Source organism: Streptomyces sp. NPDC032161 (genome assembly GCF_040636995.1).
In the GTDB taxonomy this organism is placed as follows: domain Bacteria; phylum Actinomycetota; class Actinomycetes; order Streptomycetales; family Streptomycetaceae; genus Streptomyces.
In genome coordinates this window covers 1-57,671 of record NZ_JBEZVN010000031.1, presented here as the reverse complement: position 1 = coordinate 57,671, position 57,671 = coordinate 1, and the positions used below count along the sequence as shown (strand labels likewise).

Below are 57,671 nucleotides of genomic sequence, written 5' to 3'. Positions count from 1 at the left end.
CCGCCTCCTGGAGCGCGGCGGCGACGTGCCAGGCGATCGACTCCTGGTTCATCACCCCCGTGACGAGGTAGCGGCGGCCCTGGAAGTCGAATCCGGTCATGGTGCCCCCAGCACGAGAACGGCGTTGTGCCCGCCGAAGCCGAGCGAGTCCGACAGCCCGAGCGCCCCGCCGGGGTTCCGGGCGAGCCGACGGGCGGTGCGCACGTGGTCGAGCGCGCCGAGACGTTCGTCCGGGCGGACCAGTCCGTGCGTCGGCGGGGCGAGGCCGTCGCGCAGCGCGGCGAGGGTGACGATGGCCTCCACCGCGCCGCCCGCGCCGAAGAGATGCCCGGTCGCCGCCTTGGTGGACGACAGCGGCACCGACTCCAGGGCGTCGCCCAGAGCGAGCCGCAGCGCACGGATCTCCGCCTCGTCGTTCAGCGGCGTCCCGGTCCCGTGCGCGTTGATGTAGCCCAGGTCCTCCGCCGCGACCCCCGCGTCGGCCAGCGCGCGCCGGACGGCCCGTGCCGCCGGGATCCCGTCCGGGGACGGCGCGGTGAGGTGATGGGCGTCGGAGCTCGCGCCGTAGCCCCGTACCAGCCCGAGGATCCCGGCGCCCCGCGCGCGGGCACCGTCCAGGCTCTCCAGGACGAGGATGCCCGCGCCCTCGCCCATCACGAAGCCGTCGCGGTCCGCGTCGAACGGCGCGCACCGGCCCGTGGGGGAGAGGGCACCGGCCTGCGCGAAGGACTCGCGGACGAGCGGCACCGACGCGGCCTCGGCCCCGCCCACGACCGCGGCCGCCGCCTCGCCGCGCCGGATGGCCCCAAGGGCCGCGCCGATGGCCTGCGCCCCGGCGGCGCAGGCGCCCGCCGTCGCGTACGACTCCCCGCGCAGCCCGTAACGCCTGCTCAGGCTCGCCGCGGCGGCGTTGGCCATCATCAGCGGCACCGTCAGCGGTGTCGCGTCCGCCGCCCGCGGGCTCTCCGGGACGCCGCCCAGGCCGGTGCCCACGACGCACATGATCTCGTCGGCCGGGTAGGGCAGCCCCTCGGACCACCCCGCCCGACCGAGTGCCTCCGCGGCCGCGACGAGAGCCAGCCGGGCGAACCGGGCGTTGCGCCTGCTCTCCCGGCGGGTGAGGAAGTCCCCCGAGTCGAAGTCCGCGCAGCGCCCGTCCCCGTCCACCAGCCCCGACCCGCCCGCGACGAGGCGGGAGACCAGGACGTCCGCGCCGACACCGAGCGGGGTGACCGCGCCGACGCCGGTGACCGCGACCGGATCCGTCAAAGGCCGGCCTTCTCCGCGACGTCGGAGGCGAGCTGACCGACCGTGATGTCGGCGAGCTCGGCGCGCGGGATGGTGACCCCGTAGGTGCGCTTGATGGTGGCCATCAGCTCGGCCGCGTCGAGCGAGTCGATGTCCAGGTCGTCGAACTTGGCGTCGGGCTCGATGGTGTCCTCCTCGACACCGGAGTCGACGAGTTCGGCGCGGATGAGGTCCAGGACGGCCTCGGCGGTGACGGTCGCGGGCATGATCGCTCCTTGTGTGTTCAAAGGGCTCGGGTTCGGCTGAAGTTCGGGGACTGGTGCTGTGCCCAGTACCACTGGCGCCAGTAGCTCTCGGCCAGGTCCATCCAGGTCTCCAGGCGCCGCTCGCTGTCGAGGAACCAGTTCAGACCGACCATCAGCCAGCTGTAGACGGCCTGGCTGTCGCGGCAGCCGCCGCAGTCGCCGGAGGTGCAGCAGAACTGCAGCGTCTCGTAGTCGGCGCCGTAGACGGCGAAACCGTCCAGCACCGGGTTGCCGTTGTTCACCCGCTGCTCGTGCTCGGGCATCTCGACGCTGATGCTGGGGCAGACGTCGTAGCCGAACCGTCCGCCCCAGTGTCCGCGCCCGGTGATCAGGGCCTCGATGAAGTACGGGTGGCTGACCACGGTGTCCGGGAACAGCTCCTTGACCCGTAGTGCCTCGGCGAGGGTGCGCTTCTCGTTCTCGATCCGCAGCGGATGGTCGGAGCCGTGCTCGCTGTAGAAGTTGAACGTCACCTGGTTGCCGTTGTCGCGGATCGCCCGCACCGTCGGCTCGACGTACGGGAGCCCCTCCTCCGACAGGGCGAAGACGAAGGTGACACGCGGGTCCTCGCGGTAGTGCCCGAGCGCCTTCTCGAACAGTCCCGTGAACGAGGAGCCGTTCGGGCGGTGCGCGCGCAGCGCGTCGTCGAGCGGCCCGCCGCCGAACAGGCTGATGCCGACGGCGACGTTCTCGAACCCGTCGCGCGGCAGTGGGCGCAGGCCGTTGGTGGAGAGGGTGATGTAGGGCAGCGTCTCGACGAACGGGCGGACCCGGTCGAGGACGATGGTCGGCTCGCCGCCGATGAGGGTGGCCTGGGTGACGCCGTCCGCCGCCAGCTTCTCGGCGAACGCCCGGATCCGGCCGGGATCCGAGACCTCCTTCACCGCGGTGTCGAAACCGCCCTCGAAGTACCAGCAGCCCTTGCAGCGGATGTTGCAGGCCGTGGTGAGGTGGACCTCGCAGCCGCGCACCCGGACGCCCATGCCGCGCAGGGTCTTCAGCCGGGCGGCCAGGTCGGGACGGTCGGCCAGCAGTCCGCGCAGCCGGGCCTTGGCCTCGGCCCGGGAGGGCGGACGCGGGGTGATGAGCACGGGTATGGCCATGACTGCCTCCGCGGCTTATTCGGGGACGCGCAGGCCCAGGTTGGTGACGCGCGGAGCGACTTTCTCGCGCCACAGTGCGACGGCCTCGCCGTTGGTGGTCCTGCGCAGGCCGTAACGTACGGCCTGCCGGGAGCGCTTGGTGTTGGCGCTGCCGAAGATCCCGACGAACATCGGCCACAGCCGGTCGAGCGCCGCCTGGAGCTGTTCGCGGCCCTCGTCCGTGGCCGCGAGGTTGCGGCAGACCCGGGCGCCGTGGGCGATGTGGATCTTCTCGTCGAGGACGATCGTGCGCACCGCCTCGGCCCACGGCCGGTAGCTGCTCTCGGCGAACTCGCGGAGCATCACCATCGCGGTCTCCTCGCCGATGTACGAGTAGATCCCGCGCTCGGCCCAGGTGGTGCAGGTGTGCATGCGCTCGTCCGCGAACAGCATGCGCTCGGACAGCGGCTGCGTCTCCATGTACGTGGTGTCGACGCCGATGTCCGCGAGAACGCGTTTGCCGATCTTGTAGTGGTCGTACTCCTCGGCGGCCCGTTCCGCGCACACCTGGCGCTCCTCCGAGGACGGTGCGAGCGGCAGGAACATCAGCGCGTAGTCGTCGCCGCCGGACAGTTCGCCCTCGGTGTTGATGGTGATCTGGCTGATCAGCATCTTCTGGTAGTCGCGGGGCATCCGGTGGAACTCCTCCGGCGTGCGCACCACGACTTCTTCGTCGTCCAGTACCGCGAACGTCATCGGCGACCTCACCTTCTCACGGACGAACAGAGCAGGACGAGAAGCGGAGGGAGCGCGGCGCACGCGCCGGGGACCGGTCCCGCCCCCGACGTGCGGCACGGACCCCCGTACCCGCGGAGCGACACATTGTCACACCGAGGACGGGCAGCACCAGGCTTCGCCGCCCACCCATTGTTTTTCGCCAACAGATGTCCATCTCAAGGGAGTTGAATGATCCATCCGCATGCGCGGGAAGTCGGCCGGATGGGATTTGTATCGGCAATGCCCTTTGCAGTTCAGGTAGTTGATGACCCAGGAATCTCAAATTCCTTTTCGGCAAGGGGTGATCATGCGATCGAACTGTTAACCTCACCGGCGATGTCATCGACTTCGGACACCACCACCGCCGCCGGTCCGCTGCGCCGGGCCATGGAGACGATCAGGTCGCTGCGCGCGGAGCTGGACGCCGCCCGCGGCACGCGGCGCATCGCCGTCGTGGGCACCGGACTGCGCGCGCCCGGCGGCATCGGCGACCGTGAGACGTACTGGCGGGCCCTGGCCGAGGGCCGCGACCTCACCGGCGAACTCCCCGGGCAGCGACGCGGCGTGTTCGCCGCCGCCTGGGACGGGCTGCTGTCCCGCGGCGGATACCTGGAGGACGTGTTCGGTTTCGACGCGAAGTTCTTCGGCATCTCACCCCGCGAGGCGAGGAACCTCGACCCGCAGCACCGCCTGCTGCTCCAGGTGGTCTGGGAGGCGTTCGAGGACGCGGCGATCCCGCCCGCGACCGTCGCGGAGTCCACCGGGGTCTTCGTCGGCATCACCGGACAGGACCACCGGCACTGGGCCGAACCCGAACCGAACGCCTCATGGCTGATCGGCAACGGGCACTGCTTCGCCGCGGGCCGGATCGCCTACACCCTCGGCCTGCGGGGACCGGCGATGGCCATCGACACCGCCTGCTCGTCCTCCCTGGTCGCGGTGCACACGGCGTGCCGCGCCCTGACGGCGGGGGACTGCGACGTGGCCGTGGCCGCCGGCGTGAGCCTCGTCCTCGCGCCGCGCTCCACGGCGGAGATCCAGCGCACCGAGGCCCTGTCGCCGGACGGCCGCTGCCGCCCCTTCGACGCACGGGCCAACGGCTTCGTCCGGGGCGAGGGCTGCGGCGCCGTGGTGCTCAAACGGCTCACCGACGCCGAACGCGACGGGGACCGCGTCCTCGCCGTGATCGAGGGCACCGGCGTCAACCAGGACGGCCGTTCCGCGGGCTTCACCGCCCCGGACGTCACGGCCCAGACCCTGCTCATCACGTCCGTGCTCGGCGCCACCGGACTCACCGCCGACGACATCGGCTACCTGGAGGCGCACGGCACCGGAACCCCGCTGGGTGATCCCATCGAACTGGAGGCCGCCCGCACCGCGCTGGGCGGCACCGGCCGCACCTGGTACGTCGGATCGGTGAAGGCGAACATCGGGCACACCGAGGCCGCCGCCGGCGTACTCGGACTCATCAAGACCCTGCTCTGCCTGGAGAGACGGCACATCCCCCGGCAGGCACGCTTCGAGCGGCTCAACCCGCGGATCGTGCTCGAAGGCAGCGGCATGACGGTACCGACGGAGACGGTCCCCTGGGACCCGACGGCCTCGGGCCGGTGCGCCGCGGTCAGTTCCTTCGGCATGAGCGGCACCAACGCCCACGCCGTGCTCTCCCCGGCGCCCGCCCCGACCCAGGAGCACCCGTCGGGCCTGGCCCAGGAGCACCCGTCGGGTCCGGGGACACGGCCCGTCACGCCCGCCTCCGCCCCCGGCGGACTCCTCGTCTCCGCGCACACCGCGACGGCACTGCGCACCCTCGCCCTGCGCTACGCCACGGCACTGGCCGGGCCCACCGCCGAGGCCGACTACGCCGCCTTCGCGTACACCGCGACCCACGGCCGCACCCGGCTGCGGTGCGCCGCCTGGATCACGGCGGACAGCGCCGCCGAAGCCCGCGAGGCGCTGACCGCGCTGGGCCGCGGCGCCGACGACCCGCGGCTGCGGACGCTGCACGGGACGGAGACCGTCCCGTTCGGTCCGGCGCCGCGCACCGTGCGCTCGCTGCCGCTCTACCCGTGGGAGGAGACCACCCACTCCATCCGCCCGCTCGGCGGAGCCTGAGAGTCTGTCGGGTGACCTCCGACCGGGCGGCCACGCCCTGGCACGCACGCTTCCGGCGTTGCCGGAATGCCCTCGTAGCTCCTTCCCCAAGCTCTCAAGGAGCAGGGGAGACCCCATCCGAAGACCTCCCGGCGCCTTGGAATCGCACGCACCATACCGCGTCCGCTTTCCGGCCGAAGGTCACCCGACAGGCTCCGAGTCTCACAGCGCGCGCCTCCTGCTGCCAGGGAAGGCGAAGTGCAGTGTGGCCAGGGCGACCAGGCGGCCCGGACCGTCCTCCACCCGTGCCGTGAACACGCCCGTCCGGCGCCCGATGCGCTCGGCCCGGACCCGGGCCCGCAGCTCACCCGGCTCCACCGCCTCCAGAAAGCTGATACTGCTCGACGTCAGCGTCGCCGACGGGGTCGCGCCCAGATAGGCGCTGACGGCGACGTACCCGGCCACGTCGGCGAACGCGAAGAGGGCCGGCCCGGACACCGTGCCGCCCGGCCGCACCGGCAGCCGCGACGGACACACGGTGAGGACCAGACCGTCGGCCGACACCTCGACCACGTCCAGTCCCTTCTCGTCCGGCAGATACTCCGCCAGCAGCAGACGCGTCTCCTCGACGCCGAGGACCGGGCGATCACCCATGCGCGGCGGACTCCTCCGTGTCGGACGTGCCGGACGTGCCGTACGTATCGGACGTGTCGGATGTGTCGAACAGCTCGGACAACGCGGCACCCAGGCGCGCCAGACTGCCGTACTTCCACAACAGCGTCGGACTCAGCCGCAGCCCCAGCGACGCCTCCAGCCGGTTGCGCAACTCCACCGACATCAGCGAGTCCAGCCCCAGCGACCTCAGCGGCACGTCCCGGGCCAGCTTGTCCCCGTCCACGCGCAGCACGAACGCGGCGTCGCGGCGCACCACCTCCTCCACCAGCTCCCTGCGCCGCCGCGCGGGCACGTTCCGCAGCCCCGTGTCGACCACCGCCCGGTCCGCGGCCGCGAGCGACTGCCAGCTGGACTGCGAGGCCGTGGCCGGATACGTCTCCCGCCACCGTTCGGGATCGAGCGCGGCATACGCGACGACCGCCTCGTCCGTCTCGATGAACCGGCGCAGCGCCCGCCAGCACGCGTCGACGTCGACTCCGCCCAGCCCCCGGTCCGCCAGCCGGTCGCCGCGATCGGCCGACCGCGCCGCGAGCCCGACGCCGGACACCGGACCCCACTGCACGCTCAGCCCGGGCAGCCCGGCCCGGCGCCGCTCCAGCGCCAGGGCGTCCAGTGCGCTGTTGGCCGCCGCGTAGGCCGCCTGACCGGCCGTGCCGACGTACGCCGCCGCCGACGAGAACAGCACGAACAGGTCGAGGCCGTCGTCGGCGGTGAGTTCGTGCAGCACCCGGGCACCGCGCGCCTTCGGGCGCAGCACCCGCTCGATCCGGCCGGCGTCGAGACCGAGCAGGGTCGCGTCGTCCAGGACGCCCGCCGCGTGGAACACCCCGCGCAGCGGAGGGAACCGCGTACGGATCTCGTCCAGCACCTCCCGCATGCGCCGCTCGTCGGCCACGTCGGCCGACCACACGCCCACCCGGGCCCCGGTGGCCCGCAGTGCCTCGATCCGGCCCGGATCGTCCGGCGCGGACCGTCCGAGGAGCGCGATCGCCCCGGCCCCCGAGTCCGCGAGGAACTCCGCCAGCGACAGGCCCAGCGCGCCGAGACCACCGGTGATCAGATAGGTGCCCCCGGCGCGCAGCCGCCCGTCCGACAGGGGCTGCGGCCGGACCGGTCCCGACCGGGCCGGAGCGGTGAGCACGACCTTGCCGATGTGTTCGCCGCGCGCCATGGTGCGCACCGCGTCCTCGGCGTCGGCGAAGTCCCGGGCGCGCACCGGCAGGGGACCGAGCTCGCCCGCCTCCACCAGATCCCACACGGTCCTGAGCAGCGACGCGAAACGCTCCGGGCGGCGGCGCAGCAGACCGGCGATGTCGACGGCCGCCACGGAGATCGACTTCTTGAACACCCCGAGGTCGACGGAGGTCCCGGCGTGGATGTCCCGCTTGCCGACCTCCACGAAGCGGCCGTCCTCGGCCAGCACCTCCATGCCGAGGGGCAGGGCGGCGCCGGACAGGGAGTTGAGCACCACGTCCACCCCCCGCCCGCCCGTGACCTCCCGCACCCGCGCCGCCCAGTCGAGACCGCGCGAGTCGAAGACGTGCGCCACACCCATGTCCCGCAGACGGCGGCGCTTGTCCTCGGTACCGGCCGTGGCGATCACCGTCGCGCCCGCCCGCCGAGCGACCTGCAGCGCGGCCAGGCCGAGACCCCCGGTGGCGGAATGCACGAGCACCGTCTCCCCGGGCCCGGTCCTCGCCACCTCGACGAGCGCGCAGTAGGCGGTGATGAGCACCATGGGCAGGGCCGCCGCCTCGACGGCGCTCAGCGCGGCGGGCACCGGCACGACATGCCGGGCGTCGACGGTGACATGGCTGGCGAGCGCCCCGAAACCACAGGCGACCACCCGGTCCCCGACGGCGGTCCCCGTCACCCCGGGTCCGACGGCGGTCACCTCGCCCGCGCAGTCCAGCCCCAGGAGTTCGCGGTCCGCCGAATCGTCCGGGTAGACGCCCATGGCCTTCATCACGTCGATGAAGTTCAGCGACGCCGCGTCGACGGCGACCTCCACCCGCCCCTCGCCGGGTGCCGACCGGTCCAGCGGCCAGCGGCACAGCGAGTCGAGAGCGCCCGGTCGTGCGATCCCCTGCCGGAACGGCTGCCCGGCCCCACCGGTGCGCCACGGCGCGGGCGTACGGGGGGAGCCGCCCCGCACCCGCTGTCCGACCAGGCGCTCACCACCGCGCAGGACCACGCGGTCCTCGGCGGCCGACAGCTCGTCCACCAGCTCGGCCGAGAACGTGTCCGTCTCGATGAGCCGCGCGCCGAACTGCGGGTACTCCGCCTGCACCACGGCCACGAAGCCCGCGTACAACCCGGCGGACTCCGTGTCCTCCCGGACCACCACCGCCAGTCCCGCCGAGGGGTTCTCGTCCAGGCAGCGGCGGATCAGTTCCGTCAGCTCCACCAGACCCGCCCATCCCCGCTCGGGCGCGACGAAGACCACGGTGTCCGCCTCGCCGAGGTCCTCCGGACCGAGCGCGTCCGGCAGCGCCTCCGCCGTCGCGCCCGCCCGCCCCCGGACGACGACACGACCGGCCGGACCCGCACGATCCGCCGCACCGGCCGGACCCGCGGAACCCGCCGAGTTCCCCGCACCGGCCGGATCGTTCCCCTCATGACGCGGGGCCCGACGCGCACGGGGCTCGAAGACCATCCGGTACACGTGGCGGCCGATGTCGTCCTGCTCCCCGCCGCCGCCCGGTACCTCGGCCAGCACCACTCCCGTCAGCCGGCCCACCGGCTCACGGTCGTCGTCGAACACCGCGAGGTCGAAACCGTCCCGGTCCGCCGCGCGCGCCGCGTGCACCCACAACCGCCGCGCACCGGTCACGGTCATCGCCGCACAGTCCACGGCGACCGGCACCGACGGCCCCTCGCCCAGGGCGAGAGCGGCCTGCAGAACGCCGTCCCACAGCACCGGATGGAGCGCCCCCGCCATGTCCCCGGACCGGCTCCCGGGCGGCAGCTCCAACCGGACCAGGGCCTCGTCCCCGGCGAGGTGCCCGCCGGTCACCGACCGGAACGCCGCACCGTACGGAAGGTTCCGCCGCGCACAGTCCCGGTAGAAGCCGTCCGCGTCCAGGTCCTTCCCGTCGAGCAGGTGGTCCGGGAACGTGTCGAAGGGCACCGGGGCACCCCAGGACGCCACCGCGCGGAAATGCCGCGACCATCCGCCCCCGCCGTCCTCCTCGCCCCCGGTGCGCGAGGCGACGGACACCACACCGGCCGGGCCCGCACCCGGACGCCAGGTCACCGCGAGCCTCGACGGTTCCTCACCGACCGCCAGCGCCGTCGGCAGAGCGATGTCGCGCAGCACGAGCGGGCCGTCGCCACGCCCGCGCAACGAGTGCTGCGCCAGGGCGAGATGGCCGCCCGCCGGGAAGACGGCCGTGTCGTGCACCCGGTGATCGGCCAGCCACGGATGCGCCCCGACGGACACCTCGACGGCGTCCTCCCACACCCCCGCCGCCGTCGAAGGCGCCGGCGACACCGCCAGTCGGCCGCCCGTACCCGTCGCCGCTCCGCCGCGCCGGGGCGCGACCCAGTGGCGCTCGCGCCGGAACGGGTACGGCGGCACGGCCACCGGGGGACGCCGCGCCGGACGCGGACCCCAGGCGTCCAGCCCGGAGACGTACGCCTCGCCGAAGGCCCGGAACAGGTCCCGGTGCGTCCCCTCGCCCCGGCGCAACGTGCCCAGCACGACCGGCGGTTCGCCGCGTTCCTCACCGATCTGGCGGAGCGCGGTGCCCAGCCCCGGATGCGGGCTGACCTCGACCAGATGCGTCACCCCGTCGTCCAGCAGCAGGCCCACCGCCTCGGCGAAACGCACCCGGCCGCGCAGGTTGGCCGCCCAGTACCCGGCGTCCAGCTCCGTGCCGTCGAGCCGCCGCAGGTCCACCGTGGACAGCAGGGGAGTGTGCCCCCGGCGCGGGGTCACCGGCGCCAGCGCCTCCCGGATCGCCGGCACGATGGCGTCGATCTGCGGACTGTGCGACCCGTAGTCGACGTCCACCAGACGGCAGAACACGTCGTCGGCCCCGAGGATCTCCTGGAGCAGCAGCACCGAGTCCTCGTCACCGGACAGCACGCAGGACCGCGGCCCGTTGTGCACGGCCAGCTCGACCAGCCCCTCGAAGCCCTCCAGCGCCTTCGCCGCGCGCTCCGGACCGAGGTCGACGGCCAGCATCCGGCCGCGCCCGGCGACCCCGCGGAGGATCGCACTGCGCCTGCTCACCACCAGGGCGGCGTCCTCCAGCGACAGCGCTCCCGCCACCGCCGCGGCCGCGATCTCGCCCTGGCTGTGGCCCACCACCACGTCCGGTGTCACACCCGCGTCCGCCCACGCCGCCGCGAGCGACACCGACATGGCCCACGACGCGGGCTGCACCTGCTCCACCCCGGACGGCACCACCCGGCCCGTGACGAGGTCGCGCACGTCCCACGGGACGTGCCGCGACAGGGCCCGGGCACACCGGTCCATGGCGTCGGTGAAGGCCGCGTCGTGCCCGTACAGGCCCGCGCCCATGCCCGTCCACTGCGCGCCCTGTCCGGGAAAGAGCAGGGCGACCCCGCCGACCTCCCGGGCCCGTCCGGACACCGTCCCGGCCGGCTCGGGGCCGATCAGCGCCCGCCGCTCCGGGAAGTGGTCCCGGTGCCAGGCCAGGGTCCGTGCCACCTCCCGGGCGCAGGCCCCCTTGTCGACCAACTCACGTATGTCCGCGGTGCGTTGTTCCAGGGCCTCGGCGGAGTGCGCGCTCAGCGGCAGCAGGAAGGGTGCGCCGGAGCCGGACTCGGAGGAGTCGGGAGCGGGGTCGGACTCGGACTTCAAGGAGTCGGGGGCTCCGGGCGGCCCGGTCAGGACGACGTGCGCGTTCGTCCCGCCCCAGCCGAACGAGTTGACACCGATGTGGCTGCCCGGCACCAGAGCGAGGGGTTCCCGGGCGACGGCCAGGTTCAGCCCGTCGAAGTCGATGTCCGGACTGAGCTCCTCGGCGTGCAGACTCGGTGGCACGACACCGTGCTCCAGCGCCAGCACCGACTTGACGACCCCGGCCAGCCCCGCCGCCGGTTCGAGGTGGCCGATGTTGGTCTTGACCGAGCCGATGTACAGCCGACGCCCCTCCATGGCCCGGCCCAGCACCTCGCCGAGCGCCCCGGCCTCGGCGGTGTCGCCGCGCACGGTCCCGGTGCCGTGCGCCTCGACGTACGCGAGCCTCTCCACCGGCACGGTGCCCGCCCCGTACACCCGCCGCAGCAGATCCCGCTGGGCGGCCGGGTTCGGGGTGACGAGGCTGTCCCCGCCGCCGTCGTTGTTCACGGCACTGGCCACCACCACCGCGCGCACCCGGTCGCCGTCGCGCAACGCGTTGCGCAGGGGCTTGAGATACACGACGACGACGCCCTCGCCGCGCACGAACCCGTCCGCCCCGGCGCCGAAGGCATGGCAGCGCCCGGTGGGCGAGAGTCCGCCGAAGTGGGTGAGCCCCACCGTCACCTCGGGTGTCAGCATCAGGTTCGCCCCGCCCACCAGCGCCGCGTCGACCTCGCCGTGACGCAGCGCCTGACATGCCTGGTGCAGGGCGACCAGGGACGACGAACAACTGCTCTCGATGGTCAGGCTGGGCCCGGTCAGGCCGAGCACGTAGGAGATCCGGGACGAGACGATGTCGAGCGAGTTGCCGACGATGCTGTGCTGCGTGGCCCCCGCGCCCGCGTCCTTGCGCAGCAGTTCGTAGTCGTGCCACAGCCCGCCGACGTACACCCCGGTGCGCGATCCGCGCAGCGAGCCGGCCGCCTCACCGGCGTCCTCCAGGGCCCGCCAGACGGTCTCCAGCATCAACCGCTGCTGCGGGTCGAGGACTTCCGCCTCACGGGGCGAGATGCCGAAGAACTCCGCGTCGAACAGGTCGACGCCGTCGATGAACCCCCCGACCGACTGGATCTCGCGCGTCGGGTCGAGCACCTCCCCGGCGTCCCACCGCTCCGGCGGCACCGGTCCGATGGCGTCACCGCCGTCGATCAGCAGCTCCCACAGAGCGTCCGTGTCCGGCGCCTGCGGGAACCGTCCCGCCATGCCGACGATCGCGACCAGGTCAGACCCCACGCCGTGCAACAGCCCTCCCCAAGTGGCCCTGCCGCCCCAACGGCCCCCCATACTGATCCGCCCCACCGCTCTTGTCGACCCCCGCGCCCGGGCGCACCGACGAGCGCGGTCGGACCGGCCCCGCCCCGCCCGGGCCCCACGGCGTGCTCATCCCCGTCGTGGCCACCGCCGCCACGGCCGGTCCGGGGCGGCCCCGAGGCCGCCGTGCTCGTCGACTGCGCACCCTTGGCGGGCCAGGGCCTGCTCGTGCTCACGAGGGCGCCGGGGTTCGGCCGCGACCTCTCCGCGGCTCAGGTGACCCAGGTGGCCCGCCTCGCCACCGAGACCGCCCGGCGGGCCGCCGAACGCTTCGGCTGCGAAGGGAAATTGGGCGAACGCCCCACGACCGTGGACCGCCCAGCCGGCACCACGCGTCCGGTCGCCGACGCGACCGGCACCTGCCGGGGCGCGGTGTCCCGGGACGTCGCCGGGGCCCTGCGGGCCACGGCCGTCCGGGAAGGCGCGGCGGGCCGCACGCTGACCGAGGAGTGCGACGTCGAACGCGGCGAGCACGGCGACCTGGTCCTGACCGCGTACTACGGCCCCTCCTCCGAGCGGGAGAGGTACCTCGACCGTCGCCACCCCGGCAGCGTCACGGGCTCACGGACCCGGTCCCACCCGTGCCCGGCGCGCTCGCCACCGGGTACTTCACACTCACTCCGCCCAAGGGGGAGGACGGCGAGCCGGCCCCGGTGGACAAAGCGACCTCCGAGGCCATGACGGATCTCCTGGCGGCGTTCGCGAGCGCCTCCGGGGCGCGGCACGGGTGCCGGGTCTCCTGACAGGCACCGGTGAGTGACGATGCGTCAGCGTATTGTCGGCCGCGCCGTACGTGCGCGGCGGGCGGCCCGGTACGCCTCGACCGGATCGGCGGAGCATCCGGCGGCCGGCCGCCATTCCTCGCCGAACGAGGTGAACGGGAACCAACGGCCGTCCGGTCCCGGGCGGAGCTGGACACCGGCGGTGGTGTCGGTGAGGGCGCCGTCGACGACGTCGATGCCGCCGAGGGACAGCGCCCCGGACGCGCGGACGGCGTCCCTGGCCCGTTCCAGGACGGCGTCCGGGACCGGGGCCGGGGCCAGGGCGGCATGGGCCCCGGCCGGGCCGCCGTGCCGGTATCCGATCACCGACGTGCGCAGCGCGGCCTCGTCGTGGCCGGTGGCGCGGACGGCGTCCGGGATCCGGTGCACACCGTCGGGCGTGGCCAGGACCCGCACCACGTCGGCGAGTTCGTCGTGCGGCCGACCCGCCGCCCCGGTCCCGGCCAGCAGGGCGCGGGCGCGGTCGGCGGCGTCCTCGGTCATCCACGCCAGTTCCCGCGCCGGGGGACAAGGGGCGGGCGGGTCGTCGAGGGCGTCGGTGAGCGGGTCGACGGAGTCCGGGCCGCCCCCGGCCCCCCACCCGGCCCCGGTCTCCGCCCCGGCCCCGTTCCTGTCCTCCGCCCCGGGCCTCCGCGGCGGGCGGTGCGTCCAGAGCGAGTAGGCCTGGTCGGCGCGGACGGTGCCGTTCGCGTCGGCGGGCAGGGCGCCGGGAACGGTGTCGGTCACGCGAGCGCGGAGGAGCGCGGCGAGGTCCCGGGTACGCATGCCCCGGGCGGTGAGCAGCAGGGAGGCGCCACCGGCCAGGCGTTCGGCCACGGCGTGGCCGACGGCCGCACTGTGGTCGCACACGCGGCCGGCCCGCCCGGGCGGGCAGGTGCACGAGAAGCGGATCTCGTCGGCTCCCGGGACGACGGAGACCCCGCCGACGCGGGAGCCCGCGGCCCCGTCCCCGCCCTCGGCGGGATCGTCGGCCACCGGTACGCGCTCGGCTAACAGGTCCGCGATCGAGGCGGGCAGGCGTCCGGCCAGGAGGTCGGCGACCGCGGCGGGGACGTCCACGAGCCGGGCGGTCAGTGCGTGCCCCTGCTCCTGGGTGAGTTCGGGGAAGGAAAGGGCGGCCTTGAGAGCGGCCCTCTTCACGGTGACGGCCGCCGAGAACCGTCCGGGGGCGGCGTGGATCTGGCCGACGGCGCCGTTGCGGTGCAGGGCGAGGCCCTTGGCGTGGGAGGCGGAGCCGTCGGTGGCCAGATGGAAGTGCCGCTTCCAGACCGTGACGAGGGGCTCCGTGCTGCGGGGGCCGGCGGAGGTGGTCATCGGGTTCCCTGGAGGGTGACGAGGGCGGCCAGTTCGGTGTCGTCGAGATCGGCGAGGGCGCTCTCGCCGGAGGTGAGGACCGCCTCGGTCAGGGCGCGTTTACGGGCGAGGAGCTCGGCGATGTGGTCCTCGACCGTGCCCTCGGTGATCAGGTGGTGGACCTGGACGGTACGGCGCTGGCCGATGCGGTACGCGCGGTCGGTGGCCTGGTCCTCGACGGCGGGGTTCCAGGGCCGGTCGTAGTGGACGACGTGCTCGGCGCGGGTGAGGTTGAGCCCGGTGCCCGCGGCCTTCACCGACAGGACGAACAGCGGGGCCGGGTCGGGGTCGTGCTGGAAGCGGTCGACCAGGTCCTGGCGGCGGGCGGGCGGCGTCTGCCCGTGGAGGAAGTACACGGAGCGGTGGCCGCGGGCGCGCAGATGGCGTTCGAGGATGCGGCCCATCCCCACGTAGCCGGTGAAGATCAGAGCGGCCTCGCCGCGGCCGGCGAGCGTGGACAGCAGCTCGTCCAGCGCCGCCAGTTTGCCCGACCGCCGTACGGAGCCGGCCGGGCCGTCGGCGCCGTCGTCGAGAGGTTCCTTGAGGTAGAGGGCGGGGGCGTCGCAGATCTGCCGCAGAGCCTGGAGGAGCCCCAGGACCAGGCCGCGGCGGGCGATGCCCGTGCTGCGGGCGATCGCGTCCATGGTGTCGCGGACGGTCGCCTCGTACAGGCCGATCTGTTCGTCCGTCAGGGACACGACCCGGGTGTGGTGGACCTTGCCGGGCAGTTCGGGGGCGATGCCGGGGTCCGACTTGTGCCGACGCATCATGAACGGGCCGATCAGGCGGGCGAGTTGTGCGGCCGCCGGTGACCCGACGTCCTTCTCCACGGTGCCGTAGCGGGCGCGGAAGGCGGTCCGGGAGCCGAAGAGGCCGGGGTTGGTCCAGTCGAGGACGGCCCACAGCTCCGTGAGGTTGTTCTCGACCGGAGTGCCGGTGACGGCGAGCCGGGCCCGGGCGGGCAGTTCGCGCAGCGCGACGGCGGTCGCCGAGGCGGGGCTCTTGGCGTGCTGGGCCTCGTCGGCGACGACGAGCCCCCAGCGGAGGGCGGCGAGCGCGCGGGTGTCGCGGCGCAGCGTGCCGTAGGTGGTGACGACGACGCAACGGTGGTCGAGGGCCTCGGCGTCGAGGGCGCGGCCGGAGCCGTGGTAGCGCACGACGGTCGTGCCCGGGGCGAAGCGGTCGATCTCCCGCTGCCAGTTGGTCATGAGGGAGGCCGGACACACCACCAGGGTCGGCCCGGCGTCCGGGACGGTCTCGGCGCGGTGGAGGTACAGGGCGATGGCGGTCAGTGTCTTGCCCAGGCCCATGTCGTCGGCCAGCAGCGCGCCGAAGCCCATGCCCGTGGTGTGGGCCAGCCAGGTCAGGGCCCGTTGCTGGTAATGGCGCAGCGTGGCCTTCAGCCCGGACGGCGGCGGGACGGGCCGCGGGTCCGAGGGGGCCCGGCGCAGCTTCTCGACCAGGGCGGCGAGGGTTCCGGCGGGCCGGACCCGGAGCATCTCGCCGTCGACGGCGAGCGCACCGGACAGGGCGGCGGCGAGGGCGTCCAGCGACGGCAACGGCGCCAGAGCGCGCTCGCGGGCGCGGCGGGCGGTGTCGGGGTCGACGAGCAGCCAGCGGCCGCGCAGCCGGATCAGCGGCCGTACGGCCTCGGCCAGGGCGGTCATCTCCTCGTCGGTCAGCGGCTCGCCGTCGAGGTCGATGTGCCAGCGGCAGTCCACCAGCCTCTCCAGGGCCAGACAGCCGCCCCTGCCCGCGCTCGGCGCGCTCTCGTCGTGGCCGCCGACGACGGCGGTGGAGGTGAGGGTTCCGACGAGGAAGGCGGGCCACTGGACGGTGACGCCGAGGCCGGAGAGCGGGCCGGCCGCGTGGAGATGGAGCCGGACCAGGTCGTGCGCGGACAGGGTGGTCCCGTTGGGCCGCTCCTGGACGGCCAGGCCGGCGAGGGGCGGGAAGACCCGGGCGGCGCGGCGCAGGACCCGGCGCACGCCGGGCAGGAGCGCGGGCGTGAGGTCCGGATGCGGCGTGCGCCCGTCCCAGACGCCGATCGCCGACACGGTCTCCCGCCCGTCCGGGGCGCCGAGGTGCAGGGTGACGGGCACCGCGGGTGCCTCCCCGGTCGCGTCGGGCTGCTTGACGCGCAGCACCAGACCGGGGACGGGGCGGGGGTCGACGGTGTCCTCGATCGCGTCGGCCCACTTCCACAACTCCGGCAACGGCCCGGCCTGCTGCTCGGGGGGCCCGCAATAGGGGCCGGCCCCGAGGAGCACGGAGGCGCCCGGGGTACGGAGCATGCTGTCGGCGACGGCGTCCAGGAGGGCCCACACCGCCGCTTCGGGCGCGGGCACACGGGCGGGTGTCGTACCGGCGAGGAGACAGTGGCCCTCGGGGGCCAGCCGCACGGCGGCGTCGGCCGCGGCCCGGCGCAGCACGTCGGTGACCGGCCCGACGCGCCAGCAGTCCTGGCCGTCGGCGGTCAGGGCGGGGTGGACGCGTCGCCGCGCCACGCAGTCCAGGCCCAGCCGGACGGCGTGCCGCCACCCGGTCACCGACGGATGCTCCCCGTCCCGGGACGCCAGCAGGGCCGGCAGGGCGAGGCCGAGCGGGACGGCGATCCCGGTCACGGTGGCGCGGCGCGGCATGATGCCGCCCGGGCCGGCCAGGACGAGCTCACGGGTGACCGCCGGCAACGGCGCCGCGGGGGCCTCGGCCTCGGCGAGCGGTGAGCCGTCGGGCCGGAAGGCCATCCACGCGGTGCGCGCCGGATGCGTGGAGGACAGCAGGGTGAAGGCCGCGCCCCCGGCGAGGAGCCGGTCGACGACGGTGCGTGCGTCGAACAGTTCGGGCGCGCTCGCCGCGAGGGCCCGCGGGGGTTCCTGGGCGGACGCGGGCGGGACGGGCGGCCCGGCCGGGACCGGCGGTGCGGGAGGGACCGGTGGCGCGGGTGAAACCGACGGCTTGGCCGGAACCCGTGGTGCGGGGGCACGCCGCGGCGCCCGCGCCGGGGGCGGCACCGCGCCGATCGGTCCGGGCCGCGCCCCGACGTGCCCGGCGAAGGGGTCCTCCAGCCCGGCGAGCGCGGCGACGAGGCCCGCCATGGCCCGCTGACGGGCGGCCTTGCGCGTGTGGGCCCGCTGGACGCTTCCGGTGACCTCGTGCCCGTCGGACGCGAATGCCGCCCGCGCCACGAAGGCCTGCTCGCTCCCGGGTTCGTGCCCTTCCCGGACCGTCGCCGAGGGCAGACGCAGCAGTTGGGCGTGCAGGGAGACGACGCGGGGCGCGAGAGCGGGGTCGGAGGCGATCGCGCCGAGCGCCGCCCGACGGGCCCGCGCCCACAGCTCCGTGACCGGGGCCTCGAGCAACAGCAGCCGCAGATCGGGAACATGGGGAGGCGCTTCCCCGAGCCGCCGTACGGCCTCCGCCGCGATCCGGGCGGCCGTGCCACGAGGCGCGTCGGCGGCGATGGCCCCGCGAAGGGCATGATGGAAGGCATCCGCGTCCAACGTCTCCGGCCCCGGCACGCCCGGGGACCCGCTCGATGTCTCCGGTCCGGGTACCACGACGGATCCGCTCGGCGTCTCCTGCTCCGATGCCTTCACGGACCCGCTCGACGTTTTCGGCCCCGACGCCTCCGCGGATCCGCTCGGCGTCTCCGGCCCCGGCGCCTCCGCGGACCCGTGAGAGCCGTCGTCGGCGCGGGCCGACGGGATGCCGGGTGCGGCAGGGCGGTCGCTGAGGGCGGCAGGCGTGCCGACGCGCCGCGGACGCTCGATGGACAAGAAGCACTCCCCGGAGACCTGGATGCCGTCGGAACCGCCCGCCATTGTGGCCCGCGCCCTCGTCGGGCCGCACAACCGTATAGAACGGCCCATTCAATGGCGACCAACCTCAAAACGGGCATGGGTCGGCGGATGTCAGGGGCGGTTGTCGACCGCGCACCCGCAGAACTCACCTTTCCGGGCTGCTGCTCGAACGGCAGTGCCCCCGCCCTCACCCCGTCCGGCCGTTGCGTCGGCGGCCGAGGGGCAGCCAGAGCAGGTACCCGCCTCCGGCGCTCACGGTGACGGCACCGGTGGGGAGTTGGGCCGGGGCGAAGGCATGAGCGGCGACCCAGTCGGCCCCGGCGAGCAGGACGGCACCGACCAGGGCGGCGCCGGGAAGGCTGATCCCGGGCGTGCGGCGGTAGAGGAGCCGGGCGATCTGCGGGGCGGCGAGGGCCACGAACGCGAGGGGGCCCGCGACCGAGGTGGCCACGGCCGTGAGCGCGACGCCCACCGTGGCGAGGAGCAGCCGCCCGCGGACGACCCGTACGCCGGGGGAGGTGGCCACGTCGTCGCCGAGTTCGAGGGCGCGCAGGGTGCGTGCGAACAGCGCGGTGGCGAGGGCGAGCGGGGCGATGGCCACCGGGGCCGGAACGGCCTGTTCCCAGCCGAGCGCGTCGAGGCTGCCCGCGGTCCACTGGGCCGCGCGGGCGGCGACGGACGTGTCGGCGCCGTACATCAGCCAGGTGTTGACCGAGGTGAGGACCGCGCTCACGGCGATGCCGGTGACGACGAACCGGGCGGTGGCCGTGGAGCGTCGGCCGCCGAGCGCGTACACGACAGCGGCCGTGGCGAGGTCGCCGACGAGGGCGCCGAGCGCGGTCCGGCCGGTGGCCCGGGTCAGGCCCACCACCGCGTGCTTCGCCGCGACGTACGGCGCGATGCCGGGCAGGGTGGTGGATCCCGGGCCGACCGGACCGTCTTCTGCCCGACCTCGACGTCGAGGGGGACGAGCTCACACGGAGGATCCCGCTCGACCACCCCGCCGAACCGCAGCCGCGGACGGCGATGCAGACGGCCTGACAGGCCGTCGGCCCGTCCCGTTCCCGCCCGTGCCCCGTCGAGACCTCGAACGGGAACGGACCGCGGCGGGCCGCTCGTACGCCGGCCGGTTCCGACCGACGCCCCGCATGCGCTACAGTTGATCTTGTCAGTCCGCAGCAACTCACAGCGGTCGGCAATGCGTTGGTGGTCCAAGGAAAGGCGCCCCGCTTCCTGCGGGGAGATGCAGGTGCAAGGCCTGCCCAGCGCTCGCTCACGGAGCCCTTCCCCTATAGGGGAAGGGCTCCGTCGCATTCTCCGTGCGTCCCGAATTCGCGCGTCCGAACGGTCGCGCCCGCGAGCGGCGGGTCTACCGCGTCACCACCTGTCGACGCCCATCGCCTTCGCCGCGCTGTGAATCGCGTTGTAGTGCGGAGTAGACATGTCCGACTTCTTCTGGTTCGCCGGGAGGTTCCGGTCGGCCTGCCGGAACTCGTCGCGCGCCGCGGCCAGCAGGCTGGTTCCGTGACCGACCGGCACATCGTCCTTCCCGTGCACGGGATGCGACTTGGCCGCCGTCTGGCTCCCGGCGTTGGCCAGGATGCTCCGCGCCTGGTTGTACGCGGCCGGCTTGATCGCCTTCGGATTGGCCGCGACGGCGTGCGTATCGGCCACCGCGCGGGCCCTCCCGGGGCCGAAGGCGGCGGAGGCGGGGGCGACGGCCGCCGCGACGACTCCGACCGCCAGCACCGCGGCGAGCCCGGTCCGGACGATGAGTTTCATACGATGCCTCTCTTGCGCGACGGCAGGACTCCAGGTTGTTGCAGGAGGAATCCTGCCCACACGGGCGAAGGACTTCTGGTGTCGCCGACCCGGCGATGACTTCGGACCACCCGACCGGACGCCACATCACCCGGCGTCCGGGGCGCCGGACCACCCGACCGGAGGTCAACGCCGGATCCGTGCATGGGCGGTTCGAAGCGCCCCTCTGCTTCCCGCCACCACTGCGCCGACCCCGTGCGGGCGGGGGCCCGCACATGGCCTGTCCATTCCGCGCGGAGCGGACCGGCGCGAGCGGCGGTTCGGCCAGGAGAACCGGAGGCGATGCAGTCGGCGTATCAGGGCTCGTCGCTGTCCGCCCCGGCGGCGTGCCTCTTGTCACCGGTGTTCGTCGCGCGGTGCTTCTCGAATCGGGTGCTGCCGTCGGCCGCGTACTGATGACACACCAGGTCGACCGCGCGTGTCGCCGGCCCCCGTCCGCGCCGGGCCGGGTGGAGCCCGTGGGCGACGTCGCCCTGACCGGCTCCCAGTCCTCGCCTTCCGCGGCCGGCTCTCCACCCGGACCGGCGCCGACCGTCGTACTCCCATCAGGAGTTCGTACGGGGCCCGATCCCGGTCAGGGCGAGGTCGACCGCGCGTACCACGGTCTCGGCCGGCAGCACGGTTCCGATGTGGGTGACATGGATGTGCAGCAGCCCCCCGAGTGTGAACAGGACCAGTTCGGGGTCGACGTCGTCGGCGATCTCCCCCCGGGCCTTGCCGCGGTCCAGGATGACGGCCGCCTTGCCGATCCGTTCGACCCAGAACTCCTTCCGTGCCGCCTCGACCTCGGGATCCCGGTCCGAGACGACCGTGCCCCGGACGAAGGCGATGCCCGTCGGCGTCGACACGAAGGCGGCGAGGTCGGTGAAGAAGTCGATCAGGTCCTGCCGGACCGACCCGGTGTCGGGGATCGGCACCGACTTCTCGGTGTGCGTCAGCAGCGCGTCGATGAGGAGGCGGGGGCGGGTCTTCCATCGCCGGTAGATCGACGTCTCGTGCACGCCCGCCGTCCGGGCGATGTCGGCGATCCGGGTGTCGTCGATCCCGACGGTCCCGATGCGGGCGATGGTCGCGTCGAGCACGGCGCTCCGCAGCCGGGCCCCCCGCATTCCCCGGACCCGGTCGTCGGCAGAGGAAGTCATGAGAAGAAGTATCGCAGGTGCACTTGCGATACGTCTCGCAGAGGTTTTTACTTCACCTCAACGCAAGTCGACTTGCGTAAGGAGGCTGATCCGATGACGGTGGTGTCCACCGAGGCCGGAACATGGCGGGGAACCCAGGGCGACAAGGGCCGGGTCACGGTCTTCCGAGGGATCCGGTACGCGCAGGCCGAGCGGTTCGGGGTCCCGCGACGGCCCACGCCGCACACCGACGAGCCCGTCGACGCCACCGAGCCCGGCCGCATCGCACCGCAGACACCGTCCCGCCTGGAAGGGGTGATGGGCGCGGCCGGCACGCTGCCGCAGTCCGAGGACTGCCTGCGCCTCACCGTCACCACACCCGGCATCACGTCGGACACCGGGCCGGAACCTTCCGGACCGCGGCCCGTCATGGTGTGGCTGCACGGCGGCGCCTATCTGTCGGGCAGCGGCGAGTGGGACGTCTACGACGCGCGACGGCTGAGCGCGGAGGGCGGCATCATCGTGGTGTCGGTCGGCTACCGGCTCGGAGCGCTCGGCTACCTGCGCGCACCCGGCGTGTCCGGGGGCAACCTCGGACTGCTGGACCAGATCTCGGCCCTGGAATGGGTCCAGGACAACATCCACGCGTTCGGCGGCGACCCCCGCCGGGTGACGGTGGTCGGTCAGTCGGCGGGCGCGCATTCGATCGCCGCGATCCTCGGGGCGGCCGGCTCGGCGCGCCTCTTCCACCGTGCCGTGCTCCAGAGCGCGCCGCTCGGGCTCGGCTTCGCCACGCAGCGGGAGGCCGAGCGGGTCGGCGAGTTGTTCCTCCAGCAACTGGGGACCGACCCGTTCCGGGCGACGGTCGCCGAGATCCTCGCCGCGCAGGGTCGTGCCGCCCGGTTGTCCGCCGGACGGCTGGGGCTCAACTCCGCCCCGCCGTTCCTCCCCGTGGCCGACGCCGGTCCGCTGCCGGACCCGGAGACCTGGCGCACGTCCGTGCTGGACCGGGCCCGCGGGGGACTGGACATCGTGCTCGGCACCACCCGCGACGAGATGAAGGCGTTCTTCGGTCACCACCCCGTCTTCCACAAGGTGAGAAGTGTTCCCCTGGCCGGGGGCCCGGTCGCCGACGGCGCGGAACGACTGATCCGGCGGAAGGTCTTCGACGCCCCGACCCGGAGCCTCGCCGATCTGCTTGCCGGGGCCGGTGCGCGCGTCTACCGCTACCAGGTCCACCGCTTCCCCGTCGGCGGACCGTTCGGCGCCTGCCACTGCATCGAACTCCCGCTGCTGTTCGGACAGGCCGAGGACGGGGACGACGGTGTCGGCGCCGCCTGGCGCGGTGCGCCGATGCTGTCCGGGGTCCCCCCTCGGACACTCGCGTCGGCCGGGACCCGGATGCGCGCGCTGTGGAGCGAGTTCGTCCGTTCCGGCATGCCCGACGGCTCCCGCTGGAGGCGGCACACCCCGGGCTCCCGATACGCGGCGGAGCTCCCCTAGACGCACGGACGGCAACCACGGAGAGGATCTGACATGGGCAAACAACGGCACGCGGAGGTCATCGGCGCCGGCCTCGGCGGCCTCACCGCCGCCGCCGCACTCGCCCGGAACGGCTGGAGCGTTCGCCTCCACGAACGGCAGTCCGAGATCCGCGCGGCCGGAGCCGGCATCTACGTCTGGGACAACGGCCTCTCCGCGCTCGAAGCCGTCGGAGCGTTCACCGGGGCCACCCGGGGCGCGCACATCGGACCCGCCGTGGAGGGGCGGTCCCACCTCGGGAACACGCTCTACCGGATCGGCATCAACGCGGAAGGCGGACCGCGCTGCTTCACCCTGCTGCGCGACCGACTGATCCGTTCCCTCGTGGCCGCCGCCGAGGATGCGGGGGTGGAGGTGGTGACGGGGTCCACGGCGACCCGGGCCCATCCCGACGGCCGGGTCGAGTTCAGGGGTTCGCCCGATGTCACCGCGGACCTCGTGGTCGCGGCCGACGGCGTCCATTCCCGGTTGCGCGACCAACTCCGGCTCGTGGAACGGCGCATCCGGATGAAGCAGGGCGCGGCCCGGATGATGATCCCGGCGTCGCCCGAGCACGTCCCGGCCGGGGACGCCCCCCTCCACCTGGAGTACTTCCGTGGCCGTCGCCGTCTCCTGTACACCCCGTGCACCCCGGACTCGACCTATGTCGCGCTGGTCTCGGACACCACCGACGAAGCGACCCGCGAATCCCCGGTCAACGCCCTTTCCTGGCACCGCAGTTTTCCCACCCTCGGCCCGCTGATCGAGGAACTCGGCAGGGCGACGGCCCGGTGGGACACCTTCGAACTGATCAGACTCCGTTCCTGGTCGTGCGGCAGAGTCGCCCTTCTCGGCGACAGTGCGCACGCCCAGCCGCCCTACCTGGGTCAGGGCGGCGGCACGGCGATGACCAACGCCGTCGCCCTGGCGGCCGAGGTGTCACGCCGTGACATCCCGCTCGGCAGCGCGCTCGTCGCGTGGGAGAACAAGCGACGCCCCGGCGTCGAACAGACCCAGCGCACGTCGTACCGCATGCGGCTGCTCAACGCGGTGCCCGACGTGGTGCGCAACCCCCTGCTGTCCGCGGCGGGCCGGTCCCCGTTGTACGCCCGGCCACAGCTCGCGGCGACCCGCATACGTACGTCCCTCTCCTCATCCGCCATCCATGAACCGGAGCGCTCACGATGATGAACACGATGACCGTCAACGGCGTACAGATCGCCTTCGACGACCAGGGGCTCGCCCAGGGCCCGGCCCTCGTCCTGCTGACCGGGTGGGGCCACGACCTGCGTACCTGGGACCGGCTCCTGCCCCACCTGCGCGAGGACCACCGGGTGGTGCGCGTGTGCTGGCGCGAGCACGGCCCGGACCGGACGCCCGTGGGGGACTTCGGCGTCGCCGAGCAGGTCGACGACACCATCGCCCTGCTCGACGCCCTGGAGATCGAGTCCTTCGTGCCGATCTCGCACTCGCACGGCGGCTGGGCGGCGATGGGCATCGCCGAGAAGGCCGGCCGGGCCCGGGTCCCCCGGCTGATGCTGCTCGACCTGATCATGACGACGGCGCCGCCGGAGTTCGTCGCCGGGCTCCACGCGATCCAGAACAAGGAGACCTGGGTCGCCGGACGGCAGGCGCTGGTGGACGCCTGGCTCGCGGGCAGTGACAACGAGCCGGTCCGCCACCACATGATGTACGAGGCCGGCGGCCACGGGTTCGCGATGTGGGCGCGCGCGTGCCGGGAGATCGAGAACGCCTACAACACCTGGGGATCGCCCATGGGCCGCCTCGAGAAGCTGACCGAGCCCCGCCCGGTCCGGCACGTGTTCTCGCACCCGAAGGACGAGAGCTACGACGTTCTGCACGACGAGTTCCGCGCGAAGAACCCGTGGTTCAGCTACACGCGGCTCAACGGTGAGACACACTTCCCGGGCGTCGAGCTGCCGCGCGAAGTGGCCGCGGAGATCGAGGACTTCCTCGAAACGGAGTGATCTCGACTCCCAGGGCCGTTCGTTACCCGACCCCGGATGCCCGGCCGGCCACTGGGCCGGCCGGGCACCCGGGGCTGCGGCGGAGGTGGTCAGACGATGGCCAGGCGAACCTCGGCCTGCTTCCCCGGGAAGGTGAAGGCGAACTGTTCCCGGACACCCGAGCTGCACGCCTTCTTCGTCTTCTGCGTGCCACCGCCGACGACGCGAACGACGGCGCACTTGCCGTCCATACGGGTGTCCTCCACCCAACCGGACACCCGTACGCCCTTGTTGGTGCAGGTCAGGCTCCACGAGGCCTGCGCCCCGTCGATCTTGGCCTCCTTGGACGTGTTGCATGTGGCGGCATTCGCCTGGCCGACGGCACCGACGGCCAGACCGCCGGCGAGCACGATCGCCGACAGGAGGGAGGTGAGGGCCTTGCGGGCAGTGGGCATGGTGCACTCCTTGAGGAAGAAACGAAGGGCGGACCGCGCGCGACCAGGCCCGGACGCGTACCTTCGATGCCCTCCGACGAGGGAGGTCTGTCCGGGGCCGTTCGGCGCAGCATCAGACTGCCCCACACGAACGGCCGGGAAGGCCGGTCACCGTCTGCCCTTGCAGGCACGTGTATGCAGGGCGTTGAACTGCGGTTATGCAGCAAGGCAGCGGAGACGGGGGCCGTCCCGGGCCGTCGGCCCCCGTCCTGCTGGGGCACCAAGGCCACCGCCGCTCGTCACTGGCGGACGCTGCGCGATTCCGGCATCACGGTTCCTCCCTCTCTGTGGCGTCGGTGGAATGGACACGACCGTCCGAGAGCGGAAATGATGCATTCAGCGAATTGTCATAGAGGTTGAGGCCCATGCGGATCGAACGCTCCAAGGCCGTGGCGGACCGGATCGCGGCCTCGATCCGCTCCGGCGAGCTGCCCGCGGGCACCCGCCTTCCCACCCACCGTGAGCTGGCCCGGAAGCACGGCATCGCCCTGGCGACGGCAACCAAGGCGTACCGGGAACTCGCTGATGCCGGGCTCACCGTCGGGGAGCGGGGGCGCGGGACGTTCGTACGCGACCTCAGCGGATTCGCGGGCACGGACGCCCGTCGCATCCCCGTCACCGACCGGGTCGCGGACCTTTCGTTCAACCAGCCTCTCGCGGAGGAGCAACCGCTCGCCCTGCGCCGGGCACTCCGTGAGCTCGCCTCCGAAGGAGACCTCGCTTCGCTTCTCCGGCAATCGCCGCCCGGCGGGCACATGCGGGAGCGGGCTGCGGTGGCGACGTACCTTCTCGGGAGGGGGATCGACGTACCGCCCGCGAACGTCGTCCTGACCAACGGGGCACAGCACGGTCTCGACACCGCCCTCGCGACCGTCGCCCGGCCCGGCGCACCCGTCGCCCTGGACTCCTTGACGTATCCCGGCATCAAGCTCGTGGCGCAGCTGCGCCACCTCGACCTCGTGCCCGTTCGATGCGGCACGGACGGTACCGATCTGGACGCCCTGGAAGCGCTGTGCCGGTCCCGCCACGTCTCGGCCGCCTATCTCATGCCGACCCTGCACAACCCGCTCGGCTTCGTACTGGACACGTCCGCGCGCGAACGTGTCACCGAGCTTGCCCGTACCTACGACTTCCACCTCGTCGAGGACGCGACCTACGCGTTCCTCGACACCGCAGCGGCTCCGGCGCTCCAGGCGTTCGCCCCCGAGCGCACCTTCTACGTGGGCAGCTTCTCGAAGAACCTGGCCCCGGGACTGCGCATCGGCTACCTCGTCGTCCCCACCTCCCACCTCGACGCCGTCTCACGTGTGCTGCGCGCGACGAGCTGGGGAGTCGACACCGTCGCCAGCGCGCTCGTGACGCGGTGGCTGACCGACGGGACCGTTCACGCGATGGAGTCGGCCAGGCGCGCGGACGCGCGAGTACGTCAGAAGGCCGCCACGCACGAACTCGCCGACCTGGGATACCGGGCGCACCCCCGCGCCTACCACGGTTGGCTCCCCCTCCCCGACGAGGCACGCGGTGACCTGGTCGCCCGCGCACTCGCCGAGCGAGGCGTCCTCGTCTCCACGGGTGACGCGTTCGCCACGTCGCCCGAGCGGGCCAACGCTCTGCGCCTCGCGCTCGCCACGCCGAGTATGGAGCAGCTCACCCGAGGGCTCTCCGTCGTGCGTGAGGTGGTGGGATTCGCCTGAGGAGCACTGACCACAGCCGCGCTCTGCGGGTTCCGGACCAGGTCTTGCGGTGCCCCGTACCGGGGTTCGGGCGGATGGAGGGCGGGGGTGGGAGCCGCGCGTGCTCGGCTCCCCGGCGGCCGGGCAGCGCGCCCGTGACGCCGGAACAGTGGCATCCAGATGCTCGTTGCGGGGCGGTTCATCGGGCCGACCGCTCTCCGGCTCCTCGACGAGGGCGAGTCGACCGTCCGTGACGGCAGCGGGCACCTCGGGGATGCCTTGGCAGGCCGGCCCGACCGGGAAGAGCCCGGCGCGGCTGTACGGGGTCCATTGCGGACAGGCCGGATACGGGCCTCGGCCTGGATAGGCTGCTCGTCATGGAACCGGCGACAACCAGCGGTGCGACCACTGAGCCCACCGTCCTCGATGCCACGGGGCTGGCTTCGGATCCGGAGCTGGAGGCCCGGTTCGCGGAGTCGGCTCACCGGATCCTGGCGGACCTGGTCGGTGGAGGTGCCGCACTGGGCTGGGTCGAACCACCCTCGCGGGAGGAGGTGGCGGAACTCCTCGGTCGCGTCGTCTCCGCGGTGCAGGCCGGGGACGCGGCCCTGCGTGCCGCCTACCTCGACCGTCGGCTTGTCGGGTTGGGGTACTGGCTCCGCCACGCTCGCCCGACCCATCGGCCACACGCTGATCTGGAGAAGGTCGCGGTGGCCGCCGCTGTCCATGGCCGTGGCATCGGCCGGGCGCTGACGACTGCCTTGATCGCTGATGCCCGGGAGGCGGGCATCGAAGTCCTCACCCTGGACGCCCGCGGCGACAACGCCAATGCCTTGCGCCTCTACCGGTCGCTGGGCTTCGCCGAATACGGCCTTCTTCCCCGGTTCGTGGCCGTCGGCGAACAGCGCTACGACAAGGTCTTCTACATGCTGGATTTTCGTCAGTACGGCTGACTGCTGCACGCGCGAAGGCTCGGCGCAGTGGCGCCGCCCGACTTCCCGTCCCGGCTGCGGCCGTCGGACCGCGGACAAGGGGTGCTCTCTCACGGTGGCCCCGGCCCGTACGCCTCGCGCGTGCGAGCCGGACCTGTCACCGGCCCGGTTGCCGCATCCGGACGTACGCCGCGCTCACGGGCGGGCCAAATGCATCCAGCGGCCGGTCCGACTGGGCGGTCACCGCCGACGGCGCGTTCCGCGTGGCGCCGGCCGCTGCCGAACAAGGCTGCCGCCTGGTCCATGTCTCCAGCGACGCGCGGGGGCCGGGAGTTCGGTACGGGGCCCTGATCCGCCGCGTCCTCGATGGCGGCGGATCGTCCGGCGCGACCAGCCGCCCAGTGCCTCGAACGGACCCGCGGGCACCGTTGGCACCGGACGGAGCCTCGCCGTCCGGTGCCAACGTGCCGTCTACTGCTTCCAGTTCGCGGGCTGGCCGGGGTCGAGAGTTCGCCAATGGGCGAGGACCTCGGGGTCCTGTGCGTCGAGCCAGTCGGTCAGCTCGCGGAAGGACACGCAGCGGACGTCCTTGCGGGGACAGATCTCGCGCATCGTGTCCTCGACGGCATCCATGTAGATCCCGCCGTTCCAGTCCTCGAAGTGGTTCCCGATGAACATCGGCGCACGGCTCCCGTGGAACACCCGCTCGAAGCCCGCGACGTACGAGTCCCGCGCCTCCTTGCGCCATGCCTCGTACTTCGCCGGGTCGCCGTTGGTGCTGCCCTCCGACTGGTTGTAGAGGAAGTTGAAGTCCATGGACAGCACCTGGAAGTCCTTGCCCGGGAACGGCAGCATCTGCAGCGGCAGGTTCCAGATGCCGTTCTTCTTCGACGGCCAGATCTGGAAGTCCCCCGGGGAGCTCGCGTCGTAACGCCAGCCGAAGGGCTTGAGGGCGGGCAGCAGGGTCTTCTGGCCCTCCAGGCAGGGGGCGCGCCCGCCGACGACCTCACGGGTGGGGTCGAACGGCAGCGGATCGAGGTCCTTGAAGCCCGTGTTCGTCTTCCAGTTCTGGACGAAGGAGTAGAACTGGTTGATCTCGCTGGTCCACTCGTCCTTGTTCCAGTCCCCGCCGCCCTTCTTCTCGCAGAAGTGGCCGTTGAAATGGGACCCGATCTCGTGGCCTTCCCTCCAGGCACCGCCGAGCTGCTTCAGCGTCGTGCGGATGTGCTCGCGCGTCGGGTACGAGATCGCGGCGGCCCCGGACTTGTGCTGGGGCGGCCGGTAGAGGTCTCTCTTGTCCTTCGGGAGCAGATAGATGCCGGTGAGGAAGAACGTCATGTGCGCGTCGCTCTCCTTCGCCACACGGCGGAAGCGCGAGAACATGTGGTCGTCGCCCTCGAGCGCACCGTCCCACGAGAACACCACGAACTGGGGCGGCCGTTCGCCCGGCTTCAGGCGCTTCGCCTTCAGCCGGCCCGGCTGCGGTCCGGTGTAGGACGTGGAGCCGTCCCCCAGGATCTTGACCCTGCCGTCCCACTCCTCGTCCTTCTCCTCTCTCGCGTCGCGGCTGTCCCGGCTGGTCGGTGTCGGTGCGGCGACGGTGTGCGTGGTCCGTTCCGGCGTCCGGCCGTCCGCGGAATCGTCGGACAGCAACGGGATGAGCGCCGCGGAACCCGCCGCCACGAGGCAGGCCGCGAGTCCCAGGGCGGCACCGGGGGTGAGACGGATCTGCTTGCGGCGGGACGCGGACCTCGCTCGGGCTCTTGTCATTTCGTCATGGCCTTCGTGTACGTGTTCCAGATCTGGGCCGGGAAGTCCCGGTTGCCCGCGGAGGCACCGCCCAGCCCCTTGAGCGGCAGCGGCGCGAGGCTCCGGTTCAGGTCCATGCGGTACACGACGACGGCGGTGGCGGCGGCCGGGTCGTATCCGACGTACCAGCGCGCGGTGTCGTCCTCGGTGGTTCCGGCCTTGGCGGCGACCGGTGCGGACGGGGCCGCACCGCTTCCGCCGGGCCGGGTGAGCGCGGCGGTCACCTCGTCGGCGACGGCGGACCGGATGGCGCGCCTCGCCCGCGGCAGGTCGAGCCGGACCGGCTCGCCGTTGCGCGTGGCCTTGCTGACCGAGTACGGGTCAGTGTGCATGCCGTGGGCCGCGAACGTTCCGTACGCGTCGGCCATGCGAATGGCGCTGGGCGTCGAGTTGCCCATCGCGAACGCCGGAACGGGCGGACCGAAGCTCGACGGGAGCAGTCCCGATGCCTCCGCGGTGCTGCGGACCTGCTTCAGGCCCGTGTCCATGCCGAGCTGGAGGAAGGGGGAGTTCACGGACTTGGCCATGGCGTCGTGCAGGCTGATGCGACCGTAGGAACGGTTGCCGTCGTTGTTGCCCTTGACCATCTTCCCGCCGCGGTCCCAGTAGGGGCCTTCGGGAGTCGTGACCGGGATGTCGTCGTCGCCGTCGTACACGGTCGACGGGGTGACGGCGGACCGTGGACCGTTGCGCTTGCGTGTGATCCCGTGCTGCAGACCGGCGGCGTAGACGAAGGGGGTGAACGCCGAGCCGGCCGGGACGGTGCTCGCGTTGGACTCGTTGAAGGCCTGGCGCTCGAAGTCCGGCCCGCCGTACACGGCGAGGATGCGGCCGTCCGGGGCGACGGACGCGGCCCCGAACCGAGCATGCCGGTCGGCCTTGCGTCGCTCGGGATCGAGCGCGCCGCGCGCCTCGCGCACGGACCGCGTCAGCGCGGTCATCCGCGGCTTCTCGAACGTCGTGTAGATCTGGTAGCCGCCGAGGTCGAAGCGCGCGTCGGAGATGTGCCCGGCCCGCTTGGTGTACGACTCGGCGAGCTGGACGAGGTATCCGTTCTGCCCGCCCGTGCTGCTGGGCCCGTGCGGCGGCTTCGGCTCGGGGAAGGTGGTGTACTTGGCGCGCTCGGCCCGGCTCAGCCTGCCGATCTCCACCATGCGGTCCAGCGTCCACCGCCATCGTTCGACGGCCCGTGCGCGGTTACGGGGGTTGACGGCCGGATCGTAGAGCGAGGCGCCCTTGAGCAGGGACGCGAGGAACGCGCCCTCGCTGGCGTCGAGCTCGGTGACCTCCTTGCCGTAGTACGCCTGCGCGGCACGCTGGAGACCGTAGGTGCCGCGGCCGAACCAGCTGGTGTTCAGGTACTCCTGGAGGATCTTGTCCTTGTCCACGTGCCGGTCCAGCTTGACCGCCAGCAGCATCTCGGTGAACTTCCGCGAGAAGGACTGGTCCTGTGACAGATAGACGTTCTTGACGTACTGCTGGGTGATGGTGGACCCGCCCTGGGTGTCACCGTCACCGACCGTGCGCCACAGCGCGCGGGTGATCCCTTGCATCGATATGCCGTGGTCGGAGTAGAAATCGGCGTTCTCCGCCGCGAGCACGGCCCACCGCACGTGGTCGGGGATCTTCGACAGCGGCATCTCCTGGCGGCTCACCCAGCCGGTACGGGCCATGGGGGTGCCGTCGGCCCAGTAGTAGACGGTGTCCTGCTGGGTGGCGAACGCGTTGAGGTCCTTGGGAATGTCCGTACGCGCGTAGGCGATACCCACCACCGTCAGCAGGATCGCGACGAGCGTCAGGCACGAGCCCAGGACCAGCCGCCACGAGGGCACCCATCGCGGCCAGCCGCTCCGGCCGGCGCGCGGATAGTCCGGTCTGCGCGGCAGACGGCCGCGCGAACGCCTCGCCTGCTTGCGACGCCCCGTCCCTGGGGCCGGAATCCCTCGTGAGGCCCGCTTCGTCCTGCCGAATAAGTTGTGCTGCGTCATTCCGTCCAGCCATGACAGTCCGGGCCAGCCTCGAACTCTGACAGTGCCCGTACACGTGCAGTGGTCATTGCCCGTCCGCCGCCACGAGCCGGCACGGCCGGCCCTCCCCGGGGCCTGCGGACGCCTGCCCGCGTCGAGCGGGCAGCGGGGTCATTAGTCCCGGCCGGTGCGTGCCATGCGCATCCTCAGCTTCAGGTCAGCCCGTTCGGCTGCAGGTCGGGACCGAAAAGCGCCGGGGGCAGTCGTGCGCTCCGCCCCGTCGACTCCACCACAGCAAAGGCCAAAGCATGACCGAGAGTTCCGTGGCGAAGTCACGCAAAGATAACAGGCATTCGGGAGCCGCTCCGCCCCTTCTCGTCATCGGTGGGCGCACGGAGCCGCAGCGAGGCTCCGGAAGCCGGTCGGGGCACCGGGCATCACGTCACCGAACCGGTCAATTCGGTGCGCCGGACCCGCCTCCGGCCCGCCGGAGCGCCGCGGCCGGAGCGCCGCAGGCGGTGCGGGGCACGGATCGGTGGCATGTGCGGCACAACCTGAGCGAGACCGCCGAGCGGGGCGTCGCCCAGTACCGCCGCGGCCGAACCCGGCGGTGAGACCATCGAGTTGGTGGTCCGGGGCAACGGAGAGCAGGTCGCGGTGGAGTCGGCCGGTCGAGGCCGGTGAAGCGATCGCGACCTGGCACCAGGGGCTTGCCGTAGGTCAGGATGGCCGGGTGAACGACGACATCACGAAGCCCGCTCTGCGTCCGGTCCGGGGAGCGGCGCGTCGGGCGGTCGCCGGTTTGGCCTCGCCGGCGCCGCCTGGGTGGCGCGGGCCGTGTGGCAGGTCCGGCTTGCCACGGCGGGGGTGCCGTCTTCCGGGCCGCCGGACCAGGGCGACGGCCGCCACCGCCCGCTGACCGGCGGGACGGCACGACGAAAGCCCTGCGGCACTGCTCTGATCCGGTGCTCCGGCCGATCCGTGGCAAGAGTTTTGGGATGTGTCCGGCACTCAGGAAAGTGAATCCTCGGCCAGCAGGTCCTTGTCGTCGTCGGTGGCGACCTGCCGGGCGACCTCCACGAAGGACTCGGCCCTGCCGCCGCTGACGTGGGCGAACAGATGGGACTCGAAGGCCAGCTCCGCCCCTTCCGGCGAGACCGTGCGGAACAGGAACCGGCCGGCCGCCATGCTGTCCGTGCCGATCAGTTGCAGCGTGCGCAGCTCTCCGCCGTCGGCGACCCGCGCCCGCATCTCGCGCACATGCGCGGCGAATTCGGACCGCTGGTGCACACGGCCGTTGATGCGCTGCACGAAATCCGGTGTGAGCAACCTGTCCAGGGTGTCTTCGAGCGGCTCGGTCGCTTCGTCTCCGTAGAGCAGTTCGGTGAGTACGGCCTTCAGATCGAATTCCTGGTTCATGGGCATCTCTCCTCCGCTGTTCAGTGCTTGATGAAACCGAGCAGTGCGTGGCCGACTTCGTCGCGGGCGTCCACAGCGGTCCGTGCGGTGCGCCGTCGATCTCGACGTATTTCCGCGGCCGGTACGACGTCCTCGAAGCGCCTTCCGGTCGCGTCGACCGGCAGGACACGGTCCGCGGTCTCGTGCGGGATCAGGACCGGCTCGCCGTTCTCCCGTGTCTCCCCTACCGCTGCGGCGTCCGCACGGAAGTCTTCGCATCAGGCCGGTACCACGACGTGGACGACAACCGGGGCCGAGCGCGTCGCCGTGCTCCGATGGGCGGTGACCACCTCCTGGCTGATGCGTTCGCCCAGGTTCACGTCCGGATTGTAGAACTTCCCGTAGAAGGCGGTGAACCGCGCATACCGGTCAGTTTGCGCGGCGTGAACGATGTCGTCGAGCACGCACCGCGGCACGCTCTGCGGGTCGCCCTCGCGGGGTACGAGGAACGGTTCGAGGGGGGCCAGGAAGGCGGGTTGGCGACACGGGCGCGTCCGTACCTGTGCATGTGACGGGCGAGTTCGCCGGTCCGCCGCGCACAGCCGCGGTCGTCGACGCGGGTGTCGAGTTCCCCGTCGGGCAGGGCGCGGTTGATCCACCCGTACTTCTCGGCGAGGTCCGAGCCGTAGGAGTTCTGCGTCGCCGACCTGACGAGGAGCATCCATACGAGGGAGCCCGGTCACCGGCCGTCCTCCGCCTCCGCGACCAGGCGATTCCTGCCGTGGATAGTGGGACACGGGAATCATTCACTCCCGCTTCTTCCATCGGGGTGTCCAGGGTGAGGGCGACCACCGCTCGGGACCGCTGCCCCAGTACCGGCCGGTGTGTGCTCGCCGGCCCGGCATTTTTCGACCGGAGTGAGGACGACGGCCTGGACTCGCTCTTGCAGGACCGCCCGGCACCGCGCTCCGGTTCCGGGGCGCGGTGCCGGCTGCCGCCCCGTGTCCGGCAGGTGTCATCACCGTGGTGGAAGACGAGCCCGTCGGGCCCACGTCCCACCGCAAGGAGCGGTCCAGGGCCGTTGCCGCCACACTTCCGCCCCTGCCGGACCGGGGGAGCGGCCCGCCGGCCGCACCCTGCCGCTCCCGGAGCTTCTCGACCTCACCGCCACCTTCATCGACGCTTCGGTGACCACGCTGGATTGGCTGGTCGTCAGTCCAGCTGGTGACTTCGATCATGCCGGGGTGGGCTCAAGCCGGTACTCCGTTCCAGACGTCAACATGGCCAGCCGCATCTCTCACGGCGACTTCGCGCTCGCCCTGTTCCACGAGATTGACGTTCCTCGTAATCACCGCACGCATGTCGGTGTCGAAGGGGCGTGACCGGAGCAGGCTGGCAGGTTCCGAGGTCACCGAGTCGCTCCAAGCAGTCCCAGATGACCAGCGCCTCGTCAGGGTGAGTCCGATTGTGATCTCAGCGTTCTCCGCGTGCCGGACTCAGCCCGGCGCTTCGCGGAAGTCTCGTTCGCGATAGAGGCAGAACCGCCGGCGGTCTGGTGAGTCGGGGCTCCAGCCGGCTGTGCTGTTGCTGAGCGGGGAGAACTCCGGCGGCAGGGGGCCCAGGAGCCGGGCGAGGGCGCCGGCGGGGCGGTTGTCGGCGACGGCCAGGCGGTGGAGACAGGAGCCGAGGGTCTCGTTGTGAACGGGGCCAGGTGCGATGGGCGAGGGGGCTCCTTCCGTGTCGCACGCCTGCCGATTGGGCCGGGAGAAGTCGCTGCAAGGAATTCGGCTTGCCGGGCCGTGTGACTGCACCGGAAGCGGCTCAGATGACCAGGACTCGGCGTCCGCGCGTGTGGCCGGCCTGGCTGTCGATGTGGGCTGCCGCGGCCTCGGCGAGCGTGTACGACTTCTCGACCGGGATGTGGAGCTTGCCCTGCGAGATGAGGTCGGCGGCTGCGGCGAGCGCGTCCGGCATGCTCCCGGCCACGCCGGAGAACCGGACACCGAACTCCGGCGCACCGAGATCGGCGATGGAGATCACCTTCTGTGGGTCCCCGGCCAGTTCGACAAGCTCACGGATCATGCCCGAGCCGGCCAGGTCGAGGGCCGCGTCGACACGGCCGATCCGCCGTACCCGCTCGACCCAGCCCTTGCCGTAGGTCGTGGCAACGGCACCCAGGCTGCGCAGGTAGTCCTGGTTCGCCGCCCCGGCGGTGCCGATCACAGCGATGCCGTTGTGACGGGCGATCTGCAGCACCGCTGATCCGACTCCGCCGGACGCGCCGCTGACCAGTAGCGTCTGCCCGGGCCGCACCCCGACCTCGCGGATGATGCGCAGCGCGGTCTCCACCACGGAGGGGTACCCGGCCGCCTCTTCGAACGTCAGCCCCTCGGGCATGTGGGCCCAGGCCGACAGCACGGCGAACTCGGCATACGTGCTTGCCCCTTCGCCGAAGACGTGGTCGCCGACCGCGACCCCTTCGATGCCCTCGCCGACCTCGTCCACCACCCCGGCGGCGTCCTGTCCGACGCCGGCGGGCAGGACGATCGGATGGGCCCCGAGGATCTGGCCTTCGCGGATCCTCCAGTCGACGGGGTTCACGCCCGCCGCCCGCACGGTGATGCGTATCTGGCCGCAGCCCGCGTGGGGCTCCTCGGCATCTATGAGTTGCAGAACGTCCGGACCGCCGAACTCGGCGAAGCTCACCTTCTTCATGCGGTCGACCATAGCACTAACGGTTAGGGTTTAGTAGCGGTTATGATTTTGAATCTGGTAGCGTGATGGCATGACCGTGCCGACGACCGGACGCCGTGAGCGCAAGAAGGCCGCGACCCGTCAGAAAATCGCTGACACCGCCCTGCGGCTCTTCCTGGAACGCGGTTACGACGCGGTGGGTATCCGTGACGTGGCCGCTGAGGCCGACGTGGCCGTCACCACGCTCTTCTCCCACTTCGCCTCGAAAGAGGCCCTGGTGTTCGAGCGGGACGACGACTTCGAGCAACGCCTCACGCACGCAGTCACCGATCGAGCACCGAACGAGCCACTCATCCCCGCGCTGCGCCGCGAGATCCACGCCCTGGTGCGGCATTGCGCGGCCGACAGCGTCGCCCCGATCCGGCGCATGATCGACGAGTCGCCTGCCTTGCGGGAGTACGAGGAGTCGATGAGGCTGCGCCACGCGGAGTCGTTGGCAACGGCCCTCGTCGCCGTCCCCGACCTGCCACAGAGCACGACGGCCTGCCGGACGATCGCGAGGTTCGTGATCGACGCCTATTCACTGGCCCGCGAAGCGGCAGACCCGCAGGCCGCGGTGGACGAGATCTTCCAAATGATCGAGGCGGCCTGGAAAGTCACCTGCCCGTCTGCGAGCGGTCGCCAGGGCCCCGATGGGCCGCGGCCGTCGGCGTGAGATGGCGTCACTTACCCCGGCAATGAACGAAGGTGGCGTCATCGGCCGCCAGGCCGCGTCGACCAAGGCCGCCGCGCTGCGCCACGTCCCGGCCGCAATGGAGGCCCCGGTCGCGCTCCCCGCGCCCCGCCCGGCCGCCGTTGCCCCGGCCGCGGAGCCGGAGTGTACAGACGAGTCGACGGCGACCAGGAGCTGGTCATCGAGGACCTGGCCCGCGAGCAGGTGCTGGACTGGCGCACCCGCGCCCGCGCACGATCACCTGATCGTCCACGACCACATCGCCCGGTACGGCGAGCAGTCGGCGCAGCTCCTGTTCACCCGGTCGTTCGTCGCGACGGTGCGGCGACCGCCCCGGGACCCTCGTCGGATACCGGATGGGGAGGTGCCTGGTCGCTGTCGCGTCGGCGCGCGCGCTTGGGTCGGCCCAGAACGACTCCGGCCAGGACCAGGACCAGTCCGCACAGTTGCTGAACCGTCAGCACCTCTCCGGCGACCGCTGTGCCGAGCAGCACGCCTGTAACAGGGTTGAGCAGTCCAATCAGTCCGACTGTCCCCGCGGGCAGGTGCCGCAGCCCCGTGAACCAGGCGGTGAAGGCCAGCGCGGTGGCGACCAGGGCGACGTAGCCGAACGCGAGGAGAGTCGGCACGGACAGGGCGGGCGGAGGGCCCTCCACGGCTGCGGCAAACGGGAGCAGGAACAGACCTCCGGCGATGAGTTGCCAGGCGGTCGAGGCGAGCACGTCGGCGCCGGCGCTCCACCGTTTGGCCAGGACGTGGCCGAGGGACGACACCAGCATGGCGGCGGCCGAGGCGAGGACTCCCGGCACGCTGACCCCTCCCGCCCCGGTGAGCAGCATCAGGCAGACCCCGCCGAGTCCGACCGTGGCGCCGGCCAGGTGCGCGGTCCGGGGTCGCTCGGATGCCAGGGGCCAGGCAATGAGCATCATCGTCAACGGTGAAACCGCCATGACGGTCGAGGCGACGCTTGTCGGAAGCAGTTGGGAGGCGGCATAGACGAGGACGAAGAACACGCTCATGTTGAGCAGCCCGAGCACCGCGGACCGCCACCACCACGCGCCGTGCGGCCGCTGCCTGCGCAGGGCCAGAAGGATCAGGCCGGCGGGAAGTGCCCGCAGTGCAGCCCCGTAGAGCGGGCGGTCGGCCGGCAGGAACTCGTGCGTGACGAAGTAGTTGGTTCCCCAGGCCATCGGCGCGACTGCGGTCAGTGCCACCCAACGTATATTGGCTTCCATGGAAGCTAATATAACTTCCCCGGAAGCTATCATGGGGTCCATGGAACACCGGCAACAGCTGGACCGCGTGGCCCACATCCAGGCCGACTGGCGCCGCGAGCGGCCCGACGTCGACGTCACCCCGCAAGGAGTGATCGGCCGACTGCACCGCCTGGCCGACCGGCTCACCGAGGAACTCTGCCTCGTGTACAGCCGCTACGGCCTCAGTGAGGGAGAGTTCGACGTTCTGTGTGCACTGCGCCGCGCCGGTGAGCCCTACGAGCGGGCGCCCGGCGAGCTCGCCGCGCACACCATGGTCACCACCGGTGCGATGACGAAGAGAATCGACCGCCTGGAGCGAGCCGGACTCGTCACCCGCCGCCGTTCCGACGACGACCAGCGCGGCCGGATCGTCGCCCTCACCAGCCCCGGGCGTGAACTGATCGACCGGGCGTTCACCGACCACATGCGCAACGAACGCCACCTGCTGGATCTACTGACGCCTGCCGAGGCCGAATCACTCGAAACGCTGCTCACCACCTGGCTCTCCCGCATGGAGCATCCGCACCGTTCCGGCGGCGAGTGACCCGCCACCCCCGCGGACTGCGACCGGAGACGCGGCCGCGCGGCCCGAGGGCCACGTCCCGGCCGCAACGGTGGCCCCGGTCGCGTCGACCTGGCCCGGGTCGCGCTGCGGGCCGCGATGGGAGCGGCGGGGAAGAACGGCGGCGGCCGGAAGGCGAAGCCGCGCCAGGTCCGTACGGTGCGACGGGACGGGCGCGAGCCGACGGGCCTCGGTGCCGTGCTCGGCGCGCGGGTCGATTCCTTTGGGGGACGACCCCACCCTGTTTCAGGGTTTTCCCGGAGTGTGCCGAGGTGTCCGTCATCCTAGCGTGCGGGCATGTCAACTCCCCGACGCATCAAGGCCTTTGTGGCGTGCGCGGCGGTCCTCGCCGCCACGGCGACGACCGCCGCCGCCGCCCCTGACCCGGTCACCCGCTTCCACACCCAGCACGTCGACTGGCACGCCTGCGCCCTCGGATCCGGCGACGAGCTGGGCCGGGCATTGGACGCCGCCGGCGCCGACTGCGCCGACATCACCGTGCCGCTCGACTACGCCGACCCCGGCGGTCGCACCATCACTGTCGCCATATCCCGCCTGAAGGCCACCGACACCGCCCACCGCGTGGGCCCGCTGCTGCTCAACGACGGGGGGCCAGCCGGCCCCAGCCTCCACATGCCACTGACCAAGTCGGAGGTGATGGGAGAGGTCGCCGACCGTTACGACCTGATCGGCATGGACCCGCGCTTCGTCGGCCGGAGCACCCCGCTGGACTGCGGCTGGGACCTCGGCTCGGCCCCCCTGCGCTCCGCGGGCGTCGACCGGGCGGCATACCGACAGGAGGTCGCCGTCGCGCGCGACCTGGCCCAGCGGTGCGAACGCGCCCACGGTGACGTGCTGCCGTACGTCACCACCCGCAACACCGCCCGAGACATGGACGTCATCCGCGCCGCCCTCGGCGAGAACGCCCTCTCCTACCTCGGCTACTCCTACGGCAGCTACCTCGGCGAGGTCTACACACAGCTCTTTCCCGGTCGCACCGACCGCATGGTGCTCGACGGCGTCAACTCCCCGAAGCTCTACAATCCCACCCCGCTGCGCGGCGCCGAGGCCGCCAACGAGGCGGCCCTGCGCGCATGGGCGTCGTGGGCCGCCGCACGGCACGGCACCTACGGGCTGGGCGCCACGCGCGCCGAGGTCCTGGCGACGGTCAGGCACATCCTCGATGCCGCCGCGCAGAAGCCGCTGCGGATCGGGAAGGCGTACCTGTTGGACGAGCACGTCCTCCCCGCCGTCTTCATCGGCGGCCTCGGCAGCGACCTGGACGGGCGGCGCGCCGATCTGGCCACGATCGTCCGCCTCCTGTCTCGCGCCGCGGAACGGGAGCCGGTCGAGCCGTCCGAAGCACTCGCCGGGCAGCTGGAGTTCCTGCTGACCGGGGCAGGCTCGGCCCCCGCCAGCCAGATGACCGCGATCGTCTGCGGCGACGTGGCCGAGCGGCGCGGCGTCGGCAGCTACTGGCGCGCGGTCCAGGCCTCCCGCGAACGGTTCCCCCTCGTCGGGCCGCTGGCCAACAACATCACCCCCTGCGAGTTCTGGGACCGGCCCGCGGAGGCGCCGACCGTACTCGACAACGACGTCCCGGCCCTGCTCGTCAACGCCACCGGCGACCCCCGCACCCTCTACGCCGGCGCCCAGGCCATGCGCGAGCAGTGGCCGAGCTCCCGGCTGCTCACCGTGGACGGCGCCCGCCAGCATGGCCTGTACGGCGAGTACGGCAACGCCTGCATCGACGAGCGCGTCGACGCCTACCTGCGCACGGGACGGCTCCCCGCGCACGACCTGACCTGCGAAGCGTAGACGGCGGTACCCGGCGTCGCGGGCGGCGCCGCCACTCCGGACAGACCGCCACCAGCACGCATGACCGCCTGTCCGTACGATGACGAGGTCACCGTCAGGAGTCACGCACGGACGTGGAAGCCCTCGATCTCACGTCCGAGCGACTGCGTCACCTCCAAGGGCGCCTTCACCGCGGCGTCCGGCCGGGCCCGCGCCACCATGGACCGCCACGCCGACCGGGACGACGCCGACGGGCCGCACCCGGTGCGCGAGGACGACCAGCAGGCGCACTGCCCACGGCAGCCCGAACCGCACCGCGGACGGGGCCCGGCCACTGGGGCATCCGATGCCGTGGTGCGCGCCGACGGTGCGCCACCTTGGGCTGTTGTCCCAGCGGTGGGTGCTCCAGGTGCGGCGGCTGAGGCTGCGCACGGTACGCCCTCAAGCGGTCGTTGCACTTGGAGGCGCTCGCCCGGTGGGTCAACGTGCTCTCGTCGTCCGGTCGTGGCCACGACCTGTCACGGACTCAGATGCTGCGGTGAAGGCTTGTACGAGAGGACGGTCGTCTCCTCGGCGGGTGGCCATGAAGATCCGGCTCATTGTGGGAGGCCCGTCGAGTTCGAGCCGTCGGGCGCCTGCGGGGAGCAGCGTCGTGACGCTGTAGGGGGCGATGGTGACGCCAAGTCCAGCGGCGACGAGCATGATGATGGTGTGCCAGTTCGAGCACTCTTGCGCGATCTGGACGTCGATGCCGACATCCCGCAGCGGTTGTGTGTTCACGTCGAACGCTTGAGCTCCTGCTGTCCGTGGGAACAGGATCAGCGGGTCAGTGGCCAGCGCCGTTGCCTGCACATGGCTACCCCTTGCGGAGGGGTGCTCCGCCGGGAGGACGGCGACAAACCGTTCCGTCATCAGCAGGGAAAGGTCGATGTCGTCTCGCTCCTCGGCATCCCGCACGATCCCGATGTCGGCCGTGCCCCGCTCCAGGGCCGCCAGGACATCGACGGTGAAGCCGTCGTGCAGCTTGATCTGGACGTCTGGGCGGCGGCGGGAGAATTCACGGAGCCGTTCGCTGATGATCGCGGTGGCGGACGTGATGAAGGCGACGTCCAGGCGACCGGCCTCGCCGCGCCCGACACGGCCGGCCTCGTCGAGGTCGGCCGCCAGGCGGCCCAGAAGGTCCCTCGCCCGTGGATGGAACGTCGCTCCCGCGTCCGTGAGACGGACGCTTCGAGAGGTCCGCCGGAACAGCTCGACACCGACCATCTTCTCGAGCTGTCTGATCTGCTGGGACAGGGCCGGCTGGGCAATGTTCAGCCGCTGGGCGGCACGGCCGAAGTGGAGTTCCTCAGCCACAGCCAGAAAGTACCGCAGATGGCGGAGCTCGATGCGCTGATCCATAGCTCCAGCTTATTGATAGAGAGAGAATGCTGTATTGGACATATGGGTGAGTGGGGTCAGAGGCTAGCGGGAAGCTGCAACCGGAAAGGAAACCCGCCTCATGTCGTACACCTCTGTCCCGACCGTGGTCTCCTCGATCGCCTCACAGAGTGATGCCGACGCGTTCCGCGCGTTGAACGAGGAGTGGATCTCGCGCCTGTTCGCCCTGCAGGAAGAGGACCGGGCGGTTCTCGGAGATCCGTTCGGCCGCATCATGGGCCCAGGCGGCGACGTGCTCCTGGCGCGCGAGCCGGGCACCGGCACCGTCGTCGGGTGCGTCGCACTCCTGGCCTACCCGGACGCCGTGTTCGAGCTGGCGAAGATGGCCGTGGCCCCCGCCGCGCAGGGACGCGGCATCGGCCGCCAACTCGTAGCCGCGGCGATCGACCGCGCCCAGGCACTCGGCGGGGCCCGCCTGTTCCTCGGCACGAACAGCAAGTTGGCTCCCGCCATCCACCTCTACGAGGAAGCCGGGTTTGTCAGGATCACCCGCGACCGTCTCCCGGTGGCCGACTATTACGCCCGTGCCGACGTCCTCATGGAACTGAAGTGACGCCCCGGTGAAGGGGTACGCGGAAATGCGACGGAGCCCTTCCCCCGGCGGGGGAAGGGCTCCGTGAGCGAGCGCCGGGCAGGCCTTGCACCTGCATCTCCCCGCAGGAAGCGGGGCGTCTTTCCTTGGACCACCAACGCAGTGTCAGCCGCACCGAGTTGCTGCGAACTGTCAAGATCAACTATAGCGCATGCGGGCCGTCGGCCGGCGGCTGCCGTCGGCTCTTCGAGATCCTCGAACGAAGGAACCGGCCGGATGTGGAAGAACTCCCTCAAGCGGCTCGCCACGGCATGGCAGCCTGGGGGTCACCAGTCGTGGATGGTGCCGTCGGCAAGCCGGTTGCAGGGCAGGTACGCCTGCTGGTATGGGTGGGCTGCGGCGGCTTCCTCGTCCAGCTCCACGCCGAGTCCGGGGGTGTCGCCGGGGTGGAGCAGGCCGTCGGCGAACGTCATCGACTGGCGGAAGACCGTCTGCGTGGCCTCGCTGTGGCCCATGTACTCCTGGATGCCGAAGTTGTGGATGGCCAGGCCCAGGTGTGCTTGGGCAGCCAGGCCGACGGGGGAGATGTCGGTGGGGCCGTGGAAGCCCGACTTGATCTGGTACTCCGCCGCGGTGTCCATGATCTTGCGCAGCGGGGTGATGCCGCCGAAGTGGGTTGCGGCTGCCCGGACGTAGTCGATGAGCCGTTCGGTGAGCAGGGTCTGGAAGTCGGCCGCATGGTTGAACACCTCGCCCACGGCCAGCGGGGTGGTGGTGTGGTGGCGGATCAGGCGGAAGGCTTCCTGGTGTTCGGCGGGTGTGCTGTCCTCCAGCCAGAACAGGTCGTAGGGCTCCAGGGCCTTGCCGAGCTTTGCCGCCTGGATCGGCGTCATCCGGTGGTGGCCGTCGTGCAGCAGCGGAAGGTCCGGGCCGCGTCACCGAGTTCCTCAACCCTCGGGTGGCACGCATCGTCGCGCTGCCTCGGCCCACCGAGCGCGAGCGCGGACAGTGGTATTTCCAGCGATATGTCGAGCATCTTCCAGCCGCTGGGGAAGTGGTCCTGCTCGACCGGAGCTGGTACAACCGCGCGGGGGTTGAGCGCGTCATGGGCTTTTGCACGATGGAGGAGCACCAGCGGTTCCTTCGGCAGTGTCCGATCTTCGAGCGGATGCTGGTCGAGGACGGCATCCTGTTGCGCAAGTACTGGTTCTCGGTGAGCGACGCCGTGCAGGAGCAGCGGTTCCGGCGCCGACTGCAGGATCCCACGCGCCGGTGGAAGCTCTCATCGCTGGACCTGGAATCGATCAGCCGCTGGGAGGCCTATTCGCGGGCGAAGGACGAGATGTTCGTCCACACGGACATCTCGGAAGCTCCCTGGTACGTGGTCGAGAGTGACGACAAGCACCGGGCTCGGCTGAACATGATCGCCCATCTGCTGTCGACCGTGCCGTACGAGGAGGTCACTTGGCCGCCGATCGAACTGCCCCGGCGCCCGCCGGCCACCGGATACCAACGTCCGCCGAGGGGCCTTCAGACGCACGTCCCCGACCATGCGTCAGAACTGCGCAAGTGAGACGGGACAGTCTCCCCTGGTCAGGACGCCAAAGGGATGACGGCCACCGGCAAGCGGCGTGGTGGAGCAGGGTGCGAACGATCCGGCCGACCCGGGGGACGCTCGGTAGGTGAGCAGACTTGCTCTCTGTGATTCCTCGCACGCATGCCCGATATGGAGGATCGAGCCGTAGTGTGAGCGCATGGCGACTGCGCCGAGAGGGATCTTCCGATTCGATGCGTTGAAGAACCTCTTGACCGATCTCTTCGCCACGCCGGTCGCTGTCGACCGTTGGGAGCAGGTGAAGCCGTGGGCCGTGACGCGGGTCTGGCTTCAAGGCACTTCCGTCCTTCCGCGCTCCGTCGTCGTCAAGTGGATACCGAACGGGCAACGCGATGCGCGTACCGCACCATGGCGGCTGCGTACCGAACTGGCTGCGCTCCAGTTCCTCAGCGAGGATCTCGGGATCGGCCTTGCCCCTCGCGTCATCGCCGCCGACTCGACGGCCCGATTCCTCGTCCTGGAAGACAGCGCTCCCCGCGTCGCTCCGGACCAGCTGCTTCGACGGGACGGAGTGGCAGCGCACGGCGACCGACTGGCCGCGTTCGCCCGCGCCCGCGGTGCGCTGAGCGCGGCCACCGCAGGCAGGGCCGAGACCTACTACACCCGCCGGGCCGAGCTGGGACCGATTGACGCTGCGGTGGACCAGGCAGGACGACTCGCCCCCCTCCGGGAGGAAGCGATACAGCGCGCCGCCCTGGCGAGTCATCGATGGTCGGGTTCCTCCTGCCGTTCAGGGATCTCAGGCAGCGATGTTCGACGTGCCAGGCGTGTGGAGCGCTGTCCTGGGTGCTCGGGCGCGGAGCCGGGGGACCTGGGCCTGGCCCGTTGGTCGGGGCCCGGCCCTTGCCGGTGCGGTCCGTGCGGCGGACCGTGGCCGGCCTGCCGCCCCGGTCACCAGGTCCACGTCACAGCCCGAGGCCGGTTGGCACGCTCCACTCACGGCCCAGGGCCGGCCGCCCCGGTACCCCGCCGTTGAACCGCGTATGGCCCGTCACCCAAGAAGGGCGGAGATCTGCATCGCGTTGCCGCGGGTCGAATATCACCTTCTGCGTCGCGTGCTTCGTTCGGTGTCGGAAACCGAACGAATGAAGGCGATCGTGCGTGAACGCAAGCCTTCGCGTCGTGCCTCGACGTGGTCGTCGACCGGGAGATCGAATCCTTGGCGGATCGGCTTGGCGTTCACTTTGACCGCACAGTCGAGATCGGTGCACAGGAGAAGACCGAGCGCGTTCAGGCGTTCGCGTTTGTCGCGTGATGGGCGTCGAGCGGTGAACAGCGAAACCTCGTTGAACCGGCGGGAGGACCGGCACAGGTCGCACATCACCGCGCGCGATGCGAGTGCGGCTTCATTCGGCGCCTGCCGCAGCAGCACTCCCAACGCCTGGCCGTCGGCCTCGGTGACGAGGTAGGCGAGCTGCGGAGCGCGCAGATCCCGCCACCCGAGGTAGTCGATCCGGTGCCACCGTACGTCGTCGAACCAGACGGGGAGTCGGACCCTCTTCGCGGCGGGGTCCCGGTTCACGATCGCGCCGCGAACCTCTTCCCTGGTCATGGGGCGCATTGCTTCTCCTGACGAGCTGAAGGAATCGTGGACGTGGAGGCATCGGTGTTCTGTCACACGACGCAGGAAGGTGGGGCCCGGCCACAGTGCGAGCACCATGTGATGGGCGGTGCTGGAGTCCCGCGGTTTTGAGCGCCAGGCGTACCAGGGCCGGTGCGGCGACGTCGCCGGCGATGCGGTTGGCGCTGAGCTCGCCGCAGGACAGGCACCGCCGGAGGAGCACGACGGAGGGGGCGGCATCTCGTTGGCTGTCGCGGGTGGCAGCGGTCGAGACGGCGCAGGAGGTGATCGGCGACGTTCTGACGTCGCACGGTCCGGTAGGCGGCGTCGATCCGGTCGAGGTTCGCCTTCGGCGGGTGCCGCTTCCCGGTGACCAGGCCTTGGGCGTGCGGTCGAATCGTGGCGTCCTACGAACGCACATCTACGATGTGGGCGGGCCGTTCGTCGGCATTGTCTTGGCCGCCGTGTCCTGTCGTGTGCTCCGGCTCCGCCGCTGGGGCAGTCACGGAGCCGGGCCGTTTGGCGTTGCGGAGCAGGGAGGCGATCAGAATGGCTCCGCCCGCCGTTACTACGACGCTGGCGACCGCGGCGATCCGCATCTCGTGGCTGAAGGCGTCGAAGGCCGCCTTGCGCAGAGCCTCTGCGGTCTGGTGCGGCAGGGCCGCTGCGGTGTCGGCGGCGCCGCCGAGGGTTTCCGTTGCCGCTGCCCGCTGCCCGGGGGTGAGGCCGGCGGGGGCCTGCGACTCCATCTGCGAGCGGTAGACGGCAGTGCCGATGCTGCCCAGGACCGCGATGCCGAGCGCACCGCCGAACTCGGCGGAGGTCTCCGCCAGTGCCGAGGCCGCCCCGGCTCGCTCCGGCGGTGCGGCGGAAAGGATCACCTCCGTGACCACGGCGGACACGCCCCCGATGCCGATGGAGACCACGACCAGGGCGCTCACCAGGTGCACGATGCCCGAGTCGGTCCGGATCAGTGCGAGGGCGATGTAGCCGGCGGCTGCCACCGCCAGCCCGGCGGTCATCACGTTCGGCTTGCCGATGCGCGGCGCCATCGCCGTGGCCAGGGCGATGCCCACAGGCATCACGAGAAAGGTGGGCAGGGACCACAGGGCCGACTCCAACGGCCCCATTCCCAGGACTATCTGCATGAACTGCCAGTTGAACAAAGAGAATCCGACCATCGCGAAGGTCGCCAGGGCATCGATGAGCAGCGGCACGTTGAACCGACTGGTGCGGAACAGGGCGAGGTCGATCATCGGATGGGCGGCCGTGCGCTGACGGCGGACGAACAGGGTTCCGGCACTCAGTCCTGCGGCCACGCACACAGCGCCGGTCCAGTCGAAGCCGTGTCCCGCCGTCGTCTTGAGACCGTAGATCACGGCGAGGACGGCTGCCAGGGACAGCAGGGCGCCGGGCAGGTCGAAGCGTCCCGGCTCGGGGTCTCGGTACTCAGGCAGCAGCAGTGGTCCGATGGCCACCAGAAGGATCATCACGGGGACGTTGATCAGGAAGACCGAGCCCCACCAGAAGTGCTCGAGGAGCAGACCGCCGATGATCGGCCCGACGACGGCGCCGCCGGCGAAACCGGCCGTCCAGACGCCGACGGCAGTGGCCCGCTGCCGTTCGTCGAGGAACATGTTCCGGATCAGGGAGAGGGTGGAGGGGGCCAGCGAGGCTCCGGCGATGCCCATGAGGGCGCGGGTCGCGATGAGCATTTCGGGGCTGGTCGAATAGGCCGCGAGGACCGAGGCGAGGCCGAAGGCCGCGGCGCCGGTCAGCAGCACCCGTCGCCGTCCGATCCGGTCTCCGAGAGTGCCCATAGTGATGAGCAGACCAGCCAGCAGGAACCCGTACGAGTCCATGATCCACAGCTGTTGCGAACTGCTGGGCTGAAGGTCGGCCGACAGCGACGGGAGCGTGACGAACATGACGGACATGTCCATGGAGGCCAAGATGCACGGCAGCACCAGGACGGCGAGTCCGGTCCATTGCCGGGTACCGGCTTTCTTGTTTCCTTGCGTCATGTCCTTCACTCGTGCTCCTTTGGCCGACAGCTGTGGCGGATCGGCCGGATCAGTTACGTCACTCCGTGCGTACTTAGTACGCGTCACGATGTACAGCATACGCATGCGGGCACCTCGGACGGCAAACACGTTTCGGAAGAAGCTGATGACCGACTGCTCGGACCGTCTCCTCGTCGGGGAGTAGGATTTCGTCACGCATGCAGGGTGTGACGAAAAGGGGTGTGGTGATGCCGGAGCAAATGGTCTGCGCGGCCTGTGGGAAGGATCTGGCGCCTGCGGAGCGGGGGCGGCCGCGGCGCTTCTGCTCCCATGCCTGCCGGGCGCGCGCCTACCGGGCGCGGAAGACAACGGCGCCGGGGGAGGTGAGCAGCACGGAGAACAGTGCCCCGGAAGGCGAGGCCGGCGCACCCCATCTCTCCGCCGGGCGCATTACGCGGGCCGGGATCGCCATCGCGGACGCGGAGGGTCTCGACGCACTGTCCATGCGACGGATCGCCACCGACCTCGGCGCGAGCACCATGGCCCTGTACCGGCACGTCGCATCCAAGGACGACCTGGTGGCCCTGATGGTGGAAACCGCGCTGACCGACGCCCCGCTGCCCGACACACCGCCGCGGGACTGGCGACACGGCCTCGAACGGGCCGCCCGCCGCGACTGGGAGCTGTACCACCGTCATCCGTGGATCCTGTCGAAGGTCCTCGTGACGACCCGTACGCACTCCAGCCGGGCACTCGCCGCGGACAGCGAGAGCACCTTCGCCGTATTCGACGGACTCGGCCTCGAACCCGCCGACGCCTTCCGTTACATGTTCATGTTCGCTTCCTACGTCCAGGGGGTGGCCCTGACCTACGTCAGCGACGTGGAGGCGGAACGGCAGGCTCGACGTACCGACCGGCGCCCGGCCAACGCCACGGACGATGCACGCCATTCGCTCTACGAGGCCGGCGCGTACCCACGACTCGGCCCCGCGATGCGCGCGGGCGCCGACCCTTGGGACCTCGACGCGCTCTTCCTCTCGGGCCTTACCGGCGTCCTGGACGGCATCGCCGCCGACCTCGCACGGCGCGGCGTCGGGTAGAGAACAGAGCCCTGCCTGCCCGTGCCGAAGGGGCTGGGATTCACCCGCCCGGAAGACGCTGCGCCGGGGTGCGCAGCGCGCCATGACACCCGTCCGGCGCCCCGACCTCGCCCACACGGGGATGGAGCCGTGCAGGGCGATCCGGTCGAGGACGAGACCAACGATCCGGTCGTAGGAGACGAGCACCATCTGCTTGAGCCGGGCGAAGACGCCCTGCCGTATCCACTCGTCGCGGCGGCTGCGGATCGTGGTGGCCGAGCCGGCTGTGTCCGCGATCGCCTGGTAAGAACAGCCGAAGGGCAGCAGTTGCAGCATTTTGTCGAAGATGATCCGGCCGCTGATGCGTCGGCGGTGGCAGCCAAGTGGATGGGCCGGGCAGTACTCCGGCTGCTCGGGCAGCAGGTACGCGAACTGATCCAGAACGGTTCGGTCAGCCATGATGGAAGCGTGGGCACATAGGACTCCCCAGTGATCACAGAGCGTCGCAACTCCATGATCACCGGGACCTGTGCCCGTACGGTCGCCGACCTCCCCAACCACGCCTGTGCGCGCGACTTCTAAATCGCTTGCGTTTGAGCAGCGCGTGAGCACAATCGGCGCGTGCAGATCTTGTCGTTCCCAGAAGCAGCCACTCCCGCCGGCTTGCGTGTCCAGGTGAGAGCGATCCAAGAGCAGGCATGGCCATCCGAGTCCGGGCCGGACGCTCCTGGCGACGCCCCCGGCCACGATCCCGCACTGCGGCCGTTGTCGATGCTGCTCGTGGAGGGGGGAACCGTGCTGGCCGCACTGGACATCCTGTTCAAGGAGATCGTTCATGCCGGCCGGCGCTTTTCGGCTGGTGGGCTGAGCACCGTGGTGACGAGCAAGGAGGAACGTGGCCGTGGGCATGGTCGGCGGCTGGTGACAGCGGCGTGGGAGAGCATGATCACTCAAAGCCTGGACCTGGGCCTGTTCACGTGTGATCGCCCGCTGCAGGCGTTCTATGAGAGCGTCGGCTGGCGTGTGCTTCCGGGAGCCGTACTCATCGGCGGAACACCGCGAGCTCCGTTCCCCAGCGACCAGCCCGGATTCGACAAGGTCACTATGTCCGACTTCTTCTCGCCTGCGGGTCGGCAGGCTCAAGCGTCGTTCTATCACTCCCGCATCGAGCTGTATCCAGGAGAGATTGACAAGCTCTGGTGATGGGCACCGGCCGGTCAGCGGCCGGACCGGTGAACAGCCCGGACTCGCCGGCAGACGGAGACCAGGCTTTGCGGCGGCGCTTTTCCTGGATTTGGGCCAGACGGAAGCTGTCGGTGCCGGTCTCGACGATGTGCGCGTTGAGGTGACCCGGTCCACGAACGCCGCGCAGAGCCGCAGGTCGGTGAAGGCCTGCTTCCACCCACCGTCCTCGCGTTCCCGGTACGGCGGCAGCCCACCAGGTAACAGCCGGCCCGTCCCGGTCTGCCGCCGCCTCCGCAGTTGCGCGACGACCTCCTGCTCCGGATGCCTCAGCACCGGGCCGGCGGGCAACGCGACTATGGGGCCTGTCTCGGAAGCCGGGGAGAGTGTCGGTTCTGAAGGGAGGCGTTCGTCGTAGGGTGAGGGGCGGCAGGAGGAGGCCAACGGCCAAGGGAGCCATGTATGACGCGGTACCTGATCTCGTTCGATGACGGCGCGATGACCTTCCCCGAGGAGGAGTTGCCCGAGGTGGCCGCGGCCTCGTACGAGGTGGTGCGTAAGGCTCGGGACGCCGGTGTGTGGGTCTTCGGCGGTGGACTGGAAAGACAGCGGGCAAGCGTCGTGGCCACCGACGGGACCGTCACCGACGGCCCGTACCCGGAGACCAAGACGGTGCTCGGCGGGTTCTCGATCATCGATGTGCCCTCACGTGAGGACGCGCTGGAGTGGGCTGCCGAGATCGCTGCCGCGTGCCGCTGTGCGCAAGAGGTCCGGGAGATCATGCCTGATCCGACCGTCTGATCGCAGACGGCCCGTCGCGGCTGGGCCTCGTCCGGAAGTGGCTTGTGACCTGCGGGATCGGCATGCACAAGTACGGCTGCTCCCACCGCCGCCTGCTCGCCGAAGCCCGCCGCCACCTCGCCCTCACCCCGCGCGGCCGCCGCCGCGATCCCGGCCCGGACGAGCGGATCGTGGACGTCGCGATCACCGTGCACTGCATGGGCATCGGCGAACCGAGGACCCTGCGCGGCCACATGCCGGCCCACCGCCTCGACCCCGCCCGCCGGCCCCTGCCCGACCTCGATCCCGCCAACCACCGCCCCGGAACCGACCCGGCAGCCCCGGCCAACCCGGTCACACCGGCCGCCCACCAGCCCCGGACCAGGAACCGGGGGAGTGGGAGATACCGCGTGTCCCACTGCGCTACGACCGAGCCGTCCTCGCCGCCGCGGTGGTCCGCGAACAACTGCGCACCACCATCGCCGCCACCCAGGGTCGGTCGTACGACATCGCCCCGCACCAGCAGGCCGCGATGCCCGAGCAACTGCTCGCTCACCAGGACGCCGACCCCGAGCACGACGCCCCAGAGCCAGACGCCGAACCCCGGCCGACGACCGACCTCACGGCACTGCGGCCCTGAAGAAGTCACGCACGGACATCGAAGCCGTCCCCGGGACCGCACAGCATCGCGATGCACAGCACTCCCGCGCGCTCACCCCTCATGTCCGGGTCCGGTCTGGCGGATCACGAGCGTGCGCCGACTTCGGACGAAGGCGGTCGTTCGCGTGGGCCTTCAGGCCGGCGACGCTCAGCTCTCCCCTGCCGGGCGAGCCCGCCTGGCGCATGATCCCCTCGTGGGCGATGGTGGCGCCTGGGACGGCTTGCTGCCGTGCGGTTCATGGCCGAACGGGCCGGCTCGCGCCCCGCGGAGATCGGCAGCACGCACACGGCGCCGGTCTCACAGCCCCAGGCTGCCACCGCCTCCTGAAAGGATCAGCCTGCCACGGGCGAATTGCGCCAAGCCGACCCGGACGACCGCCCGGCACCCCGTACAGACGCCGGCCACCCCGCTATGACGTGGCAAAATCGTTCGCCCCGAATCAGGAGGACCACAACGACGCCGACGATCACGGGCCCTGCGGCGATCACGATCCGCGGGTCGTTTCACGGGAGGCGACAACCCGGTGCCGGCGATCGAACAGGTCGCGCGGAACCAACCGCTACCCCGTATGCCAACGACACCGCTCTGCGGGGCCAACCCGAGCTGACGGACATGGCCCCGCTACTCCGACGGAGCGTCAGCCGGCCCAGACCTCGGCCTCGTCGGCCGGGACGGTGGTGGCCAGGCCCAGTTCCTTGCGGGCGGCGACCGACTTGTTCGGGTCGATGCCGGCGAACGCCGGGTCGTAGGCGATGTAGAACGTGTCGGCGTCGGCGGCGTTCGCGGCCTTCTTCCAGTTCCCGGCCGCCTTCGTCAGCGTCGCCCGGAGCTTGCCGACCTCGGCGCCCTCGATGCCGTTGAGGCCCTTGACGTGTGCGTCGAGGGCGGCCGCGACGGCCTTGGCCTGCGCCTTGTAGCCGGCCAGGTCGTCCTCGACGGCGTCCTTCTCGGACTGGTTCGCCCACAGGGCCTCGTAGACCGCGTTCGAACCCTTGAGGTACGTGGTCTGCTCGGGCTTGAGGGACTTCGCGGTGTCCAGCGAGCCGCTGAACGTGCCCTTCTCCGCGGTGTAGGTGCAGCTCACCGCGCGGTCACCCGTCACCCAGCTCTCCTTGGTCGGGGTGTAGTAGAAGAGAGCGATGCCCTTGGGGAGCGCCCAGGTGTCCGGGGCGTACTTCTGCGCCTCGACCGGGCAGCGGGTGTCCGCGATCGTCGAGACCTTGTCGTCGCCGGGGTACTCCTTGCCCTTGTCGATCGCGAACTCGCCGACGACCTGGCCCTCGTGCGCCTCGTCGCAGGGCACGATCTCGACGGCGTACGCCGTCCCCTCGGCCTTGCCGTTCGGGTTGTAGCAGTCGCCGATGTCCAGCGAGAACACCGAGCGCTGACGAGTCACCTTCTTCGCGCTGTCCTTGGCGCTGTCGACGGCGTCGGAGACGTCCGAGCATCCCACCGCGCCGATCGCGAGCAGGGCGGCAACGGCAGGTATGCCGCGAAGGAGACGATACGGAGCACGGATTCCCATGACGTGTACATCCTCTTAAGTAATCTTTATGAGGGTCGCACGCATCGTACGTGATTCCTGTGGACCGGTTGTGCGAGGGGCCCTCACCTGAGGGCCCTCCCGCAATCCCTGGCGGGCGCACGACGACAGCTGCGGCACCTCGCCGCCTTGTCGGAACGCCCGAATGCCCCCAGTATGCGGGCGCCGCTCCGCCTTGCGATGCACCGCATCCGACGCCGCGCGCTGGTCCACCCAAGGATCACGGGACAGCCCTCAGTCGGTGATCCGGGCCTGGGGCATGCGGGTGGTGACAGGGATGCCGAGGTGGCGGGCGAATTCGGTGGCGAGGGTTTTCGCGGTGGCGCAGGGCGGGACGAGGACGTACGCGACGGGTACCGGGGCATGTGCTGATCCGGGTGGCGGCGGGTTGCGGTGGGTGTGGGCGAGGTGGCAGGTGCGTCCGCCGTGGAGGAGCGCGGTGGTCTTCCCGGCCGCGGCCGGGCCGGTGACGATCAGGGAAGGACGGGCGGTCAGGGTCCGGTGGCGGCCGAGGACCATCGTCGGTGGCGCGCTCAGCCCTTCAACCGCTGTCAGGCATGTGATCTTGTCCGTGTAGCGGCCCATCTGAGGGAATCCGACGTCGCACCGGTTTCAAGTGTCTCTTCGTGACCAAAGTGCGCTTTGGTATCCGCTCAACAGGAGGTGGTCCGCATGACCGAGCCGACCCCGTCGATCACTGACGCCGCGCTCACCGACATCGCTACCAACGGTATCTGGGGCGACGGCCTCACCCCCAGCGCGTCCGTTGTCGCGGTGGCCGAGGCCCTGCTCGCTGCCCTACGGGGTGAGCCGGGCGCCCAGCTTCCGACGGAGCTGGCGGAGTTGGTCGCCGGGGTCCGGGAGACCACCACGGCCGAGATTCTCGCCATCGACGGCGTCGACGACGTCCGGCTGTCGGCGCTCGCCATCAGGCTCCGTGACGGCCGGCCGCACCCGGTCGTGGTCGTGCCCGCCGGCTGGAACCCGTACGGCTGGATGCCGTTCCTGTACATGTACCTCACGCTGGCGCGGCGTGGCTACCACGTCCTGGCCTATACGCCGCGCGGTATCGGCGATCCGAAACTGCCGTTCACCTCCGACGGATTCATCAACGTCGCCGGGGAGAAGGACTGGGCCGACGGATCCGCGGTGATCGACTTTGCGCAGGGCCACTTCAGCCCGAGCAGGATCGGCTTCCTCGGCCTGTCCTACGGATCGGGGATCAGCCAGCTGGTCGCGGCGCACGACGAGGCCGACCGCGTCTCCACCGTCGTCGCGGTGAGCACCTGGGGGAACCTGGCCACCAGCCTGTACGACAACGGCACCCGGCACCTTGAAGCCGTCCGGACGCTGATCGGCTTCACCGGCGGCTCCTCGATGGAGGAGAAGTTCGACGAGGAGACCCAACAGATCCTCAAGAACTTCCTGAGCGGCCAGGACCTGGACACCGTGGTCGCCTGGGGCACCAAGCGCTCCCCGCAGTCGTACACCGACATCACCAACGAGCGCGGCATCCCGACCTACATCTCGAACACCTGGCACGAGACGCTGTTCCCGGTCGGCCCGGTGATCGACACCTTCGAGCAGCTCACCGTCCCGAAGCACCTGAACCTGTGGATCGGCGACCACGGCGCCCCCGAGGGCCCCGGCATGACCGGGTTGCTGCAAGGCCTGCCGTTCCCGGGGCTGGCCGTGCCGATGCGGGAGGCCTACGAGTGGCTGGACCACCACCTGCTCGGAGTGTCCAACGACGTGCCGACCTGGCCGACGGTGAACAACCAGAGCATGTTCACCTACCGGACCGCCCGCATTCCCGGCGGCACCAACCTGATCACCGTCCCGGCCCGCCGCGAGCCGTACGCGTCCTGGAAGGACGTCACCACCAGCAGCGAGTCCTGGTACCTCACCGGCGACCGCGGCACCGGCGACGGCGCGCTGACCGACAAGCCGACCGCCGGTTGGTCGCGGGACTTCACCGCCGACACCCTGACCGAGGCCACCGCAGTGGATCTCCCCCTCATGAAGACCGGGCAGCAGGAGTGGTTCGGCAACCCCAAGATCTACGACGTGGCGAAGTTCGAGCGCGATCAACTGCTGGTCTGGTCGACGGACCCGCTGACCGGCTCCGGTCCCGACGACGTGGCCCGGCGCATCCGCGGCGCCGCCACCGTGAAGCTCACCGTGCACAGCACCACCGCCGCGGCCACTCTGGTGGCCTACCTGTACGACATCGCCCCGGACGGCACCGTGCGAATCATCACCCACGAGCCGTACACCGCAACCGGCCTGACACCGAACGCCGACAGCACCATCAGCTGGCAGCTCCAGGCTGCCTCCTACGATCTGCCGTCCGGCCACCGCCTCGCACTCGTCGTCAACGGCCGCGATCAGCTGTACTCCTACGCGAACGCAGACCTCCCCGTCGTCAACACCATCACGATCAGCTCCCAGAACGGCAGTGAAGCCGGCCTGGAACTGCCACTCGGCTGACCCCGGACCGCTCCTCCGCTTCTCGCGGTTGTGGTCACAGATACGCGATGCGGGTGCTCGGCAGGCAACCGGAGCCGAGCACCCGCTCCCACCGGCCCGCCCCTCCACGCACGCGCGCCGACCCCGCCCGCCTGCCAGCGCATGCCGAGCGCGCCGACCCCGCCCGCCACCGCGCGGTGAGCTCCGAGGCCCGTTTGCGGAGGTTGTCGACGACCACGCCTCCACATCGAGGCAGTACACACCCGCCTTGACGTCGGGGAAGAGCGTGAACCGGACCTGCGGCGGCGCCGACCTGCTGCCATCCGACAGCTCCACCGGCTCCGACGGGTGAGGATACGCCGAAGGCGGGTGTCGGTGGCCGCATCCGCGCGGGCTGCGGTTGCCGACAGCAGGTGGTCAGGTTCGCGCAGCCGCCCGCGCGGGTCGGTCTTCTTGGCGCCAGTTCCGGAGAACCGGGCGTTCCCGGTGGTGGTGTGCGCTTCGCTCCTTCTCGTTGGCGTGGCCCCGACAGCTGCTGGTCTGTGGCTGTCGGGGCCACGGAGCAGGCCGGGACAACAAGGAGCCGACAGCGATGACAGGCAGGATCGAGACGGCCGGCCCGAACAGCGAACGGGAGTTGGCGACGACCGGGCTCGTGGCGGCCCGGGAACGGGCGCGGGCCACCTTGAGCGCGGCCGTCGACACCGACGGCGCGGTACGCAGGCCGTGTGCCAGCCGGACGCTGGAGACGACGCTGCTGCTCGTGCTGCTGCGCAAGCGCGACTGCCACCCTGAGCAGGAGCGGGAACTCACCGCGTTCCTGACCACCCCGCGGGCACAGGCGAGCGGTTACGACGCGGCGCTGGCACAGGCAGTCCTTCACGGCCGCACGACCGGCACCGATGTCGTCAGCGGGGAACTGCTGGCCGGGTTCGACCACTTCTCACTGGCGCGCAAGCGCCTGCTGTTCGACGTGTATCTGGCGGTGGCGGGCGCAGTGCCGTTCGACGCGTCGATGCTGCGGCCGTCCCGCGCGGCGGGCCCCGGCGGCTCGGAGGACAGCAACGCGAAGTCGGGCGCCGGTGAGGACACCAAGACAAAGGCAGCCGCGAACGGCGCAACGAAGACCGGCGGCAAGGTCACGTTCTGCAAGACGGAGGACCTGGCCATCGACGCCAGGGACGCCGCGCCCGACAAGGACTCGGGCAGGATCGACATCACCATGATCAACCGGGGTTCGACCACCTGCTCGGCGACGGGCTTCGCGGGCGTCGACATCAAGGATGCCGACAACACCTCGAACCCCATCGAGCGCGGCCACGCCCAGCCGCGTATCACCACCCTGGAGCCTGGTGACGCCGCTGTCTTCAACCTCGCCTACGACATCGACAACACCGGCAACAGCCTCGCGTCCCCGACCAACATCCTGGTGACACCCCCGAACGAGACCCACACCGTGAGCCTGAAGTGGCCCGCAGGCGCGGGGGAGATCAAGGGCGCCTACACCGACGTCGAGGTCTACCCCACGCACACGACCAAGTAGGGGTGGTGCGCGCGGCCAGCTCCGGTGGCCAATCGTCGGATCCGGCCAGGACCTTGGCCATCCAGCGGGTAGCCAGCCCGTGTCAGCGACACTTGGCCCGCCCCTTTCGCAGCAGCGCCGCAGCCCCCGGCGCCGTGTGATGGTGAGCCGGTCGGGGCCGGCCTCCATCCACGGTGTCTCGACCGGGCCGGCCCCGTACAGCTCGGGCGGACCGGCGTACCAGCCTCCCTCGGCCCCCTCGGGCGACACCTCGACCAGGCGCAGCTCCATGCCGTCCCCGCCGCCCTCGACCACCTCGTCCAGCTCTGTCGAGCGCGGGGCGTCACCCGGCGGCTTCCACCGTGGCCATCAGCCGGTCACCGGGGCGGAACGGGTACCACGGGGCCTCGGTCAGCACACGGTGACCGCCGACCAACACGTAGACCTCCCCGCCCGGATCACGGCGGCCTCGGCCTCCCCGGCCCGGAACCGCAGGCTCTCTCGTCCGTGCCGCCGACCGGCTCCGGAAAGATCCGGGTGCAGGTGCCGCCAGTTGACGACAGCGATACGGCCCACGCCCGCTCGCCGCCCGATCTGCGACAGGTTCAACGTCTCCACGCGATCTCCTCCACACCGCCGGGCACTCGGCCGTCCCGGCACCATGAAAGACCACCACAAGCCATTTCAACGCTCGTTTATGCAGGGCAAATTGGTGCTATTCGCCTAAAGTCGCGCCCACGTACGAAGGCCGGGATTCATCCACCAGGACGACGCTGCGCCGGGGCGCGCAACGTCGTCATGACACCCGCCCCGTGCCCCGCGAGAGAGAACGGGCGGACAGACATGGCAGGGCCCGGATCCGGGCCCTCACACCTTCCTGAAACCCCGCCTGTCTTACCAGTGTGTGCTGAGGGCATCCAGATCCGCCCGGCGTTGTTCGGTGAGCTCGGCAGCGCGTTTGCGGGTGTTGTCGAGCCCGTGCCGGGCTTGACCATCACCGCCCGGTGGGCGCCGTTCTGACGGCGCACCAGGCCTGCTCTCCGCGCCCAGTTGCGCCACGTGCGGGCGATGCCCAGGATGTCGCAGAGCCGCTTGACACCGAACCGGCGCTGGTGATCCTCAACGAACCGGCAGCGGTTCAGGAGCCGTCAGTAAATTACTGACGGTTTCGATGCGGCTGCTGTACGTGCCGTGATACGTGGACTGTTGTGGGGATTTCTGAGGAGGACCTGGCGG

41 protein-coding genes and 6 pseudogenes (1 of these 47 running past the window's edge) are annotated in these 57,671 nt (G+C 71.3%); 20 read left to right on the top strand and 27 right to left on the bottom strand.

The features are described from left to right. The 5 genes in view from fabI to AB0E67_RS30185 are tightly spaced (at most 17 nt apart) and all read right to left on the bottom strand, a layout consistent with a single transcriptional unit that may run on beyond the window. Window positions 1-100 carry the start of an enoyl-ACP reductase FabI gene (gene fabI, locus AB0E67_RS30205; protein ID WP_362032510.1) on the bottom strand. It extends 719 nt beyond the left edge of the window, so the window shows 100 of its 819 coding nt (coding positions 1-100); its start codon is at window positions 98-100; the stop codon falls past the left edge of the window. Beyond that, window positions 97-1,269: a beta-ketoacyl-[acyl-carrier-protein] synthase family protein gene (locus tag AB0E67_RS30200; protein ID WP_362032507.1), complete on the bottom strand. Its 1,173-nt coding sequence runs from the start codon at window positions 1,267-1,269 to the stop codon at window positions 97-99. Before AB0E67_RS30200 ends, fabI begins: the two co-directional genes overlap by 4 nt. Beyond that, the gene (locus tag AB0E67_RS30195; RefSeq protein WP_362032504.1) at window positions 1,266-1,514 is read right to left on the bottom strand and encodes an acyl carrier protein; all 249 of its coding nucleotides are present in this window, start codon (window positions 1,512-1,514) and stop codon (window positions 1,266-1,268) included. Before AB0E67_RS30195 ends, AB0E67_RS30200 begins: the two co-directional genes overlap by 4 nt. A 17-nt stretch (window positions 1,515-1,531) precedes the next feature. Then, window positions 1,532-2,656, bottom strand: a complete 1,125-nt coding sequence (locus AB0E67_RS30190; RefSeq protein WP_362032501.1) for a radical SAM protein — start codon at window positions 2,654-2,656, stop codon at window positions 1,532-1,534. A 15-nt stretch (window positions 2,657-2,671) separates the two neighbouring features. Beyond that, the gene (locus tag AB0E67_RS30185) at window positions 2,672-3,391 is read right to left on the bottom strand and encodes a Phenylacetic acid catabolic protein (protein WP_199883302.1); all 720 of its coding nucleotides are present in this window, start codon (window positions 3,389-3,391) and stop codon (window positions 2,672-2,674) included. Window positions 3,392-3,748: 357 nt separating this feature from the next. On the opposite strand from AB0E67_RS30185, the gene AB0E67_RS30180 reads away from it, so the two are divergent. Further along, on the top strand, window positions 3,749-5,527 hold the full coding sequence (locus AB0E67_RS30180; RefSeq protein ID WP_362032499.1) for a beta-ketoacyl synthase N-terminal-like domain-containing protein: 1,779 nt from the start codon (window positions 3,749-3,751) through the stop codon (window positions 5,525-5,527). A 201-nt stretch (window positions 5,528-5,728) separates the two neighbouring features. Here the strand turns inward: AB0E67_RS30180 and AB0E67_RS30175 are convergent, their stop codons facing one another. Together AB0E67_RS30175 and AB0E67_RS30170 are read right to left on the bottom strand one after the other, a co-directional pair. Beyond that, window positions 5,729-6,160: a PaaI family thioesterase gene (locus AB0E67_RS30175; RefSeq protein ID WP_362032496.1), complete on the bottom strand. Its 432-nt coding sequence runs from the start codon at window positions 6,158-6,160 to the stop codon at window positions 5,729-5,731. After that, window positions 6,153-12,287: an SDR family NAD(P)-dependent oxidoreductase gene (locus AB0E67_RS30170; protein WP_362032494.1), complete on the bottom strand. Its 6,135-nt coding sequence runs from the start codon at window positions 12,285-12,287 to the stop codon at window positions 6,153-6,155. Before AB0E67_RS30170 ends, AB0E67_RS30175 begins: the two co-directional genes overlap by 8 nt. A gap of 659 nt (window positions 12,288-12,946) precedes the next feature. On the opposite strand from AB0E67_RS30170, the gene AB0E67_RS30165 reads away from it, so the two are divergent. Next, complete coding sequence (locus AB0E67_RS30165) at window positions 12,947-13,108, top strand: hypothetical protein (RefSeq protein WP_362032491.1); 162 nt, start codon at window positions 12,947-12,949, stop codon at window positions 13,106-13,108. 24 nt (window positions 13,109-13,132) lie between these two features. Here the strand turns inward: AB0E67_RS30165 and AB0E67_RS30160 are convergent, their stop codons facing one another. From AB0E67_RS30160 to AB0E67_RS30140, 5 genes are all read right to left on the bottom strand, one after another. Further along, window positions 13,133-14,461 carry a hypothetical protein gene (locus AB0E67_RS30160; protein WP_362032488.1) on the bottom strand — a complete coding sequence of 443 codons (1,329 nt, stop codon included), beginning with the start codon at window positions 14,459-14,461 and terminating at the stop codon, window positions 13,133-13,135. Continuing rightward, window positions 14,458-18,003: a DEAD/DEAH box helicase gene (locus AB0E67_RS30155; protein ID WP_362032485.1), complete on the bottom strand. Its 3,546-nt coding sequence runs from the start codon at window positions 18,001-18,003 to the stop codon at window positions 14,458-14,460. Before AB0E67_RS30155 ends, AB0E67_RS30160 begins: the two co-directional genes overlap by 4 nt. A gap of 487 nt (window positions 18,004-18,490) precedes the next feature. Then, window positions 18,491-19,174, bottom strand: a complete 684-nt coding sequence (locus AB0E67_RS30150) for an iron chelate uptake ABC transporter family permease subunit (RefSeq protein WP_362032482.1) — start codon at window positions 19,172-19,174, stop codon at window positions 18,491-18,493. 506 nt (window positions 19,175-19,680) lie between these two features. Then, on the bottom strand, window positions 19,681-20,085 hold the full coding sequence (locus tag AB0E67_RS30145; protein ID WP_362032479.1) for a hypothetical protein: 405 nt from the start codon (window positions 20,083-20,085) through the stop codon (window positions 19,681-19,683). Between the two features lie 584 nt (window positions 20,086-20,669). Then, window positions 20,670-21,266, bottom strand: a complete 597-nt coding sequence (locus AB0E67_RS30140) for a TetR/AcrR family transcriptional regulator C-terminal ligand-binding domain-containing protein (RefSeq protein ID WP_362032477.1) — start codon at window positions 21,264-21,266, stop codon at window positions 20,670-20,672. 93 nt (window positions 21,267-21,359) lie between these two features. Between AB0E67_RS30140 and AB0E67_RS30135 the strand changes: the two genes are divergently transcribed. From AB0E67_RS30135 to AB0E67_RS30125, 3 genes are read left to right on the top strand one after another with little or no spacing between them, the layout of a single operon-like run. Beyond that, a complete protein-coding gene (locus AB0E67_RS30135; protein ID WP_362032474.1) occupies window positions 21,360-22,748 on the top strand; it encodes a carboxylesterase family protein in 1,389 nt (462 codons plus the stop codon). Between the two features lie 33 nt (window positions 22,749-22,781). Continuing rightward, entirely contained in the window at window positions 22,782-23,954 is a 1,173-nt protein-coding gene (locus AB0E67_RS30130; protein ID WP_362032472.1) for an NAD(P)/FAD-dependent oxidoreductase, read from the top strand. Between the two features lie 8 nt (window positions 23,955-23,962). Further along, window positions 23,963-24,754 carry an alpha/beta hydrolase gene (locus AB0E67_RS30125; protein WP_362032469.1) on the top strand — a complete coding sequence of 264 codons (792 nt, stop codon included), beginning with the start codon at window positions 23,963-23,965 and terminating at the stop codon, window positions 24,752-24,754. A gap of 89 nt (window positions 24,755-24,843) precedes the next feature. On the opposite strand, the gene AB0E67_RS30120 is transcribed toward AB0E67_RS30125, so the two are convergent. Continuing rightward, window positions 24,844-25,188, bottom strand: a complete 345-nt coding sequence (locus AB0E67_RS30120) for a hypothetical protein (RefSeq protein ID WP_362032466.1) — start codon at window positions 25,186-25,188, stop codon at window positions 24,844-24,846. A gap of 404 nt (window positions 25,189-25,592) precedes the next feature. On the opposite strand from AB0E67_RS30120, the gene AB0E67_RS30115 reads away from it, so the two are divergent. Both AB0E67_RS30115 and AB0E67_RS30110 read left to right on the top strand, forming a co-directional pair. Beyond that, window positions 25,593-26,921, top strand: coding sequence for a PLP-dependent aminotransferase family protein (locus AB0E67_RS30115; protein WP_362032463.1), 1,329 nt, complete (start codon window positions 25,593-25,595; stop codon window positions 26,919-26,921). Between the two features lie 356 nt (window positions 26,922-27,277). Next, on the top strand, window positions 27,278-27,853 hold the full coding sequence (locus AB0E67_RS30110) for an N-acetyltransferase (RefSeq protein WP_362032461.1): 576 nt from the start codon (window positions 27,278-27,280) through the stop codon (window positions 27,851-27,853). Window positions 27,854-28,303: 450 nt separating this feature from the next. On the opposite strand, the gene AB0E67_RS30105 is transcribed toward AB0E67_RS30110, so the two are convergent. Further along, complete coding sequence (locus AB0E67_RS30105; RefSeq protein WP_362032458.1) at window positions 28,304-29,602, bottom strand: hypothetical protein; 1,299 nt, start codon at window positions 29,600-29,602, stop codon at window positions 28,304-28,306. Beyond that, window positions 29,599-31,629 carry a transglycosylase domain-containing protein gene (locus AB0E67_RS30100; protein ID WP_362032455.1) on the bottom strand — a complete coding sequence of 677 codons (2,031 nt, stop codon included), beginning with the start codon at window positions 31,627-31,629 and terminating at the stop codon, window positions 29,599-29,601. Before AB0E67_RS30100 ends, AB0E67_RS30105 begins: the two co-directional genes overlap by 4 nt. Window positions 31,630-32,341: 712 nt before the next feature. Between AB0E67_RS30100 and AB0E67_RS30095 the strand changes: the two are divergent. After that, window positions 32,342-32,529 (top strand): annotated as a pseudogene (locus AB0E67_RS30095) (DUF4328 domain-containing protein); the annotation flags it as partial. Window positions 32,530-32,619: 90 nt separating this feature from the next. Here the strand turns inward: AB0E67_RS30095 and AB0E67_RS30090 are convergent. Both AB0E67_RS30090 and AB0E67_RS30085 read right to left on the bottom strand, forming a co-directional pair. After that, window positions 32,620-33,027 (bottom strand): nuclear transport factor 2 family protein, encoded by a 408-nt coding sequence (locus AB0E67_RS30090; protein ID WP_362032453.1) that lies wholly within the window; start codon window positions 33,025-33,027, stop codon window positions 32,620-32,622. Window positions 33,028-33,284: 257 nt separating this feature from the next. After that, a complete protein-coding gene (locus tag AB0E67_RS30085) occupies window positions 33,285-33,470 on the bottom strand; it encodes a hypothetical protein (RefSeq protein ID WP_362032450.1) in 186 nt (61 codons plus the stop codon). A gap of 723 nt (window positions 33,471-34,193) precedes the next feature. Between AB0E67_RS30085 and AB0E67_RS30080 the strand changes: the two genes are divergently transcribed. Further along, window positions 34,194-34,388 carry a hypothetical protein gene (locus AB0E67_RS30080; RefSeq protein ID WP_362032447.1) on the top strand — a complete coding sequence of 65 codons (195 nt, stop codon included), beginning with the start codon at window positions 34,194-34,196 and terminating at the stop codon, window positions 34,386-34,388. Window positions 34,389-34,827: 439 nt separating this feature from the next. Here the strand turns inward: AB0E67_RS30080 and AB0E67_RS30075 are convergent, their stop codons facing one another. Beyond that, window positions 34,828-35,721: an NADP-dependent oxidoreductase gene (locus tag AB0E67_RS30075; RefSeq protein WP_362032444.1), complete on the bottom strand. Its 894-nt coding sequence runs from the start codon at window positions 35,719-35,721 to the stop codon at window positions 34,828-34,830. Window positions 35,722-35,791: 70 nt separating this feature from the next. Between AB0E67_RS30075 and AB0E67_RS30070 the strand changes: the two genes are divergently transcribed. Then, on the top strand, window positions 35,792-36,415 hold the full coding sequence (locus AB0E67_RS30070; protein ID WP_362032441.1) for a helix-turn-helix domain-containing protein: 624 nt from the start codon (window positions 35,792-35,794) through the stop codon (window positions 36,413-36,415). Window positions 36,416-36,729: 314 nt separating this feature from the next. Here AB0E67_RS30070 and AB0E67_RS30065 read toward each other — a convergent pair whose 3' ends face one another. After that, window positions 36,730-37,668, bottom strand: a complete 939-nt coding sequence (locus tag AB0E67_RS30065; RefSeq protein WP_362032438.1) for an EamA family transporter — start codon at window positions 37,666-37,668, stop codon at window positions 36,730-36,732. Window positions 37,669-37,708: 40 nt separating this feature from the next. Here AB0E67_RS30065 and AB0E67_RS30060 point away from each other — a divergent pair, with 40 nt between their 5' ends. Together AB0E67_RS30060 and AB0E67_RS30055 are read left to right on the top strand one after the other, a co-directional pair. Beyond that, entirely contained in the window at window positions 37,709-38,233 is a 525-nt protein-coding gene (locus AB0E67_RS30060) for a MarR family transcriptional regulator (protein WP_362032435.1), read from the top strand. Window positions 38,234-38,548: 315 nt separating this feature from the next. Then, window positions 38,549-40,069: an alpha/beta hydrolase gene (locus AB0E67_RS30055; RefSeq protein ID WP_362032432.1), complete on the top strand. Its 1,521-nt coding sequence runs from the start codon at window positions 38,549-38,551 to the stop codon at window positions 40,067-40,069. Window positions 40,070-40,528: 459 nt separating this feature from the next. On the opposite strand, the gene AB0E67_RS30050 is transcribed toward AB0E67_RS30055, so the two are convergent. Next, complete coding sequence (locus AB0E67_RS30050) at window positions 40,529-41,449, bottom strand: LysR substrate-binding domain-containing protein (RefSeq protein WP_362032429.1); 921 nt, start codon at window positions 41,447-41,449, stop codon at window positions 40,529-40,531. Between the two features lie 100 nt (window positions 41,450-41,549). Here AB0E67_RS30050 and AB0E67_RS30045 point away from each other — a divergent pair, with 100 nt between their 5' ends. Then, entirely contained in the window at window positions 41,550-42,041 is a 492-nt protein-coding gene (locus AB0E67_RS30045) for a GNAT family N-acetyltransferase (protein WP_362032426.1), read from the top strand. 305 nt (window positions 42,042-42,346) lie between these two features. On the opposite strand, the pseudogene AB0E67_RS30040 reads toward AB0E67_RS30045, so the two are convergent. Next, window positions 42,347-42,952: pseudogene (locus AB0E67_RS30040) on the bottom strand (enolase C-terminal domain-like protein); the annotation flags it as partial. Here AB0E67_RS30040 and AB0E67_RS30035 point away from each other — a divergent pair. Further along, window positions 42,952-43,593: pseudogene (locus tag AB0E67_RS30035) on the top strand (polyphosphate kinase 2); the annotation flags it as partial. The pseudogenes AB0E67_RS30040 and AB0E67_RS30035 overlap by 1 nt on opposite strands. A gap of 1,081 nt (window positions 43,594-44,674) precedes the next feature. On the opposite strand, the gene AB0E67_RS30030 reads toward AB0E67_RS30035, so the two are convergent. The 3 genes and pseudogenes from AB0E67_RS30030 to AB0E67_RS30020 all read right to left on the bottom strand — a co-directional run bounded on the left by AB0E67_RS30030 (window position 44,675) and on the right by AB0E67_RS30020 (window position 47,220). Beyond that, a complete protein-coding gene (locus AB0E67_RS30030) occupies window positions 44,675-45,196 on the bottom strand; it encodes an FBP domain-containing protein (RefSeq protein ID WP_362032423.1) in 522 nt (173 codons plus the stop codon). A gap of 127 nt (window positions 45,197-45,323) precedes the next feature. Beyond that, window positions 45,324-45,419: pseudogene (locus tag AB0E67_RS30025) on the bottom strand (RNHCP domain protein); the annotation flags it as partial. Between the two features lie 184 nt (window positions 45,420-45,603). Beyond that, window positions 45,604-47,220: an MFS transporter gene (locus tag AB0E67_RS30020; RefSeq protein ID WP_362032421.1), complete on the bottom strand. Its 1,617-nt coding sequence runs from the start codon at window positions 47,218-47,220 to the stop codon at window positions 45,604-45,606. A 362-nt stretch (window positions 47,221-47,582) separates the two neighbouring features. Between AB0E67_RS30020 and AB0E67_RS30015 the strand changes: the two genes are divergently transcribed. After that, a complete protein-coding gene (locus AB0E67_RS30015; protein ID WP_362032418.1) occupies window positions 47,583-48,299 on the top strand; it encodes a TetR/AcrR family transcriptional regulator in 717 nt (238 codons plus the stop codon). A gap of 120 nt (window positions 48,300-48,419) precedes the next feature. Here the strand turns inward: AB0E67_RS30015 and AB0E67_RS30010 are convergent. After that, window positions 48,420-48,754, bottom strand: a pseudogene (locus AB0E67_RS30010) (transposase); the annotation flags it as partial. A gap of 145 nt (window positions 48,755-48,899) precedes the next feature. Between AB0E67_RS30010 and AB0E67_RS30005 the strand changes: the two are divergent. The 3 genes from AB0E67_RS30005 (at window position 48,900) to AB0E67_RS29995 (ending at window position 50,880) form a co-directional block, all read left to right on the top strand. Continuing rightward, complete coding sequence (locus AB0E67_RS30005) at window positions 48,900-49,481, top strand: GNAT family N-acetyltransferase (protein ID WP_362032415.1); 582 nt, start codon at window positions 48,900-48,902, stop codon at window positions 49,479-49,481. 441 nt (window positions 49,482-49,922) lie between these two features. Continuing rightward, the gene (locus AB0E67_RS30000; protein ID WP_362032413.1) at window positions 49,923-50,261 is read left to right on the top strand and encodes a YciI family protein; all 339 of its coding nucleotides are present in this window, start codon (window positions 49,923-49,925) and stop codon (window positions 50,259-50,261) included. Between the two features lie 430 nt (window positions 50,262-50,691). Next, window positions 50,692-50,880, top strand: a complete 189-nt coding sequence (locus AB0E67_RS29995) for a hypothetical protein (protein WP_362032410.1) — start codon at window positions 50,692-50,694, stop codon at window positions 50,878-50,880. Window positions 50,881-51,538: 658 nt separating this feature from the next. Here AB0E67_RS29995 and AB0E67_RS29990 read toward each other — a convergent pair. Next, entirely contained in the window at window positions 51,539-52,426 is an 888-nt protein-coding gene (locus AB0E67_RS29990; RefSeq protein WP_362032407.1) for a septum formation family protein, read from the bottom strand. A gap of 255 nt (window positions 52,427-52,681) precedes the next feature. Next, window positions 52,682-52,963, bottom strand: a pseudogene (locus AB0E67_RS29985) (ATP/GTP-binding protein); the annotation flags it as partial. Window positions 52,964-53,116: 153 nt separating this feature from the next. Between AB0E67_RS29985 and AB0E67_RS29980 the strand changes: the two are divergent. Together AB0E67_RS29980 and AB0E67_RS29975 are read left to right on the top strand one after the other, a co-directional pair. After that, entirely contained in the window at window positions 53,117-54,934 is a 1,818-nt protein-coding gene (locus tag AB0E67_RS29980; protein ID WP_362032404.1) for a CocE/NonD family hydrolase, read from the top strand. Between the two features lie 571 nt (window positions 54,935-55,505). Beyond that, window positions 55,506-56,456, top strand: a complete 951-nt coding sequence (locus tag AB0E67_RS29975; protein ID WP_362032401.1) for a DUF4232 domain-containing protein — start codon at window positions 55,506-55,508, stop codon at window positions 56,454-56,456. Window positions 56,457-57,671 lie beyond the last annotated feature (1,215 nt).

What these genes read in the sequence shown, in the direction of transcription:
- AB0E67_RS30175 (WP_362032496.1), bottom strand. Translation starts at nt 6,160, where the DNA reads ATGGGTGATCGCCCGGTCCTCGGCGTCGAGGAGACGCGTCTGCTGCTG.
- AB0E67_RS30060 (WP_362032435.1), top strand. Translation starts at nt 37,709, where the DNA reads ATGGAACACCGGCAACAGCTGGACCGCGTGGCCCACATCCAGGCCGAC.
- AB0E67_RS30115 (WP_362032463.1), top strand. Translation starts at nt 25,593, where the DNA reads ATGCGGATCGAACGCTCCAAGGCCGTGGCGGACCGGATCGCGGCCTCG.
- AB0E67_RS30195 (WP_362032504.1), bottom strand. Translation starts at nt 1,514, where the DNA reads ATGCCCGCGACCGTCACCGCCGAGGCCGTCCTGGACCTCATCCGCGCC.
- AB0E67_RS30050 (WP_362032429.1), bottom strand. Translation starts at nt 41,449, where the DNA reads ATGGATCAGCGCATCGAGCTCCGCCATCTGCGGTACTTTCTGGCTGTG.
- AB0E67_RS30190 (WP_362032501.1), bottom strand. Translation starts at nt 2,656, where the DNA reads ATGGCCATACCCGTGCTCATCACCCCGCGTCCGCCCTCCCGGGCCGAG.
- AB0E67_RS30030 (WP_362032423.1), bottom strand. Translation starts at nt 45,196, where the DNA reads ATGCGCCCCATGACCAGGGAAGAGGTTCGCGGCGCGATCGTGAACCGG.
- AB0E67_RS30135 (WP_362032474.1), top strand. Translation starts at nt 21,360, where the DNA reads ATGACGGTGGTGTCCACCGAGGCCGGAACATGGCGGGGAACCCAGGGC.
- AB0E67_RS29980 (WP_362032404.1), top strand. Translation starts at nt 53,117, where the DNA reads ATGACCGAGCCGACCCCGTCGATCACTGACGCCGCGCTCACCGACATC.
- AB0E67_RS30100 (WP_362032455.1), bottom strand. Translation starts at nt 31,629, where the DNA reads ATGACGCAGCACAACTTATTCGGCAGGACGAAGCGGGCCTCACGAGGG.
- AB0E67_RS30075 (WP_362032444.1), bottom strand. Translation starts at nt 35,721, where the DNA reads ATGAAGAAGGTGAGCTTCGCCGAGTTCGGCGGTCCGGACGTTCTGCAA.
- AB0E67_RS30020 (WP_362032421.1), bottom strand. Translation starts at nt 47,220, where the DNA reads ATGACGCAAGGAAACAAGAAAGCCGGTACCCGGCAATGGACCGGACTC.
- AB0E67_RS30140 (WP_362032477.1), bottom strand. Translation starts at nt 21,266, where the DNA reads ATGACTTCCTCTGCCGACGACCGGGTCCGGGGAATGCGGGGGGCCCGG.
- AB0E67_RS29990 (WP_362032407.1), bottom strand. Translation starts at nt 52,426, where the DNA reads ATGGGAATCCGTGCTCCGTATCGTCTCCTTCGCGGCATACCTGCCGTT.
- AB0E67_RS30130 (WP_362032472.1), top strand. Translation starts at nt 22,782, where the DNA reads ATGGGCAAACAACGGCACGCGGAGGTCATCGGCGCCGGCCTCGGCGGC.
- AB0E67_RS29975 (WP_362032401.1), top strand. Translation starts at nt 55,506, where the DNA reads ATGACAGGCAGGATCGAGACGGCCGGCCCGAACAGCGAACGGGAGTTG.
- AB0E67_RS30120 (WP_362032466.1), bottom strand. Translation starts at nt 25,188, where the DNA reads ATGCCCACTGCCCGCAAGGCCCTCACCTCCCTCCTGTCGGCGATCGTG.
- AB0E67_RS30105 (WP_362032458.1), bottom strand. Translation starts at nt 29,602, where the DNA reads ATGACAAGAGCCCGAGCGAGGTCCGCGTCCCGCCGCAAGCAGATCCGT.
- AB0E67_RS30125 (WP_362032469.1), top strand. Translation starts at nt 23,963, where the DNA reads ATGACCGTCAACGGCGTACAGATCGCCTTCGACGACCAGGGGCTCGCC.
- AB0E67_RS30000 (WP_362032413.1), top strand. Translation starts at nt 49,923, where the DNA reads ATGACGCGGTACCTGATCTCGTTCGATGACGGCGCGATGACCTTCCCC.
- AB0E67_RS30145 (WP_362032479.1), bottom strand. Translation starts at nt 20,085, where the DNA reads ATGAAACTCATCGTCCGGACCGGGCTCGCCGCGGTGCTGGCGGTCGGA.
- AB0E67_RS30045 (WP_362032426.1), top strand. Translation starts at nt 41,550, where the DNA reads ATGTCGTACACCTCTGTCCCGACCGTGGTCTCCTCGATCGCCTCACAG.
- AB0E67_RS30065 (WP_362032438.1), bottom strand. Translation starts at nt 37,668, where the DNA reads ATGGAAGCCAATATACGTTGGGTGGCACTGACCGCAGTCGCGCCGATG.
- AB0E67_RS30090 (WP_362032453.1), bottom strand. Translation starts at nt 33,027, where the DNA reads ATGAACCAGGAATTCGATCTGAAGGCCGTACTCACCGAACTGCTCTAC.
- AB0E67_RS30185 (WP_199883302.1), bottom strand. Translation starts at nt 3,391, where the DNA reads ATGACGTTCGCGGTACTGGACGACGAAGAAGTCGTGGTGCGCACGCCG.
- AB0E67_RS30055 (WP_362032432.1), top strand. Translation starts at nt 38,549, where the DNA reads ATGTCAACTCCCCGACGCATCAAGGCCTTTGTGGCGTGCGCGGCGGTC.
- AB0E67_RS30160 (WP_362032488.1), bottom strand. Translation starts at nt 14,461, where the DNA reads ATGACCACCTCCGCCGGCCCCCGCAGCACGGAGCCCCTCGTCACGGTC.
- AB0E67_RS30180 (WP_362032499.1), top strand. Translation starts at nt 3,749, where the DNA reads ATGTCATCGACTTCGGACACCACCACCGCCGCCGGTCCGCTGCGCCGG.
- AB0E67_RS30110 (WP_362032461.1), top strand. Translation starts at nt 27,278, where the DNA reads ATGGAACCGGCGACAACCAGCGGTGCGACCACTGAGCCCACCGTCCTC.
- AB0E67_RS30070 (WP_362032441.1), top strand. Translation starts at nt 35,792, where the DNA reads ATGACCGTGCCGACGACCGGACGCCGTGAGCGCAAGAAGGCCGCGACC.